Origin of the sequence: Methylophaga thiooxydans DMS010 (assembly GCF_000156355.1) — a bacterium.
Taxonomy (GTDB): Bacteria; Pseudomonadota; Gammaproteobacteria; order Nitrosococcales; family Methylophagaceae; genus Methylophaga; species Methylophaga thiooxydans.
Map to the genome: position 1 here is coordinate 61,704 of NZ_GG657892.1, position 55,313 is coordinate 117,016.

Annotated in this window: 63 protein-coding genes, 1 tRNA gene and 1 other RNA gene; 19 read left to right on the plus strand and 46 right to left on the minus strand. The window is 46.1% G+C overall.

The window, feature by feature from the left end; all coding sequences use genetic code 11:
* From dxs to MDMS009_RS04295, 3 genes are all read right to left on the minus strand, one after another.
* On the minus strand, positions 1-1,351 hold a 1,351-nt coding region (dxs, locus tag MDMS009_RS04285), incomplete at its 3' end, for a 1-deoxy-D-xylulose-5-phosphate synthase (RefSeq protein ID WP_237700478.1).
* A 12-nt stretch (positions 1,352-1,363) separates the two neighbouring features.
* The gene (gene ispA / locus MDMS009_RS04290; protein WP_008290530.1) at positions 1,364-2,230 is read right to left on the minus strand and encodes a (2E,6E)-farnesyl diphosphate synthase; all 867 of its coding nucleotides are present in this window, start codon (positions 2,228-2,230) and stop codon (positions 1,364-1,366) included.
* 26 nt (positions 2,231-2,256) lie between these two features.
* Positions 2,257-2,502: an exodeoxyribonuclease VII small subunit gene (locus tag MDMS009_RS04295; RefSeq protein WP_008290592.1), complete on the minus strand. Its 246-nt coding sequence runs from the start codon at positions 2,500-2,502 to the stop codon at positions 2,257-2,259.
* Positions 2,503-2,630: 128 nt separating this feature from the next.
* On the opposite strand from MDMS009_RS04295, the gene ribF reads away from it, so the two are divergent.
* A complete protein-coding gene (ribF, locus tag MDMS009_RS04300) occupies positions 2,631-3,566 on the plus strand; it encodes a bifunctional riboflavin kinase/FAD synthetase (protein WP_043887917.1) in 936 nt (311 codons plus the stop codon).
* A 19-nt stretch (positions 3,567-3,585) separates the two neighbouring features.
* Here the strand turns inward: ribF and MDMS009_RS04305 are convergent, their stop codons facing one another.
* Both MDMS009_RS04305 and MDMS009_RS04310 read right to left on the minus strand, forming a co-directional pair.
* Positions 3,586-3,951, minus strand: coding sequence for a lysozyme inhibitor LprI family protein (locus MDMS009_RS04305; RefSeq protein WP_081443596.1), 366 nt, complete (start codon positions 3,949-3,951; stop codon positions 3,586-3,588).
* Positions 3,952-4,009: 58 nt separating this feature from the next.
* On the minus strand, positions 4,010-4,468 hold the full coding sequence (locus tag MDMS009_RS04310) for a GNAT family N-acetyltransferase (protein ID WP_043887939.1): 459 nt from the start codon (positions 4,466-4,468) through the stop codon (positions 4,010-4,012).
* A 99-nt stretch (positions 4,469-4,567) separates the two neighbouring features.
* Between MDMS009_RS04310 and MDMS009_RS04315 the strand changes: the two genes are divergently transcribed.
* Positions 4,568-5,314, plus strand: a complete 747-nt coding sequence (locus MDMS009_RS04315; protein WP_008290581.1) for a ferredoxin--NADP reductase — start codon at positions 4,568-4,570, stop codon at positions 5,312-5,314.
* Positions 5,315-5,320: 6 nt separating this feature from the next.
* On the opposite strand, the gene MDMS009_RS04320 is transcribed toward MDMS009_RS04315, so the two are convergent.
* Positions 5,321-5,983, minus strand: a complete 663-nt coding sequence (locus tag MDMS009_RS04320; RefSeq protein ID WP_008290670.1) for an SDR family oxidoreductase — start codon at positions 5,981-5,983, stop codon at positions 5,321-5,323.
* A 123-nt stretch (positions 5,984-6,106) separates the two neighbouring features.
* Between MDMS009_RS04320 and MDMS009_RS04325 the strand changes: the two genes are divergently transcribed.
* Genes MDMS009_RS04325 through arsB form a run of 4 tightly spaced genes read left to right on the plus strand, consistent with a single transcriptional unit; the run spans position 6,107 to position 8,417 of the window.
* Positions 6,107-6,472 carry an ArsR/SmtB family transcription factor gene (locus MDMS009_RS04325; RefSeq protein ID WP_008290599.1) on the plus strand — a complete coding sequence of 122 codons (366 nt, stop codon included), beginning with the start codon at positions 6,107-6,109 and terminating at the stop codon, positions 6,470-6,472.
* A 12-nt stretch (positions 6,473-6,484) separates the two neighbouring features.
* Positions 6,485-6,970 carry an ArsI/CadI family heavy metal resistance metalloenzyme gene (locus tag MDMS009_RS04330; protein WP_008290625.1) on the plus strand — a complete coding sequence of 162 codons (486 nt, stop codon included), beginning with the start codon at positions 6,485-6,487 and terminating at the stop codon, positions 6,968-6,970.
* Complete coding sequence (locus MDMS009_RS04335; RefSeq protein ID WP_052298142.1) at positions 6,970-7,377, plus strand: arsenate reductase ArsC; 408 nt, start codon at positions 6,970-6,972, stop codon at positions 7,375-7,377. The genes MDMS009_RS04330 and MDMS009_RS04335 overlap by 1 nt, the downstream gene beginning before the upstream one ends.
* 14 nt (positions 7,378-7,391) lie before the next feature.
* Complete coding sequence (gene arsB, locus MDMS009_RS04340; RefSeq protein WP_008290609.1) at positions 7,392-8,417, plus strand: ACR3 family arsenite efflux transporter; 1,026 nt, start codon at positions 7,392-7,394, stop codon at positions 8,415-8,417.
* Here arsB and MDMS009_RS04345 read toward each other — a convergent pair.
* The 5 genes from MDMS009_RS04345 to MDMS009_RS04365 all read right to left on the minus strand — a co-directional run bounded on the left by MDMS009_RS04345 (position 8,414) and on the right by MDMS009_RS04365 (position 13,685).
* Entirely contained in the window at positions 8,414-9,262 is an 849-nt protein-coding gene (locus MDMS009_RS04345; protein WP_008290643.1) for a translation initiation factor eIF-2B, read from the minus strand. The two genes, arsB and MDMS009_RS04345, sit on opposite strands and share 4 nt — an antisense overlap.
* Positions 9,263-9,337: 75 nt before the next feature.
* A complete protein-coding gene (locus tag MDMS009_RS04350) occupies positions 9,338-9,874 on the minus strand; it encodes a GNAT family N-acetyltransferase (protein ID WP_008290543.1) in 537 nt (178 codons plus the stop codon).
* Between the two features lie 108 nt (positions 9,875-9,982).
* Complete coding sequence (locus MDMS009_RS04355) at positions 9,983-11,515, minus strand: carbon-nitrogen hydrolase family protein (protein ID WP_008290673.1); 1,533 nt, start codon at positions 11,513-11,515, stop codon at positions 9,983-9,985.
* Between the two features lie 250 nt (positions 11,516-11,765).
* Positions 11,766-12,983 carry an MFS transporter gene (locus MDMS009_RS04360; protein ID WP_008290636.1) on the minus strand — a complete coding sequence of 406 codons (1,218 nt, stop codon included), beginning with the start codon at positions 12,981-12,983 and terminating at the stop codon, positions 11,766-11,768.
* 42 nt (positions 12,984-13,025) lie between these two features.
* Positions 13,026-13,685 (minus strand): membrane protein, encoded by a 660-nt coding sequence (locus MDMS009_RS04365; RefSeq protein ID WP_036314238.1) that lies wholly within the window; start codon positions 13,683-13,685, stop codon positions 13,026-13,028.
* A gap of 168 nt (positions 13,686-13,853) precedes the next feature.
* Between MDMS009_RS04365 and MDMS009_RS04370 the strand changes: the two genes are divergently transcribed.
* On the plus strand, positions 13,854-16,199 hold the full coding sequence (locus MDMS009_RS04370; protein WP_008290617.1) for a mechanosensitive ion channel domain-containing protein: 2,346 nt from the start codon (positions 13,854-13,856) through the stop codon (positions 16,197-16,199).
* 7 nt (positions 16,200-16,206) lie between these two features.
* On the opposite strand, the gene MDMS009_RS04375 is transcribed toward MDMS009_RS04370, so the two are convergent.
* The 7 genes from MDMS009_RS04375 to MDMS009_RS04405 form a co-directional block, all read right to left on the minus strand.
* Positions 16,207-17,208, minus strand: coding sequence for a hypothetical protein (locus tag MDMS009_RS04375; RefSeq protein WP_008290528.1), 1,002 nt, complete (start codon positions 17,206-17,208; stop codon positions 16,207-16,209).
* Between the two features lie 94 nt (positions 17,209-17,302).
* Complete coding sequence (locus MDMS009_RS04380; protein ID WP_008290680.1) at positions 17,303-17,797, minus strand: aminoacyl-tRNA deacylase; 495 nt, start codon at positions 17,795-17,797, stop codon at positions 17,303-17,305.
* A 67-nt stretch (positions 17,798-17,864) separates the two neighbouring features.
* The gene (locus MDMS009_RS04385; protein ID WP_008290681.1) at positions 17,865-18,368 is read right to left on the minus strand and encodes a hypothetical protein; all 504 of its coding nucleotides are present in this window, start codon (positions 18,366-18,368) and stop codon (positions 17,865-17,867) included.
* Complete coding sequence (locus MDMS009_RS04390; RefSeq protein WP_008290594.1) at positions 18,361-19,098, minus strand: tRNA threonylcarbamoyladenosine dehydratase; 738 nt, start codon at positions 19,096-19,098, stop codon at positions 18,361-18,363. The genes MDMS009_RS04385 and MDMS009_RS04390 overlap by 8 nt, the downstream gene beginning before the upstream one ends.
* A 68-nt stretch (positions 19,099-19,166) precedes the next feature.
* Positions 19,167-21,215, minus strand: coding sequence for a transglutaminase TgpA family protein (locus tag MDMS009_RS04395; RefSeq protein ID WP_008290682.1), 2,049 nt, complete (start codon positions 21,213-21,215; stop codon positions 19,167-19,169).
* Positions 21,208-22,170 (minus strand): DUF58 domain-containing protein, encoded by a 963-nt coding sequence (locus MDMS009_RS04400; protein ID WP_008290605.1) that lies wholly within the window; start codon positions 22,168-22,170, stop codon positions 21,208-21,210. Before MDMS009_RS04400 ends, MDMS009_RS04395 begins: the two co-directional genes overlap by 8 nt.
* Before the next feature lie 3 nt (positions 22,171-22,173).
* Positions 22,174-23,085: an AAA family ATPase gene (locus MDMS009_RS04405; protein ID WP_008290646.1), complete on the minus strand. Its 912-nt coding sequence runs from the start codon at positions 23,083-23,085 to the stop codon at positions 22,174-22,176.
* A 114-nt stretch (positions 23,086-23,199) separates the two neighbouring features.
* On the opposite strand from MDMS009_RS04405, the gene MDMS009_RS04410 reads away from it, so the two are divergent.
* Positions 23,200-23,493, plus strand: a complete 294-nt coding sequence (locus MDMS009_RS04410) for an encapsulin-associated ferritin-like protein (RefSeq protein ID WP_008290535.1) — start codon at positions 23,200-23,202, stop codon at positions 23,491-23,493.
* 1 nt (position 23,494) lies between these two features.
* Here MDMS009_RS04410 and MDMS009_RS04415 read toward each other — a convergent pair whose 3' ends face one another.
* A complete protein-coding gene (locus MDMS009_RS04415) occupies positions 23,495-24,259 on the minus strand; it encodes a TatD family hydrolase (protein ID WP_008290647.1) in 765 nt (254 codons plus the stop codon).
* Between the two features lie 32 nt (positions 24,260-24,291).
* On the opposite strand from MDMS009_RS04415, the gene MDMS009_RS04420 reads away from it, so the two are divergent.
* Positions 24,292-24,753, plus strand: coding sequence for a hypothetical protein (locus MDMS009_RS04420; RefSeq protein ID WP_036314224.1), 462 nt, complete (start codon positions 24,292-24,294; stop codon positions 24,751-24,753).
* On the opposite strand, the gene ggt is transcribed toward MDMS009_RS04420, so the two are convergent.
* Positions 24,754-26,415: a gamma-glutamyltransferase gene (ggt, locus tag MDMS009_RS04425; RefSeq protein WP_008290611.1), complete on the minus strand. Its 1,662-nt coding sequence runs from the start codon at positions 26,413-26,415 to the stop codon at positions 24,754-24,756.
* Between the two features lie 11 nt (positions 26,416-26,426).
* On the minus strand, positions 26,427-27,416 hold the full coding sequence (trhO, locus tag MDMS009_RS04430; protein WP_008290632.1) for an oxygen-dependent tRNA uridine(34) hydroxylase TrhO: 990 nt from the start codon (positions 27,414-27,416) through the stop codon (positions 26,427-26,429).
* Positions 27,417-27,603: 187 nt separating this feature from the next.
* Here trhO and MDMS009_RS04435 point away from each other — a divergent pair, with 187 nt between their 5' ends.
* Positions 27,604-28,023 (plus strand): hypothetical protein, encoded by a 420-nt coding sequence (locus tag MDMS009_RS04435; protein WP_008290539.1) that lies wholly within the window; start codon positions 27,604-27,606, stop codon positions 28,021-28,023.
* Here the strand turns inward: MDMS009_RS04435 and MDMS009_RS04440 are convergent.
* The 5 genes from MDMS009_RS04440 to MDMS009_RS04460 all read right to left on the minus strand — a co-directional run bounded on the left by MDMS009_RS04440 (position 28,020) and on the right by MDMS009_RS04460 (position 32,847).
* Positions 28,020-28,607 (minus strand): YcbK family protein, encoded by a 588-nt coding sequence (locus MDMS009_RS04440; protein ID WP_008290663.1) that lies wholly within the window; start codon positions 28,605-28,607, stop codon positions 28,020-28,022. The two genes, MDMS009_RS04435 and MDMS009_RS04440, sit on opposite strands and share 4 nt — an antisense overlap.
* A gap of 55 nt (positions 28,608-28,662) precedes the next feature.
* A complete protein-coding gene (locus MDMS009_RS04445) occupies positions 28,663-30,147 on the minus strand; it encodes a L,D-transpeptidase family protein (protein ID WP_161596148.1) in 1,485 nt (494 codons plus the stop codon).
* Positions 30,148-30,270: 123 nt separating this feature from the next.
* Positions 30,271-31,239 carry a FecCD family ABC transporter permease gene (locus MDMS009_RS04450; RefSeq protein WP_043887918.1) on the minus strand — a complete coding sequence of 323 codons (969 nt, stop codon included), beginning with the start codon at positions 31,237-31,239 and terminating at the stop codon, positions 30,271-30,273.
* Positions 31,236-32,009 carry an ABC transporter ATP-binding protein gene (locus tag MDMS009_RS04455; protein WP_008290654.1) on the minus strand — a complete coding sequence of 258 codons (774 nt, stop codon included), beginning with the start codon at positions 32,007-32,009 and terminating at the stop codon, positions 31,236-31,238. Before MDMS009_RS04455 ends, MDMS009_RS04450 begins: the two co-directional genes overlap by 4 nt.
* Positions 32,002-32,847 carry an ABC transporter substrate-binding protein gene (locus tag MDMS009_RS04460; RefSeq protein ID WP_008290576.1) on the minus strand — a complete coding sequence of 282 codons (846 nt, stop codon included), beginning with the start codon at positions 32,845-32,847 and terminating at the stop codon, positions 32,002-32,004. Before MDMS009_RS04460 ends, MDMS009_RS04455 begins: the two co-directional genes overlap by 8 nt.
* Positions 32,848-32,982: 135 nt before the next feature.
* On the opposite strand from MDMS009_RS04460, the gene MDMS009_RS04465 reads away from it, so the two are divergent.
* Both MDMS009_RS04465 and MDMS009_RS04470 read left to right on the plus strand, forming a co-directional pair.
* The gene (locus MDMS009_RS04465) at positions 32,983-33,522 is read left to right on the plus strand and encodes a hypoxanthine-guanine phosphoribosyltransferase (RefSeq protein ID WP_008290653.1); all 540 of its coding nucleotides are present in this window, start codon (positions 32,983-32,985) and stop codon (positions 33,520-33,522) included.
* 1 nt (position 33,523) lies between these two features.
* Complete coding sequence (locus MDMS009_RS04470) at positions 33,524-34,270, plus strand: S-methyl-5'-thioinosine phosphorylase (RefSeq protein WP_043887919.1); 747 nt, start codon at positions 33,524-33,526, stop codon at positions 34,268-34,270.
* Here MDMS009_RS04470 and MDMS009_RS04475 read toward each other — a convergent pair.
* Positions 34,248-34,910, minus strand: coding sequence for a CsiV family protein (locus MDMS009_RS04475; RefSeq protein WP_043887920.1), 663 nt, complete (start codon positions 34,908-34,910; stop codon positions 34,248-34,250). The two genes, MDMS009_RS04470 and MDMS009_RS04475, sit on opposite strands and share 23 nt — an antisense overlap.
* A 132-nt stretch (positions 34,911-35,042) precedes the next feature.
* Here MDMS009_RS04475 and MDMS009_RS04480 point away from each other — a divergent pair, with 132 nt between their 5' ends.
* Genes MDMS009_RS04480 through MDMS009_RS04495 form a run of 4 tightly spaced genes read left to right on the plus strand, consistent with a single transcriptional unit; the run spans position 35,043 to position 38,178 of the window.
* Positions 35,043-35,966 (plus strand): SPFH domain-containing protein, encoded by a 924-nt coding sequence (locus MDMS009_RS04480; protein ID WP_008290628.1) that lies wholly within the window; start codon positions 35,043-35,045, stop codon positions 35,964-35,966.
* 2 nt (positions 35,967-35,968) lie between these two features.
* Entirely contained in the window at positions 35,969-36,409 is a 441-nt protein-coding gene (locus MDMS009_RS04485; protein ID WP_036314204.1) for an NfeD family protein, read from the plus strand.
* On the plus strand, positions 36,410-37,012 hold the full coding sequence (locus tag MDMS009_RS04490) for a histidine phosphatase family protein (protein ID WP_008290571.1): 603 nt from the start codon (positions 36,410-36,412) through the stop codon (positions 37,010-37,012).
* A complete protein-coding gene (locus MDMS009_RS04495) occupies positions 37,009-38,178 on the plus strand; it encodes a cupin domain-containing protein (protein ID WP_008290679.1) in 1,170 nt (389 codons plus the stop codon). The genes MDMS009_RS04490 and MDMS009_RS04495 overlap by 4 nt, the downstream gene beginning before the upstream one ends.
* 4 nt (positions 38,179-38,182) lie before the next feature.
* Here the strand turns inward: MDMS009_RS04495 and MDMS009_RS04500 are convergent, their stop codons facing one another.
* Positions 38,183-38,695 (minus strand): zinc ribbon-containing protein, encoded by a 513-nt coding sequence (locus MDMS009_RS04500; protein ID WP_008290588.1) that lies wholly within the window; start codon positions 38,693-38,695, stop codon positions 38,183-38,185.
* 56 nt (positions 38,696-38,751) lie between these two features.
* Between MDMS009_RS04500 and MDMS009_RS04505 the strand changes: the two genes are divergently transcribed.
* Positions 38,752-39,270, plus strand: coding sequence for a disulfide bond formation protein B (locus tag MDMS009_RS04505; protein ID WP_008290575.1), 519 nt, complete (start codon positions 38,752-38,754; stop codon positions 39,268-39,270).
* Between the two features lie 73 nt (positions 39,271-39,343).
* Here MDMS009_RS04505 and infA read toward each other — a convergent pair whose 3' ends face one another.
* The 8 genes from infA to ffs all read right to left on the minus strand — a co-directional run bounded on the left by infA (position 39,344) and on the right by ffs (position 45,042).
* Positions 39,344-39,562, minus strand: a complete 219-nt coding sequence (gene infA / locus MDMS009_RS04510; RefSeq protein WP_008290604.1) for a translation initiation factor IF-1 — start codon at positions 39,560-39,562, stop codon at positions 39,344-39,346.
* Between the two features lie 58 nt (positions 39,563-39,620).
* Entirely contained in the window at positions 39,621-40,322 is a 702-nt protein-coding gene (locus MDMS009_RS04515; protein WP_008290666.1) for an arginyltransferase, read from the minus strand.
* Positions 40,319-41,044, minus strand: a complete 726-nt coding sequence (aat, locus tag MDMS009_RS04520) for a leucyl/phenylalanyl-tRNA--protein transferase (RefSeq protein WP_008290620.1) — start codon at positions 41,042-41,044, stop codon at positions 40,319-40,321. The genes MDMS009_RS04515 and aat overlap by 4 nt, the downstream gene beginning before the upstream one ends.
* 3 nt (positions 41,045-41,047) lie before the next feature.
* Positions 41,048-42,232, minus strand: coding sequence for an EAL and HDOD domain-containing protein (locus tag MDMS009_RS04525; protein WP_008290668.1), 1,185 nt, complete (start codon positions 42,230-42,232; stop codon positions 41,048-41,050).
* 29 nt (positions 42,233-42,261) lie between these two features.
* Complete coding sequence (gene recR, locus MDMS009_RS04530) at positions 42,262-42,861, minus strand: recombination mediator RecR (protein WP_008290531.1); 600 nt, start codon at positions 42,859-42,861, stop codon at positions 42,262-42,264.
* 11 nt (positions 42,862-42,872) lie between these two features.
* Entirely contained in the window at positions 42,873-43,181 is a 309-nt protein-coding gene (locus MDMS009_RS04535) for a YbaB/EbfC family nucleoid-associated protein (RefSeq protein WP_008290550.1), read from the minus strand.
* A 16-nt stretch (positions 43,182-43,197) separates the two neighbouring features.
* Positions 43,198-44,907: a DNA polymerase III subunit gamma/tau gene (gene dnaX / locus MDMS009_RS04540; protein WP_008290574.1), complete on the minus strand. Its 1,710-nt coding sequence runs from the start codon at positions 44,905-44,907 to the stop codon at positions 43,198-43,200.
* 38 nt (positions 44,908-44,945) lie between these two features.
* An RNA gene (gene ffs / locus MDMS009_RS16025) (signal recognition particle sRNA small type) lies at positions 44,946-45,042 on the minus strand.
* A gap of 309 nt (positions 45,043-45,351) precedes the next feature.
* Here ffs and MDMS009_RS04545 point away from each other — a divergent pair.
* On the plus strand, positions 45,352-48,723 hold the full coding sequence (locus MDMS009_RS04545; protein WP_008290618.1) for an EAL domain-containing protein: 3,372 nt from the start codon (positions 45,352-45,354) through the stop codon (positions 48,721-48,723).
* Positions 48,724-48,758: 35 nt separating this feature from the next.
* Here the strand turns inward: MDMS009_RS04545 and MDMS009_RS04550 are convergent.
* The 9 genes from MDMS009_RS04550 to MDMS009_RS04590 form a co-directional block, all read right to left on the minus strand.
* Positions 48,759-48,849, minus strand: a tRNA-Ser gene (locus tag MDMS009_RS04550).
* A 20-nt stretch (positions 48,850-48,869) separates the two neighbouring features.
* Positions 48,870-49,868 (minus strand): type III pantothenate kinase, encoded by a 999-nt coding sequence (locus tag MDMS009_RS04555; protein WP_008290542.1) that lies wholly within the window; start codon positions 49,866-49,868, stop codon positions 48,870-48,872.
* A complete protein-coding gene (locus MDMS009_RS04560; RefSeq protein ID WP_008290658.1) occupies positions 49,865-50,668 on the minus strand; it encodes a biotin--[acetyl-CoA-carboxylase] ligase in 804 nt (267 codons plus the stop codon). The genes MDMS009_RS04555 and MDMS009_RS04560 overlap by 4 nt, the downstream gene beginning before the upstream one ends.
* A gap of 79 nt (positions 50,669-50,747) precedes the next feature.
* Positions 50,748-50,972 (minus strand): hypothetical protein, encoded by a 225-nt coding sequence (locus MDMS009_RS04565; protein ID WP_008290626.1) that lies wholly within the window; start codon positions 50,970-50,972, stop codon positions 50,748-50,750.
* Between the two features lie 45 nt (positions 50,973-51,017).
* Positions 51,018-51,383 (minus strand): DUF2069 domain-containing protein, encoded by a 366-nt coding sequence (locus MDMS009_RS04570; protein WP_008290538.1) that lies wholly within the window; start codon positions 51,381-51,383, stop codon positions 51,018-51,020.
* Positions 51,380-51,967, minus strand: a complete 588-nt coding sequence (gene wrbA / locus MDMS009_RS04575) for an NAD(P)H:quinone oxidoreductase (protein ID WP_008290597.1) — start codon at positions 51,965-51,967, stop codon at positions 51,380-51,382. Before wrbA ends, MDMS009_RS04570 begins: the two co-directional genes overlap by 4 nt.
* A gap of 3 nt (positions 51,968-51,970) precedes the next feature.
* Positions 51,971-52,321 carry an arsenate reductase (glutaredoxin) gene (gene arsC / locus MDMS009_RS04580; RefSeq protein WP_008290554.1) on the minus strand — a complete coding sequence of 117 codons (351 nt, stop codon included), beginning with the start codon at positions 52,319-52,321 and terminating at the stop codon, positions 51,971-51,973.
* A complete protein-coding gene (lapB, locus tag MDMS009_RS04585) occupies positions 52,318-53,499 on the minus strand; it encodes a lipopolysaccharide assembly protein LapB (protein WP_008290645.1) in 1,182 nt (393 codons plus the stop codon). The genes arsC and lapB overlap by 4 nt, the downstream gene beginning before the upstream one ends.
* Before the next feature lie 5 nt (positions 53,500-53,504).
* Entirely contained in the window at positions 53,505-53,726 is a 222-nt protein-coding gene (locus tag MDMS009_RS04590) for a LapA family protein (RefSeq protein ID WP_008290541.1), read from the minus strand.
* 236 nt (positions 53,727-53,962) lie between these two features.
* On the opposite strand from MDMS009_RS04590, the gene fdxA reads away from it, so the two are divergent.
* Positions 53,963-54,286 (plus strand): ferredoxin FdxA, encoded by a 324-nt coding sequence (gene fdxA / locus MDMS009_RS04595; RefSeq protein ID WP_043887922.1) that lies wholly within the window; start codon positions 53,963-53,965, stop codon positions 54,284-54,286.
* A gap of 67 nt (positions 54,287-54,353) precedes the next feature.
* On the opposite strand, the gene rpoH is transcribed toward fdxA, so the two are convergent.
* Complete coding sequence (gene rpoH / locus MDMS009_RS04600) at positions 54,354-55,217, minus strand: RNA polymerase sigma factor RpoH (protein ID WP_008290641.1); 864 nt, start codon at positions 55,215-55,217, stop codon at positions 54,354-54,356.
* Positions 55,218-55,313 lie beyond the last annotated feature (96 nt).

The window sequence follows — 55,313 nt, forward strand, 5'->3', positions numbered from 1 at the left end:
ATCCCGTTGTCAGCATCTGCCGACATTCGTTCTCATCGGCTGGCGCCATTACCACCATATTAGGGATACAACGAAGGTAGCTGAGATCGAAGGAACCGGCATGAGTCGGGCCATCAGCACCAACTAAGCCTGCCCGATCAATCGCAAACATGACAGGGAGGTTTTGCAGCGCGACATCATGAATTAATTGGTCATAAGCTCGCTGCAGGAAGGTCGAGTAAATAGCAACTACCGGTTTTTTACCTTCACAAGCAAGGCCCGCTGCCAAGGTAACGGAGTGCTGCTCGGCAATACCGACATCAAAATAGCGATCAGGAAAGTCTTCAGCAAAGCGATTCAGGCCAGAGCCTTCACACATGGCCGGAGTGATACCGATAAGATCTTTGTCTTGTTTTGCCATATCGCACAGCCAGCGACCAAACACCTGTGTATAGCTAGGACCAGATGATTTGCTATTGGCCGGGCTGACACCATGGTATTTACAAGGCTGCTTTTCAGCAGGCTCAAAACCTTTACCTTTCTTGGTAACGATATGGAGAAATTGTGGCCCTTTGCGTTTTCTGAGATTACTCAACGTTGCAATAAGAGTGTCAATATCGTGACCATCAATGGGGCCAATGTAGTTGAAGCCCATTTCTTCGAACAAGGTTCCGGGCACAACCATGCCTTTCATGTGTTCTTCCGCTCGCCGTGCAATTTCCCATGCAGGTGGAATTTTTTCTAACACTTTTTTACTGCCTTCACGTGCAGATGTGTAGAAATTACCTGAGAGTAATTTGGCTAAATAATTAGCCATGCCGCCGACATTCTTGGAAATCGACATTTCATTATCGTTGAGAATCACCAACAGATTGGCGCTGAGATCACCGGCATGAGCGAGTGCTTCATAAGCTTGTCCCGCCGTTAACGCGCCATCACCGATAATGGCAACGGCATGACGTGGATCATCATTAGCCTGTGCTGCCAGTGCCATGCCCAAGGCTGCACTGATAGAGGTACTGGAGTGACCGACACCAAAGGTGTCGTATTCGCTTTCACCACGCTTAGGGAAACCCGATAAGCCACCAGGTTGGCGCATGCTATTCATACGCTCGCGGCGTCCGGTTAGAATTTTATGCACATAACTCTGGTGCCCAACATCCCAGACCAGACGATCATCGGGGGTGTCGTAAACATAGTGCAAAGCTAAAGTAAGCTCAATGACCCCTAAGTTTGAGGAAATATGGCCACCGGTTTGCTGCACACTTTCGACGATCAGCGCTCTTAGCTCTTCAGCCAGTTGCGGCAGCTGTTTTTTATCCAGCTGACGTAAGTCTTGTGGGCTGTTGATGCTTGTTAGTAAATTATCCATCCAGTCGAATTCTCAGTGAGAGCGTTTGACAACAAATTGTGCCAATGCCGCTAGCACTTGTGTATCAAAATCTAACTCAGCCAGTTGTCCCAATGCTTTCTCAACCAAAGCCACCGCTTTTTGCTGTGCTTTTTCCAGCCCCAGCAGTGCCGGGTAGGTTGGTTTGTTTAAGGCAATATCGGCGCCTTGAGCTTTACCTAATGTTTCCGTATCGGCGATCACATCCAGCACATCATCTTGTACCTGAAATGCCAGACCAATACAGTCGGCGTAGCGTTCCAGTCTTTGTAACGTTTCGTCATCATAATCGCTAGCAGCCAGTGCACCCAATAGGACACTGGCGCGGATTAGGGCGCCTGTTTTTAGTTTGTGCATGGATTGCAAAGCATTCAAATCCAGCTTTTTGCCCACGGATTCCAAATCAACGGCTTGACCACCGGCCATGCCGAATGCGCCAGAAGCCTGTGCTAATCGTTTTATCATCAAGACCTGTTGAGCTGCCGTCAAACTGTTATCGCATAATGTTTCAAATGCCATTGTTTGCAGTGCGTCACCCACTAATAAGGCCGTTGCTTCATCAAAGGCTTTGTGACAGGTCGGGCGACCGCGGCGCAGATCATCGTCATCCATAATCGGCATATCATCGTGCACCAGCGAATAGGCATGGATCATTTCTACCGCCGCTGCCGCCGCATCCAGTGCGACTGGGTTTGCCCCCATGGCTTCGCCGGTGGCATAGACGAGCAGGGCACGTAGCCGTTTACCACCACCTAGTGTGGCATAACGCATGGCTTCAACCAAACGTTGAGACCCAGGCTGTTTTTGCGCTGTCAGACGTTTGTCTAAAGCAAGTTCAATTTGCGCCTGGTGCTGTTGCATCCAGTCTTCAAGCGGGAATTTTAGATTCACGATTCGTCGGATTCAGGATCAAAGTCGACCAGATTAGATTGGCCTGATTGTTGTAACAACATTTGCACTTTTTGTTCCGCAGCTTGCAGGGATTCTTGGCAGTCGCGCGTTAGCAATACGCCACGTTCGTAAAGTTTCAGCGATTCTTCGAGACTGATATCACCCTGTTCAAGGCGTTCTACCAGTTCTTCCAACTCCTTTACCGCTGCTTCATAATCCAGCTTTTTACGTTTTGCCACCATGTGGGCCTCTGAACAAAATCGATTCAACGCCACATTATAAGGGATTCAAGCTGGCAATGCCTGCTGGAATGTTTTTTTATTTGCCGTTAGTCTGTTCAGCTTAGCTTCGTTTTCAGTAGATAAATTTAATGCCGAAAATTATCCGCGGTTTTCATAATCTTCCCGCTTCGTCACAAGGTTGTGTGGCGACGATTGGTAATTTTGATGGTGTACACCTTGGTCATCAGGCAGTACTCAGTCAATTAGCTATGAAAGGTGACATGTTGCGCCTGCCAGCTGTTGTGATCACGTTTGAACCGCAACCATTTGAGTATTTTGTGCCTGAAAAAGCACCGGCCAGGCTGACTCGTTTTCGTGAAAAAGTGGAAGCCTTACGGGCTTTCTCAATTCAACAGCTATGTGTTTTACGCTTTAACCAAGCACTGGCGCGAATGACGGCTGAAGAATTTATTCAAAAATTATTGGTGGAAGGACTTAATGTTCGCTATCTGGTGGTGGGGGATGATTTCCGCTTTGGACGCCATCGTCACGGTGATTTTGCCATGTTGCAGCAGGCTGGAAAGCAATATGGTTTTCAAGTAGTGAATATGCATACTTTTGCGATAGAACATGATCGCGTAAGTAGTACGCGCATTCGTGATGCGTTACGTGACGGTGATTTAGAAATGGCTGAAAAGTTACTGGGCAGGCCTTATCGTATGAGCGGTCGCGTCGCGCATGGTGATAAACGCGGACGGAAAATGGGGTTCCCGACAGCCAATATTCATCTGCACCGCTGCAAGATTCCACTAACCGGCGTGTTTGCCGTGCAGTTATTTGGCTTGGAGGAAGAGCCTGTTAACGGCGTGGCCAATATTGGCATCAGACCGACCATTGGCGGTAATAAAGCATTACTGGAAGTGCATCTGTTCGACTTTAAACGCGACATTTATGGTGAACACGTACAAGTACATTTTCTTCATAAAATTCGTGATGAGCAGCGGTTTGATGGACTTGATGCCTTGATAGCGCAAATCGAAATTGATTGTGAACAGGCTAAGACCTTTTTTGCTGCAAAATGCTGAGTTGCTTCAAACACTCAACTTACTGTGACAATAAATAGGTGTCGCGTAGAAAGGTATTACGTTCCCTAGCCAGTTGAATTGAACAACTCACCGTCATCAGCGGTTGTATGCTGCCACCTTCCCACATCAAAAACACGCTCTGACATTGTTTCTTTCGATAGGCTTCCCATGCTTCTTGCGCCTTATCAATCATCGCTAACATAGCTGGATCGTCAGTAAATTTGAGCCGCGTTAACGCCAGATTATTTTCCAATTCATTCACCGCCCGCTCTAATTTGTGGTTCAGGCACTGATTCATTTCAACCGTTGTATTAGAGAGCGGACACAGCGCCTGTGCCTGAACAAGGGCAGGAAACAGAGAAAAAAGTATCAATAATATTTTCATGTTTGTCTTTGCCGTATATCAATGTGTAAAAACTTGTTTGCCGAGACGTACACTTTGCTCAGTCTTGTAACTGTTTTCTCATCACTGTCATCGCTGAAAACTGATAACCCTGTTTTTGATAGAGCTTTTGAGCCGTTTGATTATCCTGATCCGTTAATAAAGTAATGCGTAAACAACCTTGTTGTTTTGCAAAGCTTTCTGCTGCTTCCAGCAACATGTTGCCATAGCCTTGATGCCGCCATGGCTTTGCAACTATCAGATCTTCGAGCAGAGCTACCTTGCCTCCCATCGCGGTAGAGGGAAGGTATAACAAACTGAGCATGCCAATGACGCTATCGTCACGTTTCAGTAAGAGAATATGGCCTTTGTCAGGATACGAAATAATCGCTTCAACAGCTCGCTGTTGCTTATCTACATTGGGTGAAAAATCGGCTTCTTGTTCAAACAAAGCGCTAAGCAAGGTGCAGATGGCTGCACAGTCTTGTTGTGTGGCGATATCGATAGAAGCGGAAGTCATCGTGAAAAAATCAATGTCTGTTTTTGTGAACCCGACGTCGTGAGATAAGTCGATTGATAGTACCATGAGTTACGAAGCGCAAAAATAGCTGGAGGAGTTATGGCAGAGTGGTTAACGGCAAAGGTTGTCGAAAATAAACAATGGAATGATCGTTTACATTCCTTACGTGTCGAAACCGACTTCCCAACATTTAAGGCCGGGCAATTTACGCGGTTGGCCTTAGAGATCGATGGTGAAATGGTGAGCCGGCCTTTTTCATTAGTAAATGCACCTGATGAAAGCCCGCTCGATTTTTATTTTATCGAAGTGCCTGATGGTGTTTTATCCAGCAAGCTGGCGAATATGCAGGCAGGAGATGATATTTGGGTAGCACCCAAAGCCGCAGGCTTGCTAACGGTGGATCAGTTACCTGCAGCAAAACACCTTTATTTAGTGGCAACGGGTACCGGTGTAGGGCCTTTTTTATCCATCGCCAAAACTTCACTGGTGTGGGATTTATTCGAAAAAGTCGTCTTAGTACATGCGGTGCGGTACAAAGACGAACTGGCCTATCCGGAAACCATTGCTGAAATACAGGCTAATCATCAGGATGACTTTATTTACGTGCCTATGGTGAGTCGTGAGGCATGTGATTTTGCGCTATCAGGGCGTATTCCTCAAGCGATTGAAGATGGCCGCTTGGAACACCGGACTGGGCTTAATATCACCCCGGAAGATAGCCAATTTATGTTGTGTGGTAACCCCGCAATGGTACAAGACACGATGGCGCTTTTGATTGAAGAGCGGGGATTGAAAAAGCACTCACGACGTGAGCCTGGCCACATCAGTATTGAAAAGTATTGGTAAGTTTCCCTAGCCGAGTCTGTTGGACACAGCTTTTATAAATGCCTCAGCGATGGGTAAATCACCATTATAGAGTTCATCAATCTGATTAATTGCTTCTGAGTGATTGAGACTTTGCAATACACAGGCTGCGACATCGGCACGGGTGATCGTCATGGCTTCTTTTGTTTCTGGACGATGCGTTGTAATCAGGCCGGTGGCAGCTTCATTGGTCAGCAAACCCGGGCGTAAAATTGTGTAAGGCACGCCACTTTCCAGTAAGTGCTTATCTGCGAAGTGCTTACAAATATTGTAGTGCTTGATAGCCGGCGTGCCGTTTTCCGGATCACCGGCATCACGGGCGCTCACCATGACAAACTGTCTCACATGATGTTTTTTGGCCATATCTACCGCTTTCACTGCACCCCACAAATCGATCAAAATGGTTTTGTCGGCACCCGTTTTGCCACCAGAGCCGGCCGTAAAAACCACTTTGTCGCAATCAGCAAAGGCACCGTCGGGTAACGCTTCTTCTAGATCGGCAATCATTGTTTCTGCGCCAAGCTTTTCTAAATCGTTGGCTTGTTCAGCGTTTCTTACCATGGCTTTGACAGGCATTTTTGCTAATGCCATCAACCCGATCAGTTGTTTACCAATTTGACCATTTGCACCGATGACTAATGTCTTGTCCATGATGTTCTCCAGTCTTTTCTTAATCTTGTTATTTACAGGTTAGCATGCGACAAGTTGATCTTCAGTGACAGTATATGTCGAAACTTATTGACATATAATTGATGTGTCCATTAGTATGGACATATGGAATTACAACAAGCTTTGATCGTGTTTGATGCGTTATCACAAGAAACGCGTTTGCACGCATTTAGATTATTGGTAAAAGCTGGCAATGAAGGGCTGGCTGCTGGTTATATCAGTGAACAGCTCAACACCCCACACAATACGTTGTCGTTTCATCTGACGCATTTAGTGAATGCAGGCATTGTGCATTCACAAAAGCAGGGACGTTCCGTTATTTACCGAGCAGATTTTGATCAAATGCATGATCTTATCGGTTTTATGGTGAAAGATTGTTGCAGTGATGAGCGTGCCAATATTCGCGAGGATTTAAACACGGGGTGTTCGGTTATTGAATTAGCTAGTTGTTGTGAAAACCCTGTCAAATAGAGGAGCTTGACCATGAAAAGAATGCACATTCACCTTGGCGTCGATGATATCGCTGAAAGCGTTGCATTTTATTCGGCGCTGTTTGGTGCCGAGCCAGCTAAAGTGAAAGATGATTATGCTAAATGGATGCTGGATGATCCAAGGTTAAATTTTGCCATTTCAACGCGTAGTGGGAAGCAAGGTGTTGAGCACTTGGGTATTCAAGTTGAGAATGCCGATGAGTTATCTGAAATGCGTAAGCGTATCAGTCAAGCTGACATCGATGTGTTTGATGAAGGCGAAACGGTATGTTGTTATGCCGAATCAGATAAGACCTGGTTGCAGGATCCGGCGGGTATCGCCTGGGAAACCTATCAGACCATGGCAGATGCACAATTATTTTCTCAAACTTCAGAAACGTCAGATTCAGCTTGCTGTACACCAGTGAGTATTCCAGTGGTTGCAGCTAAAAGTGACTGTTGTGAACCAGCTGACAACGATAAATCAGGATGCTGTTAATGAAAAAAGTATTGGTGTTATGTACGGGTAACTCATGTCGCTCAGTGATGGCTGAGGCGTTGATTAATCAGTTGAAAGATGGTTACGAAGCAGTCAGTGCGGGTAGTTTTCCTGCTGGTTATGTTCATCCCAAATCGATTGAAACCTTAAAAAGACATGGGGTTGATGCCGGTGAACCTCGGAGTAAGTCATGGGATGAGTTTGCAGGCCATGAGTTTGATTACGTTATTACGGTTTGTGATAACGCGGCAAATGAAGTGTGTCCGGTGTTAATGGGGTCACAAACCAAACTACATTGGAGTACGCCTGATCCGGCAAAAGCAGAGGGCAGTGATCGTGATATTGAAGCAGCGTTTGATGAGGCTTTCAATATGTTGAAAACTCGCATAGAGCAGGAGCTGCCATGAGTGAGTCGGCACCAATGGGATTCTTTGAACGCTATTTATCAGTTTGGGTAGGCGGAAGCATTCTTGCAGGTATCGGGCTGGGAGTGTTATTTCCAGCAGCTTTTGAGCTGATTGCTGTGATGGAATATGCCAAGGTCAATCTCGTCGTTGCCGTGTTTATCTGGCTGATGATTTACCCAATGATGGTCAATGTCGATTTTGCATCGATAAAAGATGTGGGTAAAAAACCCAAAGGTTTGTGCTTAACCTTGGTTGTGAACTGGTTAATCAAGCCGTTCACCATGGCTGGGTTGGGTATTTTATTCTTTGAATATCTGTTCGCTGGTCTGGTTGATCCTCAAACCGCAAAAGAGTACATCGCTGGCATGATTCTGCTTGGGGTTGCGCCGTGTACCGCGATGGTATTTATCTGGAGTCAGTTGGTGAAGGGGGATGCCAACTATACGTTGGTGCAAGTATCGATTAACGACATTATCATGGTGTTTGCATTTGCGCCTATCGCCGCCTTATTACTGGGTATGACCAATATTATCGTGCCTTGGCAAACACTATTGTTGTCCGTTGTGCTGTATGTTGTGACGCCATTATTTGCTGGTTATCTGACGCGACGAAAATTGGATAAAAGCAGCGATCACCATGAAATCGCGGCGTTCACAGAAAAAGTAAAACCATACTCAATCATGGGCTTATTAGCTACCGTTGTATTGTTGTTTGGCTTTCAGGCAGAAACGATTTTGGCCAAACCGATGGTCATTGTGTTGATCGCCATACCGTTGTTGATTCAAAGCTACGGCATATTCGCAGTGGCTTATGGCTGGGCCTACTTATGGAAAGTGCCATTTAACGTGGCAGCACCCGCCGCATTAATTGGGACATCGAACTTCTTTGAACTGGCAGTAGCCGTTGCGATTAGCCTGTTTGGTTTACACTCTGGCGCGGCTTTGGCAACGGTTGTAGGGGTGCTGGTGGAAGTGCCGGTGATGTTATCGCTGGTGGCTTTGGCATTGGCCACTAAACCGTGGTTTGCTCGATTTAGCTAGCTTTGCATAGCTTCTAGGCCATGTTCATTGACTCTGCCGGTGATTAAGCGGGTAGGGATGGTTTCGAAGTACGTGTTTTTGCCGCTGATATGCTCCCCTTTGGGGAGCCGGAGTTCATCTGTTGGCATGGTTTCCAATGTAATGTCATGACTGGTTTGAGGGTTGGTTTTAAAGCTATCGGCCAATACCCAAAAGGGTTTGCCATAATGGTGAGCAGCTAAAGCTTGTAACAAGGTGCCGGTTTTATTTACAAAGTGATGATCCGACAACCAACTGTCACAACCACTGATATTGAGATCAATAATGGGCATTATTAGCCCCATTTCTGCATCGGTAATAACAGTGACCGGAATACCAAACCGATCAAGTTCACTGGCGACGAGCAAACCTTCCTTACTGGGTTCGCTGATAGTAACAACAACGTTGAAGTTCACGTGCTGTTCCAGTAGGTGTTCAAATAATGAGGAGACCTGAGAGCTACGGCTATGGGTTAACAGGGTCATACCGGGTTTAACCAGACTGGATGCATTTTCAGCGACATTATCTGAAGCATCAGAAATTTCTCGATAAATGTCGCTGAGACCATCCATATAGCCTTGTTTTGAGAACGTTTTAGCGAGTTCTTGTCTGTGTTGCCAACGACTTAAGGCATTACTGAGCACAACCATACTGGGGCGGGCATGGCCAAGCTGATCCGCCATATCGCCTAATTCGCTGATCGATTGTAATGGCATCTCTTCGAGGCAAGCTTTTAATTCAGCCAGCGTGATTAATGCCAGCTCTGTAGCGCCAGCCTTACGGTTATTTCGTAGTGAAGTAAATAGTTGCTGGTAACACTCAGACATAATGTGAGCCTCTTGCAAACAATCATACTTATGGTTGAGACAATTTTTTTAATGAAAGTGCGTAATGGCGATCGCTTATTCGCGTTGATGGGCTGGGTTTAAATTCAAACTTAATTTAAGTTCACCATCTTCTTCTGAGCTTGTTATCGGTTCATCCGTTATAAAGCCAAAGCGGGTCAATAAGTCGATAACAGGCGCGTTCTGCGTGACGATATAAGCAGTGATCAGCGATAGACCTAATTGCTGAGCATGAGCAATTAATGCATCCAGTAAACGGGTGGCGAGACCCTGGCGGCGCATTGTCGGCGTGACAACAACAGCTATTTCTGCTGTTTGCTTAGTCTTATCTGTTTGCAGCCTGCCGATCGCAAAGATTTTCGAGTCGTGTGCATCAAAAATCGCTATTACCGGATTGGAGTCAGCATCAGGAGGAATTCTAAGAGCAGCTTCATCCGCCGTCAAAGCAGAAATCATATAACCAAAGCGACAATGCATACTCTGTGCATCAAGACTATTAAAAAAAGTCAGGTAAGCGGCCAAATCGTCTATTTGTAACTGACGTAATACAAAGGGGCGAGTGCCAATAAAAAATGTTGTTTCAGTATCAGACATATTGACGTTTGCGTTTAGTGGTCGCTAATGAATAGCTCTTTTTTATTATAACTCAGGCTAGCTTTAATACCCTTGTTGAGTAATATTTAGCACTCGTTATCAACCGCATCAGTTGGCGTGAGTGAACCAAGAAATATCGTATAAATCAGTTCTTCTGTCTTTCAAGTTATTGACTGAGCCTTCGCTACGGGTCAGTTTGAGTTTGTCGAGATCCAGATCGGAAAACATGATCATTTCGGTGTTTGGTGTGGTTTCAGACATCACCGCATCATGAGGATAGGAAAAATCTGAGGGAGAAAATACGGCTGCTTGAGAATATTGCACATCCAGATTTTCGACTTGTGGGAGGTTGCCACAACTGCCACAGATAACAACGTAACATTCATTCTCAATGGCACGCGCCTGGGCACAACTGCGAACGCGTAAATAGCCGTTCTTGGTATCCGTCCAGTAAGGTACAAACAAAATATCCATATCTTGATCGGCCAATCTGCGACTAAGCTCAGGAAATTCGACGTCATAACAAATCAAAATGCCAATGCGACCGGCATCGGTTTCAAACACGTGTAAATCATTTCCGCCATTGATGATCCAGTCGCGGCGCTCGTGAGGTGTGATATGTAGTTTACGTTGAATCTCAATGGTGCCATCACGCCGACACAAATAGCTGACATTAAACAGCACATCATCTTCCAGTAACGGCATTGAGCCGGTGATGACGTTGATGTTGTAACTCACCGCCATTTGCGACATTTCGTTTTTAAATTGCTCTGTGTAACTAGCGAGAAAGCGAATCGCTTCTGTCTGGTTACGTTGATCAGGGCTTAATCCCATCAATGGTGCATTAAAAAACTCAGGGAAAACGGCAAAGTCACTTTTATAGCTGGATAAGGCATCAATAAAATATTCGACTTGGCGTAGTAACTCTTCCACTGATTCCACTTCACGCATTTGCCATTGAATAGCGCCGATCCGCACCTGTGTTTTACGTGTGTCGATAACGGTACTTTCAGGCTCATAAAAAATATTCCGCCACTCCAGCAAAGTAGCATAGCCTTGTGATTTTTGATCTTCAGGCAGGTATTGCTTTAATAGACGAGTGACTTGGAAGTCGTTGGATAACTGGAAGGTGAGAATCGGATCATAAATACGTTTGTTTCTTACCGCCTCAAAGTATTCATCAGGTGTCATTTCATCCGAATGCTCATGGTAATTGGGGATTCTGCCACCGGCTAGAATGGCGCGAAGGTTATGCTGACGACACAGTTCTTTACGTGCTTCGTATAAACGTCGCCCTAATCGATAACCACGGTAATCGGCATCGATTAACACATCGAGCCCATACAGCGCATCGCCATCCGGGTTATTCAGAATCGTTTCTTTCTTAGAGATCAAGTCATCATAGGTATGAGGGTTACTGAACTTGTGATAATCCACCTGCACAGCCAATGCGACACCAACTATGGTTTCATGATCGACGACACAGATCTGCCCCTCCGGCAGGTCATCAATCAATTTGAAGATAGTATGCTCTTCCCACGCACCGCCAATATCGACGTAGATTTGGTCCATTAATGTTTTGAGTTGTGGATAATCCGATTTTTCAAGGTTACGGATTTTAATGTGCAGATCTTCAGGCATGAATAACCCTTTGGTGGATAAGCATTAGAATGACAAAGCTAGTTCATCATTCTGTGATTCAGTTGTCCAGTAATTTGAGTAAGTCGCAACCTACCTCATTTAGTTACCGGTAGGTTGGCGAGCAATTCAGCGCTAAAACATCGCCAACATGGTGATGCCAGCCAATAAAAACATCATGGCGACGCTGAGAGGGTTGAGCAGTATGCGGCTAGAACCCATGTGCTGCGAGATTGAATTACAAGGGGGTAAATTATTGCTGGTCGCTGTTGTGTGCTTCTTTGATAGGCGCCTGTGCCATCAGCCAGGTCATGACTAAAAATATCAGCATGCCAATCAGGATAGCTTGAAATGAAATACCAGCATCAATCATAAAGCCCAAAAAGGCTGGGGCAAGTCCGGTTGAAAATACCAGAAATGCAGACTTTAATGAGCGTACTTGGCCTAAGTGTTCGCGGCCCCATAGCCTGACCAGTAAGGTATCACCAATAGGGGATGACATGCCTAATGCCATGCCTGCACCCAGCATGAGAATCCAGATCGCCATATTGCCACCGACAATTGCCGCTATCAGCAAGGCTAGGGCAAAAGGAATTAAATACAGTTTCGCTAAGGTCGTCGCACCAAATTCATCAATCCAGCGGCCTCCTAATAACGCGCCGGGAAAACGGGATAACCCCAGCCCGGTTAATGCTAAGGCATAGGTGGTAGCGGAAGCGCCTAAGTCGTGGGTTAATTGAGCCTGATAGATAAAAATACCGGTCAGGGTAATGGGTAATACCATTAACATCGGAATCAGCATCCAGAAACGTAATTCACGCATTGGACTAGGGCCTTTGTCTTGCTGGTTGTTTTTATCGTGTTTTTTACGTGGTGCTTCTGGCCAGTCGATAAAGAGCAATAGCATTATCCAAAGAACGATAAGCACGCTTAGAATGCTCCACCAGATTTGTTGCCAGCTCAGCCATGTGACGAGTAAGGCAATCGTCGGCGGTAAAATAATTTCACCAGAGGGCATGCCTAAGCTTACAAGGCCCAAGGCACGACCACGGTTCACTGTAAATTCTCGGCCTGCCAAGGTACTTCCGAAATGGGTCATTAATCCCTGACCACATAAACGTTGCAGACCCAATCCCACTATAGCGAGTCCCCACCAAGGGGACAGAGTCAGCATTAAGACGCCGAGAATAAGTACGCTTAATACGCTAAATACATAGGTTCTGGGCGAGATCCAGTCGATCTTCGGCCCAAAATGCATGACTAAGAAGCCACTCAGCATGGTGATGGCAGCGTAAATACTGCCGAACTCGCCGGCCGAAATATTCAGATAATCACTGATATCGGCCTGAAACAGACCAATAAAGAAGCTTTGACCTAGATTGCCCGTAAAAACGGCCAAATACGCCGCCGCCAATAAGCCAAAGTGCTGACGAATGAGCCCGGTATAACCCAGACGCGTATTCGATTCCATGTGGTGTCCTATGCAGAAAGTTCAGCGAATGATGCTGTGAGTTCAATCGCGTTTAAACAGGCGTGGATTGCTTCGGATGAATTTTCGAATCCAGCGCTCCAGAAAAGACTCATCTTGGGTTTTTAAATACCCATAGCCCAGAATGCTGATGACAAGGGCGCCAACGGCATCTACTATCAAGTCCCACATTGTATCAGTCAGACCGGTACTATCACCAAGCATCGTTTTTTGCATAGTCAGTCCAAAGACGTTGTCGAGAGTGAATTCGACGATCTCCCATAATGCCCCGATACCGAGTGCAAAGAGAAAGGCAAAAAAGGCGACAAAGCCCGGTCGCATACTGAGTTGAATTTGTTTCGTTTCATTTAATACATACACAAGTAAAAAACCAATGATGCCGAGTAGGAAACCAGAACTGGTGTGCAACACAATATCCCACCACCAGAACTTGGTGTAATAGCCATGCACTTCGCCCAGAAACAGAGAGGCGAACACAAAGCCAATGGTCAGTAATTTGAATTCATGTGGAATCACAAAATCGAAACTTCTCGCTAGCAGAGTGGGTAAGAGGCTGACCAGAATAATGCCGATAATGATGACAGCATTGAACCACTGCTGACTCCATAAAGCGCCGATGGCACCCGCCAGAAGAATGATTTGTAACGCGGTTGCGAGTCGACTATGTAGCGTGCTTTCGTTCATTGAGATTCCCATTAATATGAACTCATTCATCATAAATGAGTCACTTGAGTTGGGTCGAGTAGTGATTAAATTTTGCTGACGACTTGTTTGAGTTAGACCCAATGAATGATAAGGTTGGGAGCTATTTTATCATGCGCAACCTAAAAATCACCTATACAGGGAGCTACTGTGTCGACGACCTACTTTTCTGATTTTAAACTCTTTTTTGCCGCTATCATTGTCAGTGTTGGCATGATGGTGTCTATTTCTGACTCTGCTGCTCAAACAGCACCAGAAAATGAGGGAAACGATCATTATCAGGTTCTGGCTGACATGCTGGCAGATCCAGCCAGTCGTGATGAATTGATTGCTGAGTTGCGTCAGCTCTCGGATAAGAAGCAGACCACGACAAACGATTCTACGAATAAACAAGACGCTCAGCCGAAAGATACAAATCAAGACAGCGTATCTACTGAGGTGGCTAAAAAAAGTCAATCCGTCGTCGAAAGCATTGTCACGACGCTAACGGGTAGTTGGACGGCTATGTCGGAACTGGCATCGGGTCAGAGCAAAAAAATCGTCGCGTTTTTTGGCTTGTTGATCCAGCTGGGATTGGTGGTAGCCGCTACGGTTGGTGCCTATATCATCTTAAGAGTTTTAGCCCGCTTTTTATTTAAACGCGCCGATAGATTGGCTAACGCTGACACGAATGTGCATCCACTTGTGGTGAAAGCGACGGCGATCGTGTTATCCGTGTTGACGGATGTCATTGTTGTTGCCATGGCGTGGTTGGCAGGCTATGGCGTTGCTTTGTTGTTTATTGGCGAAGTTGGAAAAATCTCAGTCAGCCAAACTTTATTTCTGAATATATTTATTGCTGTAGAGCTATTTAAAGTCGCGTTACGTGCCATATTTTCCGGCCGTGAAGACAGCATGCGGTTACTACCCATGAAAGCCAAAACAGCACGTTACTGGAATGGTTTCCTGGCTGTTATTGTCAGTTTTGTCGGGTATGGCGTGTTGTTTTTAGCACCGCTGGTGGGGACCAACTTATCTGAAAACTTAGGCGATCTGTTTAATCTATTCATTGTGCTCGTCACCGTCGCCTATGCACTGACAATCGTCATTAGACAACGCCTTCAGGTACGTGAAAGTCTGGCTGAGGTCGCCAAACAATCCAACTTTGCTGCGACACAGGTGATGTTAAGAGTATTGTCTCGAAGCTGGCACTTGTTTGCGATGGCCTATTTTGTGGTGATGGGGGTGGCACTGCTTATTAAGCCTGATGAGGCTTTACCCGAATTACTGATGGCAACCCTGCAAACAGTACTTGCTGTGTTTATTGGTATGGGCATTATTGCTCTACTGGAAATGACCGTTGGCAAAGGTATCCGTGTTCCCGCCGTAATTAGTTATCGATTGTCGACCTTTGAGACACGTTTAAATAACTTTCTCCCGACCTTGAATAAGGTACTAAAGGTGCTCGTGACGATTATGGTGATCAGTGCCATTTTCGATGCCTGGGGCGCGGTTGATTTGCCTACATGGTTAGCGTCACCGGCAGGAACACAGATACTGAGTACAGTGATATCTGTCTTGTTTATTCTGACGGTATCCATGTTTCTATGGATGGTGCTGGCTAGTTGGATAGAGCATCGCCTCAATCCGGAAGAAGGAAAAGGTGAACCCAGTGCCAGAGAAAAAACCTTATTAACCATTTTCCGCAATGCCACTGCGATCACAATCATTGTGATGACCACGATGATTGTGTTGTCTGAAATAGGTATCAATATCGGTCCGCTGATTGCCGGTGCTGGCGTTCTGGGTTTAGCGGTTGGCTTTGGTGCTCAAAAGCTGGTTCAAGATGTGATTACGGGTGTTTTTATTCAAATGGAAAATGCGATTAATGCCGGTGATATCGTTACCGTGAGTGGTTTGACCGGTGTTGCTGAAAAACTCACTATTCGCTCACTGGGACTACGTGATTTATCTGGTACTTACCATGTCGTGCCATTTTCTGCTGTTGATACGGTATCGAACTATATGCGTGAGTTTGCTTACCACGTCGGAGAATATGGTGTGGCTTATCGTGAAAATACGGATGAGGTCATCATTAAGCTGCGTGAAGCCTTTGCTGAGTTATTAGCGGATGATGAGCAACGAGCAAACATTCTGGAGGATGAGCTTGAAGTCCATGGGGTCACAGCACTGGCTGACAGCTCGGTGAATATTCGGGTCAGGATCAAAACCTTGCCTGGTAGCCAATGGTCTGTAGGGCGGGCTTATAACCGTCTGGTTAAGCAATACCTGGATGCAGCGGGTATCGAAATTCCATTCCCACATCTTACTTTGTACTTCGGTGAAGATAAGAATGGGGATGCACCAGCAATGCCAATGCGGATGATTAATGAGGTGGAAGTGGTCAACGATGCTCAAAAAACTGCTGAGAAAGAGACCAATCAGAAAGCCTTAAAGCAACCTAAGAAAGCGGAAAGTAACCCTTCAAATAAAGGTGATTTTGATGACGGCGAATAAGCCGTTATCAGATATGCGGATGGATAAGCGCCTTTAGGTTAATCACGGCAGTGCATTGCTGACATCGACTGGCAGCAATGCGCACTGCTTGATTCGCTGCTTTATAATTCTGACTAAAATAATGTAGGGAGGCGGTCATTAAAGGATCAGTTTGATAGCTTAATAATAGTTCTTCAATGATTAACGCCAGATCGGGATCGGCTTTGAAATAGCGTAAGTCATCAATATCAGACAACAACGCTTCTTCCATAATATAAGCACCGGTTTTCACATTACCTGATAATGCCGTACTCAATGCAAAGCCCACCCGCGGCAAAGCCGCATTTGGTTGAGATTGCATGAGCGATTCGAAGGCATATCGTGCGGTATCGATCTCGTAATGACTCAATGCATCCCACGCGTCACTCTGGGTTAAACCTGAACGAGTATCTGAGCGATAGTTGTTAGCCGTATCATTCCTTATGATGATTGAGTCACTAGCAGAGTTGGAGACGGCGTAGCCTGTAGCCGAGTAGAATATAATCCCGTTAACGCCTCTATAGCTAAGACCTCGTGGTGGCTGATAACGCTTGTGGCCATCACCATGATAGGGGCGGTGATTGTAGCGATGCGGTTTGTTGTTATGACGCGGTTTGGGTGTTAGCCCAAACGATGGGTGACCACTAATCCCGTAGGAGTGATGTTGGCCTCTATGACCTTTCGAGGAATAAGTGTCTCGCCGCACTGAATGATCACGTTGTTTGTAGTGATGTAAGCCATCAGCATTGTTACCGTATGATCGTGGAGACTGCCTGGACTGATGAGTTCGACTGGAATGACTCGATAAAGCGCCGCCGCTTTTTCCTCTGTATTGGTAGACGTGTGGATCGCCGGCATTATTATTAAACGAGCTGGCATTATTATGACTACGCTTAGCGCCGGTCATATTTTCTGCCTGACTGCTGGTGGTCACTAGACCTAGTGCCAACAAGCAGGCTAGATATAATGCATTTTGCTTTTGTCTGAACATGGATGAGCGCTCCGCCCAAGGCTGTATAAGTAATGACTGTTTAAGACATTATTGGTTCAGCCATACAATGCAGGGTTGCGGTGAGTTAGCTTAATCAGGCTTTGACAAACTGACCCGTGCTGGCATCTGACATCAGGGTTTTCAGGTCAGCTGCTTTTAAGCCAAGTGCATAACCGAGCACGCCACTACCAATGACAACCGATTCAAACTGGTTCACACTCTCGTCAAATAACACTTGAATAGTGTCGGGCAGCGCAATAGGAGGGACTGCGCCCACCACATAGCCGGTTGCTTCAGGTACTTCATCAAACTCAGCCATGCGTAACTTTCGTTCATCGAGATGTTTACGCAATGTGCCCCAGTCGGCACGACCACCCCCGGCGACAGCCAGTAACACGAATTTATCTGAGCCAGTGCGAAACAGCAGGCTGCGAACCACTGATTTGGGATCGTGACCTTGATTGCTTAACAATTCTTCCAGGTTTCGAACGGGCTTTTTGTCTTCAGTCAGAGGAATCTCTATCACTTGATAATCGATACCTTCGGCATCAAGTAACGTTGTCACAGGGGAAGAAATTGTATCGCTCATTTAGCCTCCAGCTACGTTCTTTTCATCTATAGAATTGATCACAGCATACTGCAAAATGTCACTTGATTCAGGACTGTCTGAGATGCCAAGTCGGCGTTTGCTTGTGATCAATAATGCCATGTTTGATTAACCAAGCATGCGCATCTTCGGCATCGTTTTCAAACCAGGCTTTGGCGCTGCCAAGCCGAAACGTGTAGCCCCAACGATCCATATCTCTGAGCATACGGGCACGCCCTAACTTTGATACAAAGCCTGCTAAGACGATCTGTAGGTAACACACGCCATTCTCTTCATCAAAATCACCCTCAGCATCAGTGTGAAGCGCCTGACGGCGTTCAGGATCCATACAGATGTAATGACAGGCTTCATGTAATGCAGAATGCACCGGCGTATCCTGTCGCAGATATAATTGATGTCCGATTAATCCCGCTTCTCTTTCGCCAAAAAAGCTACCAGGAATCGTGTCGGTATCGGCAAGGGAGATGACCTCAATATCATAGCGAGCAAGTAAGGATGATAAGGTTTGTTGAAGTTCGAGATGGCAGTTGATGACATCGGTGGGATCAGACACGACGGCTGTCACCCACAATATGATTCACTACGAGACCTGCCAGGGTTAAGCCAAAAATCGATGGCATATAACTGACCGTGCCATTCACTGCCCGCGCACGGCCACGACTGACCGGTTCAGGTGGTAACGGCGGTAACGGGGACTCTGTTGAATAGACAGTTTGAATGCCGCGACCTACACCTCGTTTACGCAGTTGTGAACGTAATTGTTTAGCGAGCTTGCACATGCTGGTATCCATCAAGTCACCAGTACGAACCTGTGTTGGGTCCAGCTTGCCACCGGCACCCATGCTGGCAAATACCGTTAGATCATTACGCCACGCCGTTTCAAGTAATGCAGATTTACTACTCAGACTATCAATTGCATCTACGATGACATCATAGCCTTGTGCCAGCACGGCAGGGATCGAGTCTGGCGTGAGAAATTCGGTCAGTAAGGTTAACTGACAGTCAGGGTTAATATCCTGAATGCGTTGTGCCATAACATCGGCTTTGAGTGTACCGACGGTAGATTTTAGTGCCACCAGCTGACGGTTCATATTTGAGCCAGAAACCACATCATGATCAACAAGGGTCATTTTGCCTACGCCCATTCTGGCCAGAGCTTCCGCAGTAAAAGAGCCAACGCCGCCCATGCCTGCAAGAAACACATGACTTTTTTGCAATTTGGTGATGCCCTCATCACCAATCAGAATATGGGTACGCTCAAAAAGCGGGTTGGAATGTGCCATTAGAAAACCTCAAACCACAGAAATATGATGCGTATTTTCTCTGATATTGAGTCTGCTTGGCAAAGACTCTATTTTTGAGGCCTGAACGCCTTTACTTTTTGTGCCAACTCTTCGAGTAAAAGTGGTTGTTCATGGCGATAGCGTATATGACTATAAAGTGTTGTGATTTGATGAATCTGAAGCTGATAATCAGGTAAGGCATATTGCGCTCGCAGAGCAAAATCATGCGGACCTTCATAATCATGTTTTGTTAATCCGAATTTTGCCATTTTGCGACAAAATGTTTGATATAAGGCAACAGCGGGGTCACTATCCCGGCGGCGATATAATGAGGCGAGAACCATCACCAAACCACTCAAAAGCAGTAATGACGCCAACCAGATTGTCATTTTTTTCCAGTCTGGATTATTCATTCCTAGTTTGGATAAGACTTGCTTTTGAATTTGGGGGCCATAACCCACAACCCAAATGTCCCATGAATTATTGAAGGCATCCCAATTATTTTCCATATGTTGCCAGAGCTGGGTTAAAGCATCACTTTGGGAGAGAATTCTGGGGGAGTTACGTTCATTTGGGAGAAGCCCGGATATCCCTTGTTCTACCCGTTGGCTGGATACAGCAGAAGTCGGGTCAATACGAATCCAGCCCTGATCTTTGAGCCAGACTTCGGTCCACGCATGCGCATCACGTTGACGAACGGTCAGCACATTATCGACCGGGTTAAGATCACCACCTTGGTAGCCAGTGACAATGCGAGCAGGAATATCTGCAGCACGCATCAGCACAGTAAAACTGGCCGCATAGTGCTCACAAAAACCTTCCCGCGAGTCGAATAAAAACATATCAACGATATCACCACTGAGTTGAGGTGGTGTGAGGCTATAGACAAAGTTCTGGGTATTGAAAAAACGTAATACGCGATCAATGTAGTCGCGTTTATTGTTGGTTTCTTGTTGCCATTTTTCCGCCAATGCCAGCGTTTGTGGATGTTTATCTTTGGGGAGTTGGAGCGCTGCCCAAAGATTGTTATCGCCTTCAGCGTTGAAACGATAATCGGTGCTCGAGGAGAGCGCATATTGACTACGGTTTTTTATTTTACTTTGACTATTTAGACGACCATCTGAACTCAGGTAGCTTGGAAATGACGTCGGCTTTTGGGTGGGGAAATCTAAGGCGAATAACCAGCGCTTATTGTGGGGCTCTAGCGTCATGCTATAACTAAACTGACTGCCTGAATGCGTAATTTGAGGGGACTGTTTATTGACGTGCTTCGGTGCCAAAGGCGACCAAACAGTGCCATCTGTATGCCATAACACAGGTCCCCGCCAATACAGTTGTGAGGATGGCGGGATGGTGTCATTTTCAAACTGGACGCGAAATGCGGTTTCGTCGGATAGGATCAGTTGACTGATTTTACCCATTTGGATGCTGTCGCTTATTCCACTGGTGCCAGTGCCTGAGGGAATTTCGCCCAACGTGATTTGCTCAGTCATGGTTGTGGTGACAGCGCTATTGGCATCTTTAGGTAAACCCCAAATAGGGCCGGGGATACGAGGGAACAGTAAGAAGAGAAAAAGCATCACAGGCATCGCCTGAAATACCATTTTAAGCGCTAAACGAAGACGCTGTTTAATACCCTGTACATCGTGAGAGCTGTTAACACTGACTAAACAACTGGTGAGGAGGATGATCACAGCGAACATCAATACAACCATCATCAGGCTTTCACTGTAAAAGAAGTTGGTAATAACCAAAAAGAAACCCAGAAAACAACTTACGTAGTAGTCACGTAAAGAACGTATTTCGACCACCTTAAATGCCAGCATAATCGTCAGCAAAGCGGCACCCGAATCGCGCCCGATGGTGAGACCAAACTGTGTAAAAATTAAGACGATGGTGAGTGCTGCGCCACCATTATGTAAGACTTTCAACCAGCGGCTTGCCGCAGGGAGAGGCCAACCCCGGTAACTATGTAGCAAACGCCAACTGATCATCACCACAAACATCAAACCCACCCAGAAAGGCTGGTAAATAAAGTGTGGAATCGCCCCCAACAACAAGGCAACGATCAAGCTGTTGATATGGTGATGATCAGGCGAAAAATCTGGTTTAGTCATGATATAAGGCCAGTGACTTTAAGCAGTGATGCTGATGTGTTTTACCACTATCGGGTTCAATGCGTGTGCCGGGGATATCAAGCCCGTAGAGATAGCCGCCGGTTTCAGCCTGGAGTAGCCACTGACAAAGTTGAGATAACTTGCTTTCGAGATCAATGATGTCACTGACATCCTGCCAGCTTAACCATAATTCGTCGCCTTCAGGGCTGGCAAAGTGTTTGCTGCGCATAACATCATCCCGCGCCATCGCTTTCCATGCGATGCGATGCAGTGGCTCTCCCTTCCGGTAGCGGCGCAGTCCGGCAAACTCTTCATCTCCCGTTTTGGGTCTGTACTGTGCCTGTTTTCCGAGCCCTTGGTGCATGGGGAGCGAGCGAGTGCCTTTTGCTTGTGGATAAACCAACACTTGTGCCTGTTGTGAGTAAACCGTCCAACTGAAAAAAATCCCAAGTGGATAGTTACTTGAGAGTCTCAGTTTGTTGATAGGCTGCCAGCCGCGAGTGAGGGCAGGGATGGTAATAGAGCAGCTATGATTATTGTTAGCACTGATATGTTCAATGGTATGTAAAGGATTGAAGGCTTTTATAAATTGCCATCGAGGTAAGTCTTGTTTGTGTTGATGTGCGATAGAAATATGGAAACTATCACGATCATCTTGATTAATGACATTCAGCATGAAGCGAGCGTGTTGTAGGCAAAAAGTCGGCTCAATTGCGGTGATTGAAATATCAAGATCGCGAAGGTTACGATGGCTATGATGCATAGCCACATGGCCAAGGCTGGCAAGCAGAAAACATAAAAGATGACCCAGACTATTGTCGTAATTAATCGCGCCCAGCAGCATCAATAGCAACAAGCCAGCATAGCCGTAGCCATAACGCGTAGGAATCATATAAATCCGCTGAGTACGGCTTTTTTGCCAGCGCTGCCAAATTTCCCTGATTACTGCAGTCATTTTCTATGGAATCGGAACTTGATGAATAAGCTGTTCGACCCAATCCTTCGCATTGTCGTCGTCACGGCGTTGCAGACGGTGGGCGACGATACTGGGTAATACCGCCTGAATATCCTCAGGCAACACATGGTCACGGTTTTCAATTAAGGCCCAAGCCCGCGCAGCGTGAATAAGTCCGAGTCCAGCTCGAGGCGACAAACCGGTATGATAATGCCCCGAGTCTCGGGTATGCGTCAGGATACGTTGCACATAGTCTACTAATGCTGTTGAAACATGAACTTGAGCTGCTGCTTGCTGAAGTGCTTCTAATTGATCCGCACTGATAACCGCTTCCAGTTTTTGAAGTAGTGAACGACGATCTTCACCCAATAACAATGCGCGTTCGGCTTTGGCATCTGGGTAACCCAGTTCGATACGCATTAGAAAGCGGTCAAGTTGTGACTCGGGTAGGGGAAACGTTCCGATTTGATTCATCGGATTTTGGGTTGCGACGACAAAAAAGGGTGATGAAAGATTATATGTTTCGCCTTCGACGGTCACTTGTTGTTCTTCCATCGCTTCCAGTAATGCGCTTTGTGTGCGAGGAGAAGCACGATTGACTTCATCAGCCAAAATTAATTGCGTAAAAATTGGACCAGGGTGAAAGTTAAAGCGATTGGAGTCACGCTCATAGACCGATACGCCAATAATATCAGCAGGCAACATATCACTAGTGAACTGTATTCGTTGAAAGCTGAGACCTAAAGCACTAGCTAATGTGTGGGCAAGGGTCGTTTTACCGACGCCGGGCAGGTCTTCGATTAATAGGTGCCCTTTAGCGAGCAGGCAGGTGAGAGCAAGTTTTATGGGATGATTTTTACCGAGAATAATATCGTTGATGCTAGCTAATATTGCTGAAAGTTGCGTTTGGGGCATATTTAATCCTGTGCCAAGTTGCCAGTTTTTCCGTAGGTTTATAGTGCCAAGTTCCTACAAGACATGCTAGGTTTAACATGGTTCATCGAAAACGGATAAAAAAAGGAAAAATTCATGGCAAATGAAGGTTATCACGAGCCGGTTTCAGAATTGTCTGATGAAACCCGCGATATGCATCGAGCAATTACATCATTGATGGAAGAATTGGAAGCGGTCGATTGGTATAACCAACGTGTTGATGCTTGCAAAGATCCTGAGTTGAAGAAAATTCTTGCACACAACCGTGATGAAGAAAAAGAACATGCGGCAATGGTGTTGGAATGGATTCGTCGTCGTGATGCAAAGCTGGATGAAGAATTAAAAGATTACTTGTTCACCGAGGGTGAAATTGGTCATCACCATGACTAATTTAAAAGCCGAATAATTGCTTACAGTTACGCGTGGTGGCTGTGGCGATTTGAGATCGTGTCTCACTTCGAATCTCTGTGAGTGTGTCTAAAATGATAGGGATCATTTCAGGCGTGTTGCGTTCACCTTGATGTCCGGCTAATGGCATGTCAGGTGCATCGGTCTCTAAAACGATAGAGTCCATGGGCAAAGCTTTAAATAAGCCTTGTAGTTTTTGTGCTCGCGGGTAGGTCAATGCCCCCCCGACACCAAATAAAAAGCCAAGCTTGTGATAAAACTCAGCCTGCTGCAGGCTACCGTTAAATGCGTGAACAATGCCCCCTTTAAGCGAATGCTCGCGTAGCACTTTTAGGACTTCATCGTGCGCTTTTCGCACATGCAAAATGACGGGTAACTCAAATTTTTCAGCAAGCTTAATCTGGGCTTCAAATAACGCCATTTGCGCCTTTTTATCATGACCAGGAAGGTAATAATCGAGACCAATTTCACCTACAGCGATAGGTTGATAGTCATTAATGGCCCAGTCTAACGCTTCTACATCGCTGCTTTGGTGTTCATGCATAAACATCGGATGTAGCCCCAAAGCTAAATGTAGCATCGAATTTTGGGCACAAATGTCTATTAATCGGGGCCAGCTGTTGTGAGTAACGCCAGGCACAATGATATCCCTGATTTCCTGCTCGACACAGCGCGATAAAACGGCTTCACGGTCGTGATCGAAAGTGTGAAAATCCAGGTGGCAATGGCTATCAATTAAATGCAACATGGGGCTACCTTTATTGAAAAAAAGGGATCATCATGTCTGAATTCGTGCATCCGGCCAGTCAAGCACACGAGCGAGTGATGTTTAATCTGGCTTTATTTCATTTTCTGGTGCCTGCAGTATTATTTGGCACTGAAAATCTCTGGCTGATCTTTGGCTTATCCTTACTGGGATCGGTTCTTATGATAGCCTCAATTGCCAGAAAGGCATACAGCAAAAAACTAAAAACTGAATTAGAACAAGCACATTGGCAACTTGCTTGGCACCGCTGTCGATTATTGCTGGTCTCATACCTGATTGCAGCGGCGTTATTTGGTGTGAGTTGGGCAATCTTGCAATGGCAAAGTGATGACTCAATGCGAATGATACAGCTAGCCATAGCGGGATGGTTCTGCTTATTACCGGTATCGCTGGTTATTATTTGGTTGATTATTGCCGAAACTAGCGCATTAGCACAGGCAAGAAAAGGCATTATGCCCGATAAAATGAAGCTTTGATTATCGTGTGATGGGTTGGCTGATGGCAAGCCCTTCACCGCGAGGATCACTGGCCGCCTGTACCTGTTTTGTCTGTTTATTGACTGTAATCAACTGCATATCACCATACTGCCGGTTAAGCATCTTTATACGATGACCTCGTTCTATCAGTGCCTCTAACTGAGTATCTTCAAAGCCCTGATTTTCGACTTGCACCTCGTCGGGTAAATATTGGTGATGGAAACGGGGAGCCGCTGCGATGTGTTGTGCAGTTCTACCCTCAATAAAGTCAAGCACACTGAGCAACACCATGCTGATGATGCGGCTGCCACCGGGTGTTCCGGTGATGAAAATAGCGTCATCATTTTCAACGAATGTCGGTGACATACTGGAAAGTGGGCGCTTATAGGGCGCGATAGCATTGGCTTCATTACCTACCAGGCCATAGACATTAGCTGCCCCGACTTTGGCTGAAAAATCATCCATTTCATCATTGAGTAATACGCCAGTACCCTCGGCAACAAAGCCTGAACCAAACGGATAGTTAATGCTCAGTGTTGCCGCTACTCGATTACCTTGATCGTCGATGATGGAGAAGTGCGTCGTATTTTCGCCTTGAGGATTACGATGCTCAACAGCTTGGCTGGCACTGGCGTGATACTGATCAATATCCTGGCTCAGTTGTTTTGCGTAGGCTGGATTCGTCAAAAAAGCAGGCACGGTAACAAAGTCGCTATCACCGAGATAGCGGCTACGCTCACGATAGGCCCGGCGCAGGCTTTCGATTATTAGATGGTGTTTCTGCGTGTCATCGGCTTGTGTTAAATCGAACTGTGCCAGTTGATTTAAAGCGAGCATCAAGACAATGCCGCCGGAAGAGGGTAAAGCGGCAGAGGTAATGTCATAGCCTTGATAGTGGCCTTGAACGGGGGCTCGTTCTTTGATTTGGTAGCTAGCGAGATCGTTCAAGCTCCAAATACCACCATGTTGTTTCACTGATGAAACAAGTTTGTTAGCGACATCACCAGCATAGAAGCCTTGCTGCCCTTTGTCGGCTAGCTGTTTTAATGTGTGTGCTAAGTCTTTTTGTTTGATAAGGCTGCCAAGTTCTGGGACTTCTCCGTCCTTCAGAAATATCTCAGCGCTGGATGTGAACTGGCTTAAAATGCTATGCCGAAATTGCGCTAAATATTGATAGCCTTCGCTCACGGCAAAGCCGTTTTCTGCGTACTCAATGGCTGGTTGTAAGCTTATGCTCAGGGGTAAGTGACCGTATTTTTGGCTTAGGTGCACCATCGCGGCAGGCACGCCGGGGATGCCGGCTGCGAGTGGACCATTCAGTGCGGTGTTTGTCTCAAACTCGCCCGTTTGGTTCAAATACATATCACGATGAGCGGCGCCCGGCGCCATTTCACGTCCATCGATCATAAGCTGCATTTGGTCGTGCTCACGATGCAGTAGCCAGAAACCTCCACCACCCAAGCCTGAACCTGCTGGCTCTACTACGGCTAATGCTGCGGTGACGGCAACGGCAGCGTCAAAGGCATTACCACCACGGTTGAGAATATCAAATCCCGCCTGCGTGGCCAGTGGATGCGCACTGGCAATAGCGGCATGATGCGTATTTGCCCAACTCAGCGACGCACTGACACAGAGGAAAAAGACAAAAAGGTGTCGCAGCATAATTTGCCTTACTATTGTTTCTTAGCCGCTAGCTGATCCTGTTCGCGACGACGACGTTTTTCAGCTCGGTGCAATTCTGCTGTTTCAGCTGTCTCGATGCCAATATGGGCTTCGCCTCTGAGTTTGGCCAATTGGATTTGTTTTTCACGTTCAGCAAAGCGGGCTTTTTGCTCTTCACTGGTTTGTTCATAACAATGCGGGCAACTGACGCCTTTTTGGTAGAGCGGGCTTTGTTTGTCTTGTTCAGTAATTGGCAGTCGGCAGGCATGGCACTGGTCATAATCGCCTTTTTCCAATTGATGATTTACGGTGACGCGATCGTCGAACACAAAACAATCACCTTCCCACATTGATTCCTGTTCGGGCACATCTTCCAGGTACTTAAGAATGCCACCTTCCAAATGATAAACTTCGTCAAAGCCCTGTTCTTTGAGGAACGCGGTGGATTTTTCACAGCGAATGCCGCCAGTGCAAAACATCGCGACTTTTTTATGTTTGTTTGGGTCAAGTTGAGATTTTACGTAGTCTGGAAATTCGCGGAAACTCTCTGTTTTTGGATTGACGGCATTTTTAAATGTACCGACCTGAACTTCATAATCATTTCGCGTATCGATGAGTAATACGTCGGGCTCAGAAATTAACTGATTCCATTGTTGTGGTTTGACGTAAGTGCCGACTGCTTGCTTGGGGTCAATGCCATCAACGCCCATAGTCACAATTTCTTTTTTTAGCTTAACCCGCGTACGCATAAAAGGTGGTGAGTCGGTGAAAGACTCTTTATAACTGATAGGCTGAAGACGTTCATCTTGCTGCAAATACTCAAGCAAAGCATCAATAGCAGAGCGCGAACCCGCGACGGTGCCATTAATCCCTTCTTTTGCCAGTAACAACGTGCCGCGAACGTCACGCTCAAGCATAAAAGTGAGGAGTGGCTGTTTTAGCGCTTGGTAATTATCTAAAGTGACAAACTTGTAGAGCGCACAGACAACTATCTCAGACATGGTTTTTCCTGAATTAAACTTTTAAAACGTTATTTTACTTGGATTTATATCACTTGTCCGCCTGTGATAGCGCAGATGTGAATACCTGTGACAGATTCAATTTTCTTTTTTAGTCAGCAGCGTTATGATTAGCTGATTAAGGCTCAGCGGATGAACTGTAAACTCAATCACATTGGAGTGAGTAAATATGGATGAGCGGGAGCAGCTAAAACTTAGTAATCAACATTGGCAAGATGACGATTCGCGTTGGCAGCAGGAGATTTATGACTGGCAACATGAAACGCAGCGATTAGTCGCCTTGTTGTACATGATGGAAAAAGCCTTACCCGAACATTCTTTGAAGCTTGAACAACATAAGCATCGTATCGATCGCCATAATCAAGATTTGTCTCATTACTATCGCGGACTGGTCAATCTAAATACGTTGGATGACAGTAATGTCTCAGATATTTCTCAACAACGAAAGATTCACGATCGCATGGAAAAAAGTCATAGTGCGATGCGCAAGGAACACGACAAATTCAGTCAGGAATACCAAAAGAAAATGAGTCATTTTCGCGATTTGGCGCAACGTCTCATCGACGAATTAGAAGCGGTCGCTGACTAACCCTGCCAATTACGAACGCGACCGGTGTCAATATGAATAAAGTCGGAGCCTGGATAATAGCCTACACCACCCACTTTCAGGTTTAATGCCGATTTTTGTAGCTCGTTTAACTCTCTACCCGGCAACCTGACATCAATGGCTTTACCTTGCATATGCAGACTTTTCTTGGCAACACCATCACTGTTTTGTCTTAACAGTGCATTGGTTTTGGGCGAACGGTAACCAGAAATGACATGAAAAGGTTGTTTACCAAGCATTTTGTGATGCAGCAGGTTAAGCATTTCAATCAAGTTGCTATCAATATCGTTGATATCACCGGTACGATGATCACGTAGAACACGATTGATAGCCGCTAATTCACTAGATTGATATTGACCTTCAGCCCAGTAAGTGGCTTTTACGTGTTCACCAGTGTGAAGGTTGAGCAGGGCGATACTACGTTCAGGTTGCTTCAGCATATTGGCAAAGGCATTTGGCATCGCCAGTGAGGCCGTGGCACCGATGCCTATCTGCAAAAGACGTCTTCTGAATTGACAGGTTTCACTATCAATGGCGCGTCCCTTGCGGATTATTTTTGCCGACATACGGCCCCCTGATGGTTGTTCAAAATTTGTACAATTATAGTTAATTTATTTTTTATTACAAGCGTTTAGCGATAGTGCTGTCTCGACCATACGGGTCAGGCGAGAAGCGCACTTCGCCTTGGTCGGGCCAAATGGTGAAGTAAACAGCATATACCGGTAGTGGTGTTTCAAGTTTTCGGCCGCGGTTCTGCCCACTGTCAATTTGTGATTGAAGCCAGCTTTGAGCATTATTTTCATTCAGACTAAATTGGCCTAAAGCCAACGGGTCTTCTACGCGGATACAACCCGAGCTGAAATTTCGCTGATTTTCTGAGAACAACGCTTTGTCGGGGGTGTCATGCAAATAAATATTCCACGGGTTTGGAAACATAAATTTAAGTCTGCCAAGGGCGTTTAATTCCCCCGGTCGTTGTTGCAGACGATAAGGGAACTCACTGGAAAGTGCGCTGACTTCATCCCAATTGATGCGGTAAGGGTCCACCGGGGTGTGAACCTCAGCATTGCGTAAAAATAGATTAAATTCATTGAGGAAAAAATAATCAGGATTCGCTTGTTGTTTGGGTAATAGATCGCGTCGCGCCAGTTTGTGTGGCACATTCCAGTATGGATTGATCACAAGATGTGTCATCGCGCTATTGAAGCTGGGTGTGGCACGTTGACTCTTACCGACAATGACTTTCATGTTGAGTTTAATCTGACCGTCTTCGACAGCGCTTAATTGGTGACTGCCTAAGTTAACGAGTAGATAGCGTTTACCCAAGTCATCAGGCAGCCAACGAAAACGTTCAAGGTTAACCCTGATTTTTGTGATCAAGTCATCAACTGATTGGTTTAAGGCTGCCCGTGTCTCTGACCCTACAATACCGTCTATTTTTAGACCATGCCGTGCTTGAAACTGTTTGACTGTTTCGACCAGTTGTCTGTCATAAATGGTTGTCTGTTCCACTTCTATAAGATTCAGACTGGGGTTTTCAGTAATAAGACGTGCGCGTAAGGATGGAACATGCTGATGGCTGTCACCTGGTCGTAACAAGGGCATTGTTGGTACTGTTTGCCAGCCACCGCGCAACTGATAACCTCGGTATTGCGATAAAAAATGCGTCAGTTGATGGTATTGCGGCAATGGCGGCAATAATTTATTGAGTACGTTTTTGATATAGGGGTTGAGTAAGGCCTTTTGTAGCTCTTCTGCCGGGTTGACTTTATCTCGGGGAATAAACCATGTCGGATCCGCTTGGGCGGGATCGAGTCTGCCGATAGCCAAGTCGTGGATCAGATCTAACATGGCATCCGTGAGTAACGTATCGAAATAACGCGCGAGTTCGATAGTCGGTTGTTGGGATAATTTATGTAATAGGCTGAAATGGTAGTCTTCAGGATCAAGGCCGTGAATCGCGGCGGCTTTGATGAAACTCAGCGCATCCTTTGCTTGAGCGGTCAATGAGAGGTCGTCTAACCAGACAAATTGCTGCTGCTCTGTGAAAATGCTGAGCTGGGGATGGTCAGGAGCGGGTAGTGATTGTGGCTGTGCCTTTGCCATCAGCGATGAGCTTAGCCCCATCACCAGGAAAATTAGAACCAGACTATCACTTGCCTTCAAAGCTGCCTCGTCGACGTTGCTATCAGCGCACTGATTTTATCTTCACATGTGCATAAAACGCGGTCAAGTCGCTGGTTTGCGACTACGAACCAGCAGCCACAAAAAGAACGGGCCACCTAACAAGGTCGTGATGACGCCGACAGGAAGCTCAGCAGGTGCAATAACAATTCTGGCGACGGTATCGCAGAGGATCAAAAAGCCGCCGCCAAACATCAGCGTGGCCGGTATTAACCAGCGATGATCGGTGCCAATAATCAAGCGACAAATATGTGGCACCATCATACCTACAAAGCCGATGGGCCCACACAATGCAACGATGCCACCAACGCAGAGTGAGGTGGTCAAAAATAATAAATAGCGCACGCGTTTCACTGCCACACCTCGGCTGATGGCAATATCATCGCCAGCCATTAACAGATTCAATTCACGGCTCAGCCAGATGATAATGGCACTGGAGACAGTCACTATGGGTAACAATTGCATCAGTTGCTGATAACCAGTCACGCTAAGGCTGCCCATTAACCAGCGCATAATGCGGAATGAATCGTTGATATTGCTGAGGTATTGCGTGAATAAAATCAGGCTGGAAAAGAAAAAGCTGGTGGCGACGCCTGTTAACAGCAGAGTTTCGCCTGAAAATCCGTAGCGGAATTGACTGATGCCATAGACAAAGCTAATGGCCAGCAATGCCCCAAGGAATGAGCCCACAGTAACGGCATCAAACCCCAGTAAAGAAAAGCTCAAGCCCAGAAACACCGTAACAGCAGCACCAAATGATGCACCACTGGCAACGCCGAGTGTAAACGGTGTCGCTAGTGGATTATGAAACATGGCTTGAAACACCATGCCACACAACGCCAGACCACTACCGGCAACAAAGGCAAATAAAGCACGAGGTAGGCGGATATCAAATAAGATCTGCTCTCTGACAACGTTATTTGTGATCTCCGTCAAACCCACGAAGGGCGCTAAGCCTAGTAAGGCAAGGCTTACCACAGACAGGAAAACTAACAGGTAAAGAGGTTTTTTCATTGTGGATCTGCCAAGGCAATAATGCGTCCACTATGAGGGTGGGGCACGAACACAAACTCTTGTTGGTAGAGAGTTTTAAGTCTTTCCGCTTCCAGGAAAGCCTCGCCCGGGCCATACCAGAGGCTTTTGCCTTGTTGTAGGGCAAGGACATGTCTGCCTTGCTGACCGGCATGATTAATATCATGGCTGACTTCAACAACGGTTATACCCAACTGTTGATTAAGCCGAGAAATGAGTTGATGTACTTCGACTTGATGATGAGGATCCAAATAACTGGTGGGTTCATCCAACACCATCACGGGCGTTTGCTGACACAACGCCGCAGCAATCATCACGCGCTGGCATTCGCCACCACTTAACGTTGTCATTTGGCGGTGGCGAAACTGTGTTGTATTGGTAATTCGTAAAGCATCGTCTAAAGCGGCTTGGTCGTCAGGTGTCCAGTCAGATAAGGCTGTGTGATAGGCGTAGCGTGACATTTTAATAAAATCTTCCACTTCAAAGGGAAGTTGTTTGCCACTGCTTTGAGGCACATAGCTGATAAGGCGGGCTAATTCACGTTGTGAGTATTCTGCGAGCGGTTTACCTTTGATGCGTACTTCACCAGCGGCTACAGCAATTATGCCGAGCAGACTTTTTAGTAAGGTACTTTTACCTGAGCCATTCGGACCCACAACGACAAGATGGTCACCTTCGGCAATATGAAATTGAATGGCTTCCAGTAATGCTGTTTTATGAATTTTGACTGATAAACCGTTAACTTCAATCATCCGTTTTGGTGTCCGCCCAGTTGATTTCAGGATGTAACAGCTCAGCGATTTCAGGCAATAACTTGAACACTCGCGGGCCGGGAACGCTGGCATAATCGCGTTGAATAATATGGACGCGGCCGGATTGCACAGCGCTGACAGATGTTAGTGTTTGCCATTGTCGCTTGACTTGGTCCATATCGCTATTGTGGTCGTCTGCTTCTGGAAAAACGTCGATAATAACATCTGGGTTCATACGAATAACGCCCTCAGCCGTTACTGATGGCACCATAATATGCGTGCCTGTGTAGACGTTTTTACCTCCGGCTATCTTAAGAAGATCATTATAAAAATCATGTTGACCAGCGACGTAGACCGTATCAAGCTGCTCATCATTCACGTAATGCGCTATCGAAACCAGTGTCGCTACGCTCGGCAAATCGTTCACTTTTGCTTGAACCTGCTCAATTTGCTGTTTGATAGCATCAAGCATCAGATTCGCTTGCTTCTCGCTGCCAGTGCGTTGCCCAATACTGGCTATTCCTGCCTGTATGCCCAGCAATTGACTGTTATCAACCTGATGCGTTTGGATGCCTAAGCTTTCAAGTTGTTGTCGTAATTTTTGCTGCGCTTTAAGCATGATGACCAAATCCGGTTGTAGCGCCACAACGGCTTCCAAACTGGTGTCGGTATAACCGCCAACTTTGGGTAAATCCTGTGCTGTGACCGGGTAATCACAATAATCTGTGACAGCAATGAGCTTATCACCGAGACCGAGGGCGTACACGGTTTCGGTAATACTGGGTGACAGCGAAATAATACGCTGGTAGTTTGATTTGTTTTGTACCTCAGCGGTCATTTGATTTAGCTCAGGGCGGAGCCAAATGACAACAAGCATGACGATAAACACTAATAGCGGCCAGAATCGGCGCATGACTAACTTCCCGGGCACAAAACTGACATTATAAAGCCCTTGCAACACAGAGAGAATGCAATGACAGAATACGAAGCCATTTTGGCTCAGTCAGAACTGCTTTACAGCATGCATGACATTAATCAGGCAATGGATCAGTTAGCACACCATCTTTTTAAAGAGTATGCCGACAAAAACCCGCTTATGTTGTGTGTGATGAATGGTGCGGTGATGACAGCAGGACACTTATTACCAAGGCTGACATTCAAAATGGAACTTGATTACATCCATGCCAGTCGTTATGGCGACAAAACGGTAGGCGGGGACTTGTTATGGCGCGCAGAACCGAACACGGAGATAAACAATCGTCATGTGGTGTTGATTGAGGATATCTATGATGAAGGTATTACCGTCACGGCGCTGCGGGACTATTGCTCTCATGCCGGCGCGTTGTCAGTACGTTGCGTTACGCTGTTAGATAAACAACGAGACCAGAAAGTAGGACCACCGCCTGAATATGTCGGTCTGACAGTGCCAGACCGTTATGTATTCGGTTTTGGTCTGGACGTTGAAGGATACTGGCGCAATCTTCCCGCTATTTATGCCCTGAAGGAATCCTGATATGAGTCTAATGGGCATTATCGGCGGCAGTGGATTGTCTCGTTATCCGGAGCTAGTGGTTAGTGATGTGGTTGTCTTGGATACGCCTTACGGAAAACCTTCTGCAGCAATTACTATCGGCAAGCTGGGACAGTCTGAAGTGGCATTTTTGCCGAGACATGGTGACAACCATGCGATAGCGCCACACAAAATTAACTATCGCGCCAATATTCACGCTCTGAGTCAGCTCGGTGTGACGGATATAATAGCCGTGGCAGCAGTGGGAGGCATTACGGCTGATTTCGGCCCTGGCGCTCTGGCTGTCCCGGATCAATTGATTGACTACACCTATGGTCGCGAACAGAGTTTTTATAGTGATGATTTTAGCGTCGACAAACACATTGATTTTACGTGGCCCTATACGGAATCGTTACGCCAAAACATTCTTCAAGCCGCCACAACAAAGCAGCTTAAGGTGATAGCGGGCGCCACTTACGGTGCAGTACAGGGACCTAGACTTGAGACGGCGGCTGAGATTCGACGTATGGCACAAGATGGCTGTGATATGGTCGGCATGACGGGGATGCCGGAAGCGTATTTAGCCAGAGAGCTGGAGTTGAATTATGCTACTTTGGCGGTGGTAGCAAACTGGGCTGCAGGTATTGCAGAGGGTGAGCTCACCATGCAACAGATTAGTGAGACCCTGGTTGATGGGATTGATAACATCAGACTGTTAATCGCAGGCGTTATTGCGCTGCATCAGAGTTAGCCGTGTCTGGTAAAGAATAGCTTTCAGGCGATTTAGAAACGGCAGCTGCCGGCGCCGCTACCGGGCTGATTTGTAAAATCGCGGCAAGGCGAGGGTGATCAAAATAAATCAGTTCATTTTTTTTGATGCGGCGAATTTGCGCTAGGTGAGGGTTCCTAGGGCCGCCCAATTCCACACCGTCAGGTGAAGCCGTTGACCAGTTGCTTTTTTCGGCACCATTTTCCTTAAACCATAGATCAATATCAGCGTGCAGATAGTTAACGCGATAGAGTTTTATTTGACCTTCGACCAAGTTATTAGCAGAACTGACTTGCACACCCTTAGCACTGGCTTTACTCAGCATCGGTTGTTGCCAGGCTTTATGAAAGTGAACGCGGTAATTTGAAGCATTTTTTAAGCGTTGTGCCACGCCTGCCAGCGAGTCAACCGCTGCGGGTTGGATGTAGTTGTTTGCCATTTGCGGACTGACTGTGCCGTTACGGATTTGTCCCATCATCGGCCAATGCTCGGCATTCGCACCACTGAAACGTTCGAATACCACTAACTCGACGTGATACCACTGCTGTGCATATGCACTGCAACTCAGCATCATCATCGCTACAGCGACGGCAAATCTAGCAAATCGAGAGTCAGTTTTCATAGCAACCTTGCATCGTTGAATTAGTGCTTATTGTCCACTGATCTCTCTACGCTATTCAAGTAACTGCCCGAAAAAATCGAATACTGCTATTATCGACTCTGATAAATATTGATAAAACTGGAGAGAAAAGAAATGGATGGATTTTCGAGTTTTGCACTGTTTTTCCTAGTGCTCGCAGTCGTTGTTGTTCTGATGGGCGTCAAGTCAGTGCAGCAGGGCAGAGAATATACCGTTGAACGCTTTGGCCGTTATACACGGACATTAAGCCCGGGATTGAACTTCATTACACCGGTAATTGACAGTATCGGCGCCAAAATTAATATGATGGAACAGGTGTTGGATGTGCCATCACAGGAAATTATCACCAAAGATAATGCCATGGTGCGCGTCGATGGCGTGGTGTTTTTTCAAGTTATTGATGCGGCCAAAGCGGCCTATGAAGTGAGCGGTCTGGATAACGCTATTCTCAATCTCACCATGACAAATATTCGTACCGTGATGGGCTCGATGGATTTGGACGAGTTACTGTCCAGGCGTGACGATATTAACGCTAAATTACTCAATGTTGTCGATGATGCGACCACGCCATGGGGGGTTAAGGTAACCCGTATCGAAATTAAAGATATTGCACCGCCGGCAGACTTGGTGGAAGCCATGGGTCGTCAAATGAAGGCTGAACGGGAAAAACGTGCCAATATTTTGGATGCAGAAGGTGATCGGCAATCAGAGATTTTGCGTGCCGAAGGTGAAAAACAAGCCGCCGTGTTGGATGCCGAAGGTCGAAGAGAAGCGGCATTTCGTGATGCGGAAGCCAGAGAACGCTTAGCAGAAGCAGAAGCGCGGGCAACCACGATGGTATCGGAAGCCATTGCTAAAGGAGACATTCAGGCAGTCAATTATTTTGTGGCTCAGAAGTATGTAGAAGCCCTGAAAGATATGGCTTCAGCTGATAATCATAAAATCATTATGATGCCGCTTGAAGCGAGTAATGTTATCGGCTCGATCGCTGGCATCACTGAGTTAGCAAAAGAAGCGTTTGCTAAAAAAGGAGCCTGACTATGCCTTTTGTGATTGATTTTTGGCATTGGTGGATTTTTGCAGTGGTGCTGGTCACTATTGAAATCCTTGCTCCCAGTTTTTTTGCTCTGTGGCTTGGGATTGCGGCATTTCTGACGGGACTTGCGTTACTGTTGTTTCCACAACTTGGCTGGGAATATCAATTGATGCTATTTGCCGTATTGTCAGTGTTGAGTATTGTCATGTGGCGGCATTATTATCTGAAAAACCCGATTGTTAGTGATCAACCTAACCTCAATCGCCGGGGCGCTCAGTATATCGGCCGAACAGTGACACTATCAGCGCCTATTGCTGATGGTGTAGGGAAAATTAAACTCGACGATTCGACCTGGAAAGTGCGAGGGCCTGATTGTGCTGCGGGTAAAAAAGTACGGATAACAGGGCTAGATAATGTTGTTTTTACTGTGGAAGTCATTGAGTGAATGGATAAGACGACGATCGATTTGTTGCGCCATGGGGAACCTCAAGGGGGTAAACGCTATCGAGGGCAAATCGATCACCCTTTATCCGATTTAGGCTGGCAGCAAATGCAGGAAAAAATGCCAGTCAATAAACCTTGGCAGCAAATTTTAACATCACCACTAAAGCGCTGTGCAGCGTTTGCTGAGGCATTAAGCCGTGATACGGACCTACCGTTAAGTTACGAGCCCGAGTTTATCGAAATGAGTTTTGGTGAGTGGGAAGGGCAAACTGCTGAGGCTCTTGAAAGTGCGGATAAACCGGCTTTTTATGCGTTTTATGATGATCCTATTCAGAACACGCCCCCTGGTGCTGAGCCATTACTTGCTTTTCAACAACGTGTTATCGCCGCTTGGCAGGATTTGCTAGTGCAGTATCAGCAACGACATATTTTGCTAATTGCGCACGCAGGCACCATACGTATTATTCTATCTCATGTTTTAGATATGCCAGTTGCGTCGGCTTTACGTATCGATGTGCCCTATGCCAGCCTTAGTCGAGTTGATGTGCATGGTTCTGGAAGTCATGCATACACACAATTAAAGTTTCACGCAGGACAACTATGACGGTTTTTTTTAACACCGAGCTAACACAGCAACAATTTCTCACGCAATTTTGGCAAAAAAAACCATTACTGATACGTCAAGCATGGCCCCAAATGGATGCATTACTATCAGCCGAAGAGCTTGCTGGATTAGCCTGTGAGGCGGATATTGAGTCCCGCTTAATACAGGAGCAGGGGGAGTTGGGACCCTGGCAAGTCAATGATGGGCCGTTCACTGAGGCTGACTTTGCCAAGTTACCTGCTAGCCACTGGACTTTGTTAGTCCAGGATGTGGATAAGCATGTACCGGAATTAACCGAGGTTATGGCCAAATTCGACTTTATTCCTGATTGGCGGCGTGATGATTTGATGGTGAGTTTTGCGCCTGAGGGCGGCAGTGTCGGCCCTCATACCGATGGCTATGATGTGTTTTTATTACAGGCGCAGGGGACGCGTCGTTGGGCGATCAGTCAGACACCCGTGGTGGAAGCAGAATTTATCGACGGATTAGAGTTAAAAATTCTTAAACAATTCGATGCCGATGATGTTTGGGATTTGCAGCCCGGCGATATGCTGTATCTACCACCACATTTTGCACATCATGGCGTGGCGTTGAATGATTGTATGACCTTTTCGATTGGTTTTCGAGCGCCTACGCAACTTGAGCTGTTAGATGCCTTTATGCATAGTCTGTCAGAGCATGAAGTCGGGCAGCAACGTTATCGCGATCCTGAATTAAAGGTGTGTGATGATGATAAATATATTGATCGCTCTGCCTTGCGTCGATTTAAACAGAGCTTGATAAAATGTATCGAGGATTCAGATGATGTGCTTTTGGATGCTGTTGGACGGCTGCTAACGGAAACCAAGCCCAGCCTGGAATTGTTAGCCGATGAGTTGATTGCTGACAGCGATAACGTTTCATTAGCTGAGTATTTTTCCCAAGGTGAGCAACTTCACCGCAACCCTTATATACGAATCGCCTGGGCTGAGAATGAGGAGTCTGTTCAGCTATTTGCCGCAGGAGAGACTTATCAGGCCGATAAAGCAGTTCGTAGCATTATGCCCATCTTAACGGGGACTGAACCGATTCAGGCTCTTCACTGGACGCAAATACAGTCTGCCGCGGCGACCAACTTATTGGAAGAGCTGGTCGCAATAGGCTGCTGGTACTGGCAGTCACACTGAGCCGTTAGTTACGACTGCGTTTGAACGACGTTTTGTGGCATTTAGGACATGGCGGAATGCGGCTTGTTTTCTTAAAATGCATTTCACAGCCACAATCGACACAAACCAGTGTGCCAATCGCTGCAATTTCACCCGTGTGATACTGCTGTGCCTTTCTCGCCTGTGATGCCAAACGATTCAGTTCAAGACGGGTTTTGTCAGCCGCACTGGCAAAAAAGTCGAACATGCGCTCTTCAACCAGATGTAAATCAAAGGTAAACCAGCTAGAAAACTCTTTACCGGTGTGCTCCAGATAATCTGCGGCTTCATGCAGGTCACGCTTGAGATAGGCGCCTACTTTTTCAGCTTCTTCGGCGCTTAGCTCACGTAACTCTACGGCACGTTGTTTTGCTTTGTCGATGTTGCGCTGCAATGCAGGCATAGCTTGCTGCTCGGCGTCATCGAGGAAACCATTCACTCGTTCCATCATTTTGTCGTATGCGGCAATCAGTTTTTTTTCAAAATCTTCTTGGTTCATCGCATTACTCCTTTAATCATCGAGCCTTTTAGGTTAAGTTAGCACAGATTATTGTAGTGGAGGAAACCATTTTGAATTCATTTCGCGGGGTCTTTTTAACAGGCTTTTTAGTCTGTTTGAGTATGTTACTGGTAGCTGGCTACTTTCAGTTCATTGAACATCTTGATCCTTGCCCGTTGTGCATAGTGCAGCGCTTGCTGGTATTGGTGGTGGGAATCGTCTTTCTGTTAGGAGCGATGCATAACCCCATTAGTGGTGGGCGGCGTGTGTACGGATTCCTTGTGGTGTTGGCTGCTGGGCTTGGCGCTGCTATCGCTGGCCGCCATGTCTGGTTACAGAGCGTACCGGAGGAGCAGGTGCCAAGTTGTGGCCCCGGTCTCAACTTTATTCTGGATAACTTTCCTATTTCTCAGGCGATCGATATGGTGCTCAGAGGATCTGGGGAATGCGCTGACGTGTTGTGGACCTTTTTGGGATTGAGCATACCAGCATGGACGCTAGTCGCGTTTGTGGTGATGATACTCGTCGGTCTGAAGCAACTATTTGGCAGACATAAACAACCTGACTTCATCTGAATCAGATGCGCCTGTTTCCTTGCGTGGTGAGAAATTAAAGAGGGGAGATGCCATGCTGGGCATGGCCAATTAACTAGCGTGCGCGGTAAACGATACGGCCTTTACTGAGATCGTAAGGTGTCAACTGTACGGTGACTTTATCGCCAGTCAAAATACGGATGTAGTTCTTACGCATCTTACCTGAGATATGGGCTGTGACGACATGGCCGTTCTCCAGCTCGACTCGGAAAGTGGTATTGGGCATTGTGTCAATTACAGTGCCTTCAAATTCAATATGTTCTTCTTTTGCCATAAATGTCTTTAATGACCTTGGAGTAAAACGACTATTTTGCCGTAATCTCACTGATTATTCAAAGTTTTTTATCAAGCCTATACCATTTAGAGCGGTAGGCTTCTAATGCAGAGAACTTAGTTTTGTAACGCATCTTGGGACTTTCTTCTATCCAGTAACCAAGGTAAAGCCATGAAAGATCATAGTTTCTTGCCAATTCGATCTGTTTAAGTATGGCGAAGGTGCCTAAGCCTCGCTTGGGCATATTGGGGTCAAAAAAAGTGTAAAACGCCGAGGCGCCATCAATAATAAAGTCGGTTACCGCTACCGCCACCAGTTTATGTTCTAGCCAGAATTCAACAAACGCTGTATCCGACCAACTGCTGGTGAGGAAATTGACATAGCTTTCTGCACTGGGGTTATCCATGCCGCCACCCGGATGGCGACCGGCAAGGTAACGGCAATAGAGTTCAAAGTGCGCATGATTGAATTCGGCTGGTTTTACTTTGATTTGAATATCACGGTTATATTGCAGGCAACGGCGCTGGCTACGGTTAGGTTTAAATTCGTTTAAATTAATTCTAACGGGAACACAGGCTTCACAGTCGGGGCAGAAAGGGCGATAGATATGATCGCCACTCCGCCGAAAACCATGGGCAATTAAATGGCTGTAGACGGTTTTATTGACGGGTTTGTTGGGATCAGGATAAATATTGCGTGCACGCCTTCCTTCCAGATAGGAGCAGGCATGAGGTTGATCCTGATAGAAATTGAGGCTCATTCGCTTGCCGTTAGGTCGTTATCTATCTGCCATGGGGCTGCCGGCAGTACAGTGTCTTTGCATAAAAGCTGTAAGTGTTCTATGAACAGCGCTCGCGGTATTTCAGCCGCCCCCATACTTGATAGATGATCGGAATATATTTGGCAGTCAATCAATGGCACACCCCAACGATGTAACTGCTGGCAAAGTGTTACCAGTGCAACCTTTGAACTGTCTGTTACAAAACTGAACATAGATTCCCCAAAAAATGCTTTGCCGATGGCTACACCATAAAGACCGCCAACCAGCTTGTTTTGTTGCCAGCACTCCACACTATGAGCATACCCCAATCGGTGTAACTCTTTGTATGCTTCGATCATATCATCGTGAATCCATGTGCGATTATCTGGATCGGTGGGTTGATTAGCGCGCGGTGCCGAACAGGCCTGCATGACTTCTTCAAAGGCTTGATCAAACGTTACCGTGAAGGTTTTTTTGCGTAATTTTTTGTTGAGGCTTTTGCTAATTCGTACCTCGTCTGTAAATAAAACCATACGCGGGTCCGGACACCACCAGAGTATGGGGTCGTTTTTATTGAACCAAGGGAAAATACCGTGCTGATAAGCATCTAATAGACGCTGTGCCGAGAGATCGCCGCCTGCAGCCAAGAGGCCGTGCTCCGTCGCTTGTTCGACAGGAGGAAAGCGACTGTGGGTGGTGGCCGCTAACCAAGTGATAGACATAATTTAATCTTGTAGTTGTAAATTAAGTTCTTTAGCCCAGTTTATTGAATCTAGATAGATTCTGGCCAGTACTTCGTGTGGTATGGGGGAGTTTTCAAGTTCAGTCCACTGCGCTCTTTCATAATGCAAGGTATCTTTCAAAGCAAAACCGGCAGGGCCTTGATGTTCCGTTAATGCAATCTTAAGCTCTGGCGACAAGGGTAGTTTCTCAATAATATCTGCCAATGGCTTATCTATCAAAGCATCAAGGGTCGAGAACAAACCAACAGCAAAAAAGTTATCAGATTGGCCCTGATAATATTTTGCCAAAAGTTCACACATACGTGCCCGGGTCATTGCCACACTGCGCAACTCGTTTGGTTTATCGTCCATTCCCGAAAGGCATAACAGACTGGCCCAGGTTTTTACTTTATTTTGTCCCAGCATCACCACTGCTTCTTTGGTGTTACTGACTTCGCGTGGTAAACCAAAGAAAGCAGAATTGATCAGTCGCAGTAGTTTGTAACTCAGTGTCACGTCTTGATTTATGGTGTCAGCTAAATCTTCAGGTTCGACATTTGGTTCTTGTAATTTGACCAGTAGTTCCATCAGTGTCTGAGTAGAGGGGGCTACTTTTGCATTATCGTTTGCTTCCGGCAAGGTATAAAAAATACCTTGTAGTAGATCCAAATCATGTGTTTTGCAAAATTGATACTGTTCTGCCGCATTGACATTGGTAGCACAAAGAATTTGATGTGATTGTCGCCATTGAGTGAGTTGGCTACTTAATTCTTGTGGCTTAAATTGCTGTAAATCGATTAACAGGGTTTTACTTTGGCCATGGCCATTCACTTCATTGGCATGACGTGCAAAGCTAAACGCTTTGTTATTAACCTTTGGTGCATCCACGTTATCAATATCGAGGGTCAGCTCCATGCCAATATCATGCAGTTTCAGCAAAGCATCTTGCCAAGACTCAGGTATGGTTAATAGGGCTTTTTGACGATGATTAATCGCTGGCAAGATAGAGGGCAATTGCGCCATGAAGTCTGGAACTTCTGCATCATCGTTAAGCTTTTGACCATGAATATCCAGAAAAGATAAATGATAGCTATCGACATCTAGCTGCGATGTCATAAACAAGGGCTGACGATGAATGAGACCGGAGAATGTCTTCAGCAGTTCAAAAGGCGCTTGTTGTTCGGCCATAGGCAATTGCTCTCGTTAGCAGTCAGACCTCAAATCGATTCGCGACCTGAGAATGCATGTGACAGTGTACCACTGTCAATAAACTCTAGCTCACCACCTAGTGGAATGCCGTGGGCTAGTCGGGTCACTTTAATCTGACGTTCTCGGGCAAGCTCGCTGATGTAGTGAGCGGTCGCCTCGCCCTCCACGGTGGGATTCGTCGCGAGAATGACTTCCAATATTGTCTTCTCGTCCAGCCATTCGATTAATCGTGGTATGCCTAAGGCCTCTGGGCCAATACCATCCAAGGGCGAAAGATGCCCCGAGAGGACAAAATATTGACCTTTGTAGTGGGTAGCTTGCTCAATGGCAAGGACATCACTTGGCATTTCAACAATACATAGCTGATCTTGCTGCCGGCGTTCATCCTGACAGCGGATGCAGATATCACTTTCACATAAAATTCTGCAACGACGGCAGTGCTGAACGTTATCTAAAGCGTCCATTAATGCTTTAGCCAGATGCGCACCTCCCTCTCTGTTTCGTTCTAAAAGATGGAAGGTCATGCGTTGAGCTGATTTTGGACCAACACCCGGTAAGCAACGCAGGGCACTGATCAGCTCATCTATACTGGGTCCAAGACTGGCCATAAATTATCCGTTTAGAATGGCATTTTCATGCCGGGTGGCATCATGCCTGACATGCGGTCTTGTGTTGTTTTCTCAACTTGACGGTTAGCATCGTTGATAGCAGCGGCAATTAAATCTTCCAACATCTCTTTATCGTCTTCGAACAGGGTGTCTTCGATTTCAACGCGCTTCACATCATGTTTACCGGTCATCGTGATTTTGACCATACCACCACCAGATTGGCCAGTGACTTCCACATTAGCCAGTTCTTGTTGGGCTTTTTCCATATTGGCTTGCATTTCCTGAGCTTGCTTCATCAGGTTGCCTAATCCACCTTTCATGGCAATTCCTCTTAATTTAATCTATCGGTTTGATTGAATGCTCAATTATACGGGCATTAAAGGTATTTTTGATGATTTCAACCGTCGGATCATTATGAATAGATTCGATCGCTTGTTGTTGTTTGACTGCCTGTTGCTCGGCACGTTCAACAGCCAGCGTTGGTCCTGTCTCAAACGTTGTATCGGCATCAGCAAAAACCAGTTTTAAGTCTTGCCCTAGTTTTTTTGACAACGCTTTTTGTAGTTTTTGTTTGGAGTTGTCTGTTGCCAAATGGCCCAGTTCAGGCGATAACGATAAATAAACAGATTGTTGTTCACATTTTACCAGCGCACTGTTTTCAGCAAGCTGATGCGCTAACGCTGATAACTTAAGCTCAGCGATGATCTGTGTCCAGTTCGCCGGTGATAAATCAACCGAAATAAGCGTGTTGTCTATGGGCTCTGGCTCATTAGCGGCAATGACATCTGGTTTAATTTGGGGCTTTGGCGCTATATCAGGTTCTATTAGCGCTTGTTTGACCGCAGGCGATGTCGATACAGAGACTGATTTTGTGGTCATCGCCTCACTCGCCGGTGGTGATGACACGACCGGCTTACGGGGTGGCGGCGACTTTTTTAGCGGTTCGTCCCCGACCTCTGGCGGTGTTGTGGGCTGAAAGCTCAACATCCTCATCAGCGTCATATCAAATCCGCTTTTTGGATCAGCCGCCCAAGAGAGGTCTCGCTTGCCATGAAGCGCAATCTGATAGAGGAGTTGAATGGTCTCAGGGTCAAACTGTGCCGCCAGTTCAGTCAGCTGTGGCGAATTAGCTTCCACGGGTTCAAGATCGGGCACTAACTGTAGCGTGGCAATTTGTTGCAATGCCGATAACAGAAAATCGAATACAACATGAAAGTCACGACCTAATGCCGCCAATTCTGCAGATTGGGCTAGAAGCGCTTTACCATCCTGTTTCAATAACGCATCGAGGATCAGAATCAGTTGATCCTGACTGATGCTACCAAGCATTTGGAACACGCTTTCACTGGTGACTTCACCGCCGCCAAAAGCAATGGCCTGATCCAGCAAGCTTAGAGCATCACGCATGCTGCCATCAGCGGCACGCGCCAGTTGTTCCAATGCTTCCGGTTCAGCCTTGATGGTTTCTTGTTCAAGCAGATAGCGTAAGTGGTCACTAATCTGTGTCAGTTCGAGTCGTCGCAGGTTGAATTGCAAACAGCGCGATAAAATAGTGACCGGTAGTTTTTGTGGATCGGTAGTCGCGAATAGAAATTTAACGTGCGGCGGTGGCTCTTCTAATGTTTTTAACAGCGCATTGAAACTGCTGGTAGAGAGCATGTGTACTTCGTCAATCAAGTACACCTTGTAACGTCCCTGACTCGGTGCATATTGCACGTTGTCTAGAAGTTCGCGGGTGTCATCTACTTTGGTACGTGATGCCGCATCCACTTCAATGAGATCAACAAAGCGACCACTATCAACTTCCGTGCAACTCTGACAGACGCCACAGGGGGTTGAGCTAACACCTTGTTCGCAGTTGAGCGATTTGGCGAAAATACGGGCGAGGGTGGTTTTTCCGACACCGCGAGTGCCGGAGAAGAGAAATGCATGGTGCAGACGGTTTTGATCAAGGCCATTGATCAGGGCGCGCAACACGTGTTGCTGTCCAACTACTTCCTCAAAGGATTTAGGTCGCCACTTGCGGGCCAGAACCAAATAACTCATCGGTTATACGCCACCCGTTAAATAATTAGGGTGGTGACCCACACCAGCCGAATCTCGGCGCCCGAGTCCGAAGGCTCCGCTGCTCCCTTCCGGGCCTGACGGGGTAACCAACATATCGTCGCGAGGAGACCGATGCAGGCCACCATAGAAGGCAATATTCTATGCGTTTATGATTCACTTTTCCATCTCATGCACAACGAAGAAATTCTAAGCCTGCTAAACAATGACTTACCAGCGAAGCGCCGAAGGAATGATGATGTTTTTATGATGAAATGCGGCAAATGCATACCTGATTAACCTAAATAAGTTTATGAATTTGTCATATCAGCCGATAATGTATGGGAGTTGCTGCCGTTACTGATGATGGTTTAAGCAGTAAATTTTCAATGATGAAATTGATGCAGAAAGCGATCATTAAGGAAAAAAAAGAGTGCGGACGTTTTAGTGAAATACAGCATTACAACCATACTTAAAACCAATATTGTTATTGCCTTCGCCTATTTTGTCACAGGCTTTTTGAGCTTAAAAATATCGGCGATAAACGATTACACAGCCGTGGTGTTTTTCCCCGCGGGTATCGCTTTGGCGGCATGCTTGTCGCTTGGGGTATCACGTGTCTGGGCAGGGATTTTGCTGGGTTCTTTCAGTCTCAACCTGATTGTGTCTGTTGATCCTGATTGGACCAAACCGACTGCTTATCTATTACCTTTTATCATCTCATCGGCCTCCTTGCTGCAGGCAATTATCGGCAGTCATATTATCCGGCAATTTATCAGTAATCCTCTGACCTTAAGTTTCGATAAGGACATTTTAAGGTTTTTGCTGAGTGTGCCTATTATCGCGTTAGTCAGCGCTAGTATCAGCGTGACAGCAATGTGGGTATTGAGTGCTGAGTCCTTCAACTTCAATACAATGTGGGCTGGCTGGTGGATTGGTGATGCGCTAGGGATCTTGGTGCTCCTGCCTGTAGTCATGAGCTTTATCGGTCAACCACAAAAACTATGGCGTGGTCGCCGTTGGTTGCTGACCTCACAGACTGTGATATTTACAGTGCTTATCGTTCTGATAACTTTTAATATCAAGCAGTTTGAAGAGAATCGTTTGGATGATCGCTTTCGCATACGGACTCAAGAGGCGGGTGCGCTATTTCGTGTGGTACTAAAAGCGGAAGAGTTGATACAAGAAAGCGTTGCACAATTGTTTGTTTCTTCTGAAGAAGTGACAAGAAAAGAATTTAGTGAGTTTGTTTACTGGGCAACCAAAGAGAATAAACATATTCAGGTTGTTGAGTGGTTACCACGGATCACGCACGAGCAACGCCCAGCTTATGAAACAGAGCAACGTAAGTACTTTGGCAACGATTTTTCGATTACTGAATTTGTTGCTAAGGGGCAATTAGGTCCAGCCACGGAACGGAAAGAATATTATCCGATTACATTTCTGGAGCCGGACTGGGATAACAAGGCCGCTCGCGGTTTTGATCCCACTTCAACACCTGAGTCAAACAAGGTCATCACACAAGCCATCATAACCGGTAAAGCGATGGCAAGAGGGCCGTTAAAAATTCTGCGTGATAAATCACGCATTGATGCTTTGATTATTTATCGACCGGTATATCAGCAACAAAATGGCACATTGACCTTGAATAAGGATCTTGGCCAGGTGATTGGACTGATTAATATCGTGATACGCGTACAGGATTTTATTCAGGAAATACTGCAACAAGGTGAATTAAGTGATTTCACCATCAAATGGCAAGATGACACAACGGGTGAGTTCTATTTCAATCAGGCGTCAACGACCAGCCCTGCGATTAGTCACGAGGTGACCTTCATGTTAGCGGGCCGCCCAATGCGGCTTATCTTTAACCCCACCAATAGTTTTATTCGTTCTGCTTCTACCAACCTGACCCAGTTTGCCTTGATTGGCGGTTTTCTTTTGACCGGTTTATTTGCCTTTTTATTCTTGAGTATCACTGGTAGAACACATCGGATATCTACTGAGGTGACCTTGCGTACTGAAGAGCTTTCAGAGGCGACCAAGCGAGCACAAGATTCTGAAATGCGTATTCGTGATGTATTGAAAGAAATGCAACTAACAGAGCAAAAACTATTGCTGTCTGACGTGGCATTTAACTCAACCAGCGAAGCCATGATGATTACCGATAAAAGTAAGAAAATCATCGTGGTGAACTCAGCATTTAGTGACATCACCGGCTACGATGGCACTGAGGTAATAGGCCGGTATCCGAGCTTTTTAGTGAGTGGTTTGACTAAGTCTGATTTTCAACAACTGTCAGAAAGCTTTGCCGCAGCAATGAAAGCGTATGGCATCTGGCGCGGTGAAATTCAATGTCGGCATAAAGACAAAACAATGTTTCCCGCCTATGTCTCAATGTCGGCGGTATATGACACCGATGGCAATATCTGCAATATGGTGGGCGTATTTTCCGATATTTCAGAGGTAAAGGAAGCTCAGGCAAAAATTGAGCGACATGCTAACTACGACATCTTGACCGATTTACCTAACCGCCGTTTATTCACGGATCGATTACAACAGGCTATTTTGCGGTGTGGGCGTCATAATGAAAAACTGTGTTTGATGTTTCTTGATCTGGATAGATTCAAGGATGTGAATGACACTTTAGGCCATGAGTTTGGTGATCAATTACTTAAACAAATGGCGGTGCGCATCCAAGCTTGTGTGAGAGAAGTCGATACTGTCGCACGTCTGGGAGGCGATGAGTTTACTATCATTCTGAGTGAGTTCGACGGTAAGAGTCATGCCGTTAACATTGCGCAGAAATTGATCAGCGAAATAGAAAAACCCATCACAGTCCAGGAGCAGACGCTTCGGGTGACCACCAGTGTCGGCATCACATTTTATCCTGATGATGCCATTGATAGTGGCATGTTAATTCAAAATGCAGACAGAGCGATGTATGCCGCTAAGGATATGGGTGGCAGTGCCTTTAAGTTCTACACCACCGAGCTGGAGCTAAGCTGGCTGTCCAGAACCTTTATTTTGAATGAGTTGGAAGCCGCCATTGAAAAAGGTGAGATCGAGGTTTACTACCAACCGTTAATTCCAGCAAATACCGAAACTGCCTGCCAGAGTGCTGAAGCACTGGTGCGCTGGCAGCATCCTGAGCGAGGCCTGATTTCTCCTGCCGACTTTCTGCCACAGGCTGAGCGCATGGGCATGATTGAGAAAATTGATGATTTTGTCTTCAGCCAGGTCTGTCAGCAAATAAAAACCTGGCAGGCAAATGGTATTGGTGATGTTCACGTATCGGTGAACCGTTCAGCACATAACTTCGGTAATCAGCGGGGCCGACTTGACTGGTTAGCCTATATTCGAGAGCAAGGCATTAATGCTGGCTTGATTACGCTGGAGATTACCGAAAGCGTGTTGATGCGACGTCATGCAGAGAGCGGACATTTACTGAAAAAATTGCGTCAAGCGGGTGTACAAATCGCGGTGGATGATTTCGGTACAGGATATTCATCATTATCCTATTTGAAGGAAATGGATATCGATTACCTCAAGATTGATCGTTCGTTTATCCGCGACCTGGAGGCGGATGATAATGACCGCGCGATTATTGAAGCCATTACAGGCATGGCAAGGCACTTGGGCATTGAAGTGATTGCTGAAGGGGTGGAAACGTTAAGTCAGAAAGAAATACTGGAAAAAATTGGCTGTCATTGGTTGCAGGGCTATTTCTTTGCTAAGCCAATGCCCGTTGATGTCTTTGAAGAATTTCTGGCCAGCGCTAACAATGCATTAAAGCAAAACGTTCTACCAGCGCTATAGCGTTTAATTGATTCGCGCGTAATCAGTGTCTAAATTGGCGGAGAACGAGGGATTCGAACCCTCGATAGGCTATTAACCTATACACACTTTCCAGGCGTGCGCCTTCAACCACTCGGCCAGTTCTCCTAAGGGTGCGAAAGATTACCTCAGATTGCTTCTTCTGGCAATGAGGTGTCAGGTTTCTCTGTTTGAGTTGAAGATTCCTGCTCCGCTTTTGGTGCTTTACTGCGGCGAACTCTGCGTGTTCTTGGTTTGCTGTTTGATTGCGTTTTATTTTTTTTCTGGATGTAACGTTCTACGCTGGTTTCTTGAGTGAAACCCGAACCCTCTGTAGCATTTTCAGTTGATTCATCTGCCGCTTTTTTGTTGTTGTCTGTGCGTTTTTCAGCGCGTTTTTTCTTATCATCTTGGCGAGCATAAAATGCCAAGCCTTTGAGCACGATATCAGGGTAATGATTAATATTATCCGGTAAAAGTGGTAACAGGCTTTCGGCATCGCCACCGGTGATGATAAAGCGAATTTTATTATCAAAACTTTCTTGTAAGTCATTGATGATACGCTCTAACGTCGCTGTGACACTGTATAAGGTGCCCGCTTGAATCGCACTATACGTGTTTGTAGCCAGAGTTTTGAATTCTTTTTCGTCAGTTTCTTCAGTTAATGCGTGCGTGCTTGTTGCCAGTGCGCTGCGCATAAGACTAAGGCCTGGCAGAATCATGCCACCTTGATGCTGGCCGGTTTTGGTGACGATATCAATGGTCATTGCAGTGCCACAATCAATAACACATTGTGCTTGACGGGCATGTTGTCTGGCGGCAATTAGCGATAACCAGCGGTCAATTCCGAGCTTGCTGGGTTCATCATAAGCATTGGTAACGCCAAATCGTTTTTTCTCAGTATGGATATAGACGGGCGTTATTTGCCATTGTTTTTCAGTCCACTCGGTGAGCTGAGTCGCCAGTTTCTCCCCCCCCACATTGGCCACATAAACGGCATCAATATCGCTCAGGGTTTTCCAGGCTTTGTTTAATGCGGCCTTAATACTCGTTTTACCGCGTTGAAAACTCTGGCCTTCATTCAAGCCGTTGTCATCAATGCTTGCCCATTTAATTCGGCTATTGCCGATATCGACTAATAATTTCATGAGGCAAACCTGATGCTGATATGGCTGTTAGAGAGAAGGTGGATTTGATTGTCTCGCATGTATCTTAGTTCACCTTGATCGTTGATACCACAAGCTATTGCTGTGGTACGACTATCGCCATCAATTAAGGTGATGGCTTGATCGTGTAAGGCGTCATAGTGTGGCCATAGTGGCAGAAAGTCACTAAGTCCTCGATGTTCAAACAGTTTTATGGTTTCAATCATGTTCTGAATTATTTTTCCTGCCAGCCAGTTACGACAGGGGACAGTGTCACAAAGCTGCTCAAGGCTGGTGGATGGTTGTTGAATTAAAGTTTGCGTAGACGGCGGAAGCTTAAAATTAAGGCCGATGCCCACAACGGTGTATTGTTTCGTGTTGAACCTTGATTCTACTAGAATTCCTGCTAGCTTTTGTCGATTAAATAACACATCATTCGGCCATTTTAGCTGTAACTGATTGATTCCAGCTTCCTTGAGGGTATTAATTAAACTGATGCCAACAGCAATACTGAGCCCATGACGGGGCTTTTCTGCGCAATGTGGCCAGAATAAAGATAGGTAAAGATTTCCGGCTGCTGGTGATTGCCATGGATCGCCACGCCTTCCTCGGCCTGCTGTTTGTGTTTCGGCTAGGCAAACTGCCGGTGTTATCTTGCCAGCAGTAAATCGTTCCCACAGCGTATCACTGGTCGATGTGACCTCAGGCAAGATGATAATTTCATCAAGCGTATCTGCGCTGGAAGGATCGATCGCTTTATTAATGGCAGCCTGAGATAGTGGCTGAAAGGCAGGGGTGGTCAAATGGTTAGGCTTGTAAAATAAACAAGACTATAGTGTAACAGGGCTTCAAGCTAACTGTGAAGCCATAGTGCAGGAGAGGTTAGACTTTAATATCGAGCAGTGTGCCAACAAGGTCATTAGACGTTTCAATGACTCTTGCTGCTGCTTCTACTTGTGTACGATTAGCATCAAGCTGAACTAGCGTTGTGGTGAGTTCTTCTGTTGATTGGCCGCCACGTGCAATGTCAGCGGTATTTTGCGCAACAGCTTGTACCCCGCTTTGAAAACCAGCTATGCCTGATTGAAACGCTGAAATACTGCTCATATGAATTCTCCAAATATCTATAAGCTTTTTAGCACTTTAGCATATTTATTTGTGTGATGCGTTTCGCCTTTTGGCCTGCATTTTCACAAATAGGATGGTGCTAACAAAACAAAGGCTACTAAACGCCAAGGCTAAAATAGGATAGATGGCAACCCCACCACTACTATAAACCTCGCCTACACTGTGACTAAAATAAAACAGCATTAAAAAACTGGTCCATGCATGGGTATAGGGTTTGGCATACAAAAGCCCACGCATAGGAAACAACAAGGGGACAACACCAATCAGTATCCATGCCGCGGTAGGATAGTTGTCTGCGTGGGGTGCCAGAATAATCCAGCCAAGCAAGGTCAACATCAGCCCGAAAAAGCTGAATAACGTCAGCCAGCGAAATAAAGAAACCGATGTCATTGTAATTTCAACGTGGTGTTAGCGATACGTTTACCTAAAGCTCGACATAATGTTGCTTCGGTATCCGTTAAGGGGCGGTCATTCTGACTACCAGCAAGGTGGCTAGGGCCATATGGTGTACCACCTTCTTGCGTCAGCATCAGACCTGATTCACTGTAAGGTAATCCCATAATCATCATGCCGTGGTGTAGTAAAGGCAGCATCATTGAGAGCAAGGTTGTTTCTTGGCCACCATGCAAGCTGCCGGTAGATGTAAACACCGCGGCTGGTTTACCCGCTAATTCACCTGAAAGCCAGATATCGCTGGTGCTGTCGATAAAATATTTTAGTGGCGCGGCCATATTCCCAAAGCGCGTTGGACTACCTAGTACCAAAGCGGAACACTGTTTCAGATCGTCGTGACTAGCGTATAAATGTCCATCTGCGGGTATTTCATCTTCGCTTGCTTCACAGACTGTAGATACGGGGGGCACTGTACGCAAAATAGCCCGACAGCCGGCGCTTTCAACGCCGCGCGCAATTTGCTCAGCCATATTTTTTACATTGCCTGAGCGGCTATAGTAGAGAATCAGAATATCAGCCATAGTTTACAAAATATCCAAAACAGATTCTGGTGGGCGACCCAGTCTGGCTTTATCTTGATTGATAACGATTGGACGCTCAATTAATTTTGGCTGTTTAACCATGGCTTTTATCAGATCGTCATCGTCTAAGTTCGTATCTTTCAAATTAAGCGTTTTGTATGCTTCCTCACCTTTACGCAGGAGATCTCTAGCGGACATGTTGAGCTTAGTTAGAATGACTTTTAGTTCGGTTTCGCTTGGTGGGGTTTCCAAATATTTAATGATCTCAGGTTCAATCCCTTTTTCTTCGAGCAAAGCCAGTGTCTGTCTGGATTTGCTGCAACGGGGATTATGCAAAATCTGAATAGCGGTCATCGAGAAGGCTCCAATAATTTTTCTAAAGCGGATAAATGAATTTCTACAGGACGAATCGTCGCCCATTGTGAACAGCCGGGGCATTGCCAATGCATGGTGCGACCTGAAAAACCACAGTTTTTGCAGGTATAACGGTCACCTTTATGAATCAAGGCTGTTGTCACATCTTTGATAAGTGGAATGAGTACCTGATGATTGTCCTCACCGAGCATGATTAAATGATGCAAGCCTTCAACAGAGGGATGTTGATGTAACTGACGGTATAGAAAGTTTTGAGCAGCCTGGTTGCCCTGTTGCTGGCGGATAAGGTTAGTTAAGGTAATGCGTGCAGAAGTCAGGTGTGGGTGTCGATTCAGTAAACCTTGCAGCCATTCTTTAAAAGACTGGATGTTACCTGAATGTTCATAGCATTGTTGTAATGAGGGTAGTGTTTCAGACAAAAAAAAGTGATTTTGTTGCTCCACCTTTTGCAGTGCACGCATCGCTTTTCGATATTGGCGGATTTGAATCAGTATTTTCCCTTCTAACAAGCTGGCACGAACACAGTTATTGTCATACTGTTGCGCACTGCGCAGTAGATTTAACGCTTGATGGTGATCTTTATTTGCTAGCGGTTCAGCCAACTCACAGTAGAACTGGGCAATTAATGCATTTGTGTTCGTTTTCTTATCCGGTGTTATCCGTTTTGCCATGTCAATGGCCTGCTGCCACTTCTTTTCCTGCTGGTAGATACGAAGTAGTTGTTTAGGCGCTTCATCCGGGCTGGGAGATTGTTGAAGAAGCTCAAGAAACAATTGCTCGGCTCTATCCAACACACCTGCATTCATATAGTCCAAGCCTAATTCAACCAGGGCCTGCGTGCGCTGTGGACTGCTCAATGTGGGCCGGGCAATCAGATTTTGATGGATTCGGATCGCGCGATCGGTTTCACCACGCCGACGAAACAGATTAGCCAAAGCAAGGTGGGTTTCGACGGTTTCACTGTTGACTTCAAGCAAGCCGATAAAGACATCAATCGCTTTATCGGGTTGTTCGTTTAGCAGGTAATTAAGCCCTTTAAAGTAGTCAGGACTAAATGGCGATTCCTGAGGTCGATAGCGGCGTTTATAGTGACGGCGAGCCATAAGCCAGCCAGAAAGAGCCGCAACCGGAAGCAAGAAAAACAACAACTCAAGCATAAAGATCAGTGCGAGTCTTTAATCGGCAAAATCCGCAGGCTATTGATTTCCTGTTCAGAAACCGAAAGCTTGTGCTGTAAACGGCGATTTTCATAGCGTAATTTCAATGTCGCCATCAGCAACACAATTGCGCCCAAAACGACGCCGGCGAGCATGGCGGTAACCAGTAATGCCGAAAGTGGCAGTGTTAGCTGGCCAAAGTAATAATTCACTGTGACGGCATCCATGTTAAAAGCGGCGAATGCTGCGCTGATCAAAAAAATCAGAACAAAAATGAGCAAAAAAATGATTTTTCGCATACTCGGAGTTCCTTAAAATTACTTACGTTTACAGGGCACTTTCCATCCCGCTGATCATACCGCAAAAACGATGCTTGCCCAGAATCGGGCTAAATCATGTAGAATTATCGTTTAATTTTTGACAGGTTGGCCCTGTATCAACTCGTGATTTTGGAGAATTCACCATGACCTTTGTTGTCACAGAAAACTGTATTAAGTGTAAATATACTGATTGTGTTGATGTCTGCCCAGTAGATTGTTTTCACGAAGGTCCTAACTTCTTAGTAATCGATCCTGATGAGTGCATCGACTGCACTTTGTGCGAACCTGAATGCCCTGCAGAAGCGATTTTCTCGGAAGATGATTTACCCGATGAGCAAATGGAATTTTTGCAGATCAATGAAGAGCTGTCGCAAGTATGGCCGGTAATTTCTGAAAAGAAAGATCCGCTGCCGGATGCGGAAGAGTGGGATGGTAAATCTGACAAGACCGCACTACTGGAAAGATAATTTCCACCCGACACAACAAAAAAAGCCCGCATGATACGGGCTTTTTTTTGTGCTTAAACTGCGAAAGTTAAGCCATCATTTTTTTGAGTTTCTTCATTGCGTTATTTTCAATTTGACGAATGCGCTCTGCAGAAACCTGATACTGATCAGCCAACGTATGTAAGGTGGCCTTATCATCCTCATTTAACCAGCGCTGCATAATGATGTCGCGACTCCGGTCATCTAATGTGGCCAGCGCATTTGTCAGCTTTTGTTGTTGATAATCGCTGTAATTCTCCTGCTCTAATTGCTGTGATGGGTCTGAATTTTCCGGCCCGGCCAAGTAGGCCACAGGAGAAAAGTGTGTCTCTTCGTCATCATTACTGTCGGCAGGTAAGTCAAAGGAGGCATCCGGCTGGGCGAGGCGTCGTTCCATATCCATTACATTGGCTGGTGTAACACCCAAATCCTCAGCAACTGCTTCAACTTCTTCTTGATTCAACCAACCGAGGCGTTGTTTGGCACTGCGCAGATTGAAGAACAATTTACGCTGTGCTTTGGTTGTCGCAATCTTAACGATGCGCCAGTTACGGATAACATATTCGTGAATTTCGGCACGAACCCAGTGAACGGCAAACGATACCAGTCGAACGCCTTTTTCCGGGTTAAAGCGTTTAACCGCTTTCATCAAGCCGATATTACCTTCTTGGATTAGATCCGCCACAGGTAAACCATAACCACTGTAACCTTTGGCAATTCTGACCACAAAACGAAGGTGTGACAAAACCAGCCGTTGAGCGGCTTCCAGGTCACCATCCTGTTGCAGACGAGTCGCTAAATCGTACTCTTCTTCTGCAGTAAGAACAGGAATCGTGTGTACTAAACTAGTATAGGCATCGAGGTTTCCGATCGGTGCCAGAGCCATTTCATATTTGGCCACGTTTGTTGTCATCTGCGCAGTCTCCTGAGAGTCATCTCATAATGATAGCATTAAATTTTTAAATTCAAATATATGATAAGTAAATCAGGGAAAAGTTCCTGTTTGCTA

Coding starts and splice junctions, on each gene's coding strand:
- ispA (WP_008290530.1), bottom strand. CDS start 2,230: ATGCAACAGCACCAGGCGCAAATTGAACTTGCTTTAGACAAACGTCTG.
- MDMS009_RS04295 (WP_008290592.1), bottom strand. CDS start 2,502: ATGGTGGCAAAACGTAAAAAGCTGGATTATGAAGCAGCGGTAAAGGAG.
- ribF (WP_043887917.1), top strand. CDS start 2,631: ATGCCGAAAATTATCCGCGGTTTTCATAATCTTCCCGCTTCGTCACAA.
- MDMS009_RS04305 (WP_081443596.1), bottom strand. CDS start 3,951: ATGAAAATATTATTGATACTTTTTTCTCTGTTTCCTGCCCTTGTTCAG.
- MDMS009_RS04310 (WP_043887939.1), bottom strand. CDS start 4,468: ATGACTTCCGCTTCTATCGATATCGCCACACAACAAGACTGTGCAGCC.
- MDMS009_RS04315 (WP_008290581.1), top strand. CDS start 4,568: ATGGCAGAGTGGTTAACGGCAAAGGTTGTCGAAAATAAACAATGGAAT.
- MDMS009_RS04320 (WP_008290670.1), bottom strand. CDS start 5,983: ATGGACAAGACATTAGTCATCGGTGCAAATGGTCAAATTGGTAAACAA.
- MDMS009_RS04325 (WP_008290599.1), top strand. CDS start 6,107: ATGGAATTACAACAAGCTTTGATCGTGTTTGATGCGTTATCACAAGAA.
- MDMS009_RS04330 (WP_008290625.1), top strand. CDS start 6,485: ATGAAAAGAATGCACATTCACCTTGGCGTCGATGATATCGCTGAAAGC.
- MDMS009_RS04335 (WP_052298142.1), top strand. CDS start 6,970: ATGAAAAAAGTATTGGTGTTATGTACGGGTAACTCATGTCGCTCAGTG.
- arsB (WP_008290609.1), top strand. CDS start 7,392: ATGGGATTCTTTGAACGCTATTTATCAGTTTGGGTAGGCGGAAGCATT.
- MDMS009_RS04345 (WP_008290643.1), bottom strand. CDS start 9,262: ATGTCTGAGTGTTACCAGCAACTATTTACTTCACTACGAAATAACCGT.
- MDMS009_RS04350 (WP_008290543.1), bottom strand. CDS start 9,874: ATGTCTGATACTGAAACAACATTTTTTATTGGCACTCGCCCCTTTGTA.
- MDMS009_RS04355 (WP_008290673.1), bottom strand. CDS start 11,515: ATGCCTGAAGATCTGCACATTAAAATCCGTAACCTTGAAAAATCGGAT.
- MDMS009_RS04360 (WP_008290636.1), bottom strand. CDS start 12,983: ATGGAATCGAATACGCGTCTGGGTTATACCGGGCTCATTCGTCAGCAC.
- MDMS009_RS04365 (WP_036314238.1), bottom strand. CDS start 13,685: ATGAACGAAAGCACGCTACATAGTCGACTCGCAACCGCGTTACAAATC.
- MDMS009_RS04375 (WP_008290528.1), bottom strand. CDS start 17,208: ATGTTCAGACAAAAGCAAAATGCATTATATCTAGCCTGCTTGTTGGCA.
- MDMS009_RS04380 (WP_008290680.1), bottom strand. CDS start 17,797: ATGAGCGATACAATTTCTTCCCCTGTGACAACGTTACTTGATGCCGAA.
- MDMS009_RS04390 (WP_008290594.1), bottom strand. CDS start 19,098: ATGGCACATTCCAACCCGCTTTTTGAGCGTACCCATATTCTGATTGGT.
- MDMS009_RS04395 (WP_008290682.1), bottom strand. CDS start 21,215: ATGACTAAACCAGATTTTTCGCCTGATCATCACCATATCAACAGCTTG.
- MDMS009_RS04400 (WP_008290605.1), bottom strand. CDS start 22,170: ATGACTGCAGTAATCAGGGAAATTTGGCAGCGCTGGCAAAAAAGCCGT.
- MDMS009_RS04405 (WP_008290646.1), bottom strand. CDS start 23,085: ATGCCCCAAACGCAACTTTCAGCAATATTAGCTAGCATCAACGATATT.
- MDMS009_RS04410 (WP_008290535.1), top strand. CDS start 23,200: ATGGCAAATGAAGGTTATCACGAGCCGGTTTCAGAATTGTCTGATGAA.
- MDMS009_RS04415 (WP_008290647.1), bottom strand. CDS start 24,259: ATGTTGCATTTAATTGATAGCCATTGCCACCTGGATTTTCACACTTTC.
- MDMS009_RS04420 (WP_036314224.1), top strand. CDS start 24,292: ATGTCTGAATTCGTGCATCCGGCCAGTCAAGCACACGAGCGAGTGATG.
- ggt (WP_008290611.1), bottom strand. CDS start 26,415: ATGCTGCGACACCTTTTTGTCTTTTTCCTCTGTGTCAGTGCGTCGCTG.
- trhO (WP_008290632.1), bottom strand. CDS start 27,416: ATGTCTGAGATAGTTGTCTGTGCGCTCTACAAGTTTGTCACTTTAGAT.
- MDMS009_RS04435 (WP_008290539.1), top strand. CDS start 27,604: ATGGATGAGCGGGAGCAGCTAAAACTTAGTAATCAACATTGGCAAGAT.
- MDMS009_RS04440 (WP_008290663.1), bottom strand. CDS start 28,607: ATGTCGGCAAAAATAATCCGCAAGGGACGCGCCATTGATAGTGAAACC.
- MDMS009_RS04445 (WP_161596148.1), bottom strand. CDS start 30,147: ATGGCAAAGGCACAGCCACAATCACTACCCGCTCCTGACCATCCCCAG.
- MDMS009_RS04450 (WP_043887918.1), bottom strand. CDS start 31,239: ATGAAAAAACCTCTTTACCTGTTAGTTTTCCTGTCTGTGGTAAGCCTT.
- MDMS009_RS04455 (WP_008290654.1), bottom strand. CDS start 32,009: ATGATTGAAGTTAACGGTTTATCAGTCAAAATTCATAAAACAGCATTA.
- MDMS009_RS04460 (WP_008290576.1), bottom strand. CDS start 32,847: ATGACCGCTGAGGTACAAAACAAATCAAACTACCAGCGTATTATTTCG.
- MDMS009_RS04465 (WP_008290653.1), top strand. CDS start 32,983: ATGACAGAATACGAAGCCATTTTGGCTCAGTCAGAACTGCTTTACAGC.
- MDMS009_RS04470 (WP_043887919.1), top strand. CDS start 33,524: ATGAGTCTAATGGGCATTATCGGCGGCAGTGGATTGTCTCGTTATCCG.
- MDMS009_RS04475 (WP_043887920.1), bottom strand. CDS start 34,910: ATGAAAACTGACTCTCGATTTGCTAGATTTGCCGTCGCTGTAGCGATG.
- MDMS009_RS04480 (WP_008290628.1), top strand. CDS start 35,043: ATGGATGGATTTTCGAGTTTTGCACTGTTTTTCCTAGTGCTCGCAGTC.
- MDMS009_RS04485 (WP_036314204.1), top strand. CDS start 35,969: ATGCCTTTTGTGATTGATTTTTGGCATTGGTGGATTTTTGCAGTGGTG.
- MDMS009_RS04490 (WP_008290571.1), top strand. CDS start 36,410: ATGGATAAGACGACGATCGATTTGTTGCGCCATGGGGAACCTCAAGGG.
- MDMS009_RS04495 (WP_008290679.1), top strand. CDS start 37,009: ATGACGGTTTTTTTTAACACCGAGCTAACACAGCAACAATTTCTCACG.
- MDMS009_RS04500 (WP_008290588.1), bottom strand. CDS start 38,695: ATGAACCAAGAAGATTTTGAAAAAAAACTGATTGCCGCATACGACAAA.
- infA (WP_008290604.1), bottom strand. CDS start 39,562: ATGGCAAAAGAAGAACATATTGAATTTGAAGGCACTGTAATTGACACA.
- MDMS009_RS04515 (WP_008290666.1), bottom strand. CDS start 40,322: ATGAGCCTCAATTTCTATCAGGATCAACCTCATGCCTGCTCCTATCTG.
- aat (WP_008290620.1), bottom strand. CDS start 41,044: ATGTCTATCACTTGGTTAGCGGCCACCACCCACAGTCGCTTTCCTCCT.
- MDMS009_RS04525 (WP_008290668.1), bottom strand. CDS start 42,232: ATGGCCGAACAACAAGCGCCTTTTGAACTGCTGAAGACATTCTCCGGT.
- recR (WP_008290531.1), bottom strand. CDS start 42,861: ATGGCCAGTCTTGGACCCAGTATAGATGAGCTGATCAGTGCCCTGCGT.
- MDMS009_RS04535 (WP_008290550.1), bottom strand. CDS start 43,181: ATGAAAGGTGGATTAGGCAACCTGATGAAGCAAGCTCAGGAAATGCAA.
- dnaX (WP_008290574.1), bottom strand. CDS start 44,907: ATGAGTTATTTGGTTCTGGCCCGCAAGTGGCGACCTAAATCCTTTGAG.
- MDMS009_RS04555 (WP_008290542.1), bottom strand. CDS start 49,868: ATGAAATTATTAGTCGATATCGGCAATAGCCGAATTAAATGGGCAAGC.
- MDMS009_RS04565 (WP_008290626.1), bottom strand. CDS start 50,972: ATGAGCAGTATTTCAGCGTTTCAATCAGGCATAGCTGGTTTTCAAAGC.
- MDMS009_RS04570 (WP_008290538.1), bottom strand. CDS start 51,383: ATGACATCGGTTTCTTTATTTCGCTGGCTGACGTTATTCAGCTTTTTC.
- wrbA (WP_008290597.1), bottom strand. CDS start 51,967: ATGGCTGATATTCTGATTCTCTACTATAGCCGCTCAGGCAATGTAAAA.
- arsC (WP_008290554.1), bottom strand. CDS start 52,321: ATGACCGCTATTCAGATTTTGCATAATCCCCGTTGCAGCAAATCCAGA.
- lapB (WP_008290645.1), bottom strand. CDS start 53,499: ATGCTTGAGTTGTTGTTTTTCTTGCTTCCGGTTGCGGCTCTTTCTGGC.
- MDMS009_RS04590 (WP_008290541.1), bottom strand. CDS start 53,726: ATGGATGCCGTCACAGTGAATTATTACTTTGGCCAGCTAACACTGCCA.
- fdxA (WP_043887922.1), top strand. CDS start 53,963: ATGACCTTTGTTGTCACAGAAAACTGTATTAAGTGTAAATATACTGAT.
- rpoH (WP_008290641.1), bottom strand. CDS start 55,217: ATGACAACAAACGTGGCCAAATATGAAATGGCTCTGGCACCGATCGGA.